The organism is Stenotrophomonas sp. DDT-1, assembly GCF_001580555.1.
GTDB classification, from domain to species: Bacteria; Pseudomonadota; Gammaproteobacteria; order Xanthomonadales; family Xanthomonadaceae; genus Stenotrophomonas; species Stenotrophomonas sepilia.
The window spans coordinates 1-55,811 of sequence record NZ_LEKR01000019.1; the positions used below are offsets into that span (position 1 = coordinate 1).

The 55,811-nt window shown below is 67.7% G+C and carries 53 protein-coding genes (1 of these 53 running past the window's edge); 17 read left to right on the top strand and 36 right to left on the bottom strand.

From position 1 onward, the window contains the following. Window positions 1-431 (bottom strand): DUF411 domain-containing protein (locus tag AB839_RS21165; RefSeq protein ID WP_082783331.1); only part of this gene is annotated, 431 nt, incomplete at its 3' end. Between the two features lie 483 nt (window positions 432-914). Here AB839_RS21165 and fdhD point away from each other — a divergent pair. Further along, window positions 915-1,763 carry a formate dehydrogenase accessory sulfurtransferase FdhD gene (gene fdhD / locus AB839_RS11070; protein ID WP_061479401.1) on the top strand — a complete coding sequence of 283 codons (849 nt, stop codon included), beginning with the start codon at window positions 915-917 and terminating at the stop codon, window positions 1,761-1,763. A gap of 38 nt (window positions 1,764-1,801) precedes the next feature. On the opposite strand, the gene AB839_RS11075 is transcribed toward fdhD, so the two are convergent. Then, on the bottom strand, window positions 1,802-2,338 hold the full coding sequence (locus tag AB839_RS11075) for a peroxidase-related enzyme (protein ID WP_061479402.1): 537 nt from the start codon (window positions 2,336-2,338) through the stop codon (window positions 1,802-1,804). A gap of 106 nt (window positions 2,339-2,444) precedes the next feature. Between AB839_RS11075 and AB839_RS11080 the strand changes: the two genes are divergently transcribed. Continuing rightward, complete coding sequence (locus tag AB839_RS11080; RefSeq protein ID WP_061479403.1) at window positions 2,445-3,323, top strand: AraC family transcriptional regulator; 879 nt, start codon at window positions 2,445-2,447, stop codon at window positions 3,321-3,323. Window positions 3,324-3,451: 128 nt separating this feature from the next. On the opposite strand, the gene AB839_RS11085 is transcribed toward AB839_RS11080, so the two are convergent. The 8 genes from AB839_RS11085 to AB839_RS11120 all read right to left on the bottom strand — a co-directional run bounded on the left by AB839_RS11085 (window position 3,452) and on the right by AB839_RS11120 (window position 10,070). Next, window positions 3,452-4,009, bottom strand: coding sequence for a TetR/AcrR family transcriptional regulator (locus AB839_RS11085; RefSeq protein ID WP_061479404.1), 558 nt, complete (start codon window positions 4,007-4,009; stop codon window positions 3,452-3,454). Between the two features lie 4 nt (window positions 4,010-4,013). Continuing rightward, on the bottom strand, window positions 4,014-5,546 hold the full coding sequence (locus tag AB839_RS11090; RefSeq protein WP_061479405.1) for an MFS transporter: 1,533 nt from the start codon (window positions 5,544-5,546) through the stop codon (window positions 4,014-4,016). Window positions 5,547-5,694: 148 nt separating this feature from the next. After that, window positions 5,695-6,435, bottom strand: coding sequence for a hypothetical protein (locus AB839_RS11095; protein ID WP_061479406.1), 741 nt, complete (start codon window positions 6,433-6,435; stop codon window positions 5,695-5,697). After that, entirely contained in the window at window positions 6,435-7,055 is a 621-nt protein-coding gene (locus AB839_RS11100; protein ID WP_061479407.1) for a DUF3299 domain-containing protein, read from the bottom strand. The genes AB839_RS11095 and AB839_RS11100 overlap by 1 nt, the downstream gene beginning before the upstream one ends. After that, entirely contained in the window at window positions 7,045-7,596 is a 552-nt protein-coding gene (locus AB839_RS11105) for a DUF3299 domain-containing protein (protein ID WP_061479408.1), read from the bottom strand. The genes AB839_RS11100 and AB839_RS11105 overlap by 11 nt, the downstream gene beginning before the upstream one ends. A 2-nt stretch (window positions 7,597-7,598) precedes the next feature. After that, a complete protein-coding gene (locus tag AB839_RS11110; protein ID WP_061479409.1) occupies window positions 7,599-8,852 on the bottom strand; it encodes an ABC transporter permease in 1,254 nt (417 codons plus the stop codon). After that, a complete protein-coding gene (locus AB839_RS11115; RefSeq protein WP_061479410.1) occupies window positions 8,845-9,540 on the bottom strand; it encodes an ATP-binding cassette domain-containing protein in 696 nt (231 codons plus the stop codon). Before AB839_RS11115 ends, AB839_RS11110 begins: the two co-directional genes overlap by 8 nt. Then, window positions 9,537-10,070: a DUF2796 domain-containing protein gene (locus AB839_RS11120; RefSeq protein WP_061479411.1), complete on the bottom strand. Its 534-nt coding sequence runs from the start codon at window positions 10,068-10,070 to the stop codon at window positions 9,537-9,539. The genes AB839_RS11115 and AB839_RS11120 overlap by 4 nt, the downstream gene beginning before the upstream one ends. 32 nt (window positions 10,071-10,102) lie before the next feature. Here AB839_RS11120 and AB839_RS11125 point away from each other — a divergent pair, with 32 nt between their 5' ends. Continuing rightward, the gene (locus AB839_RS11125; RefSeq protein WP_061479412.1) at window positions 10,103-10,579 is read left to right on the top strand and encodes a MerC domain-containing protein; all 477 of its coding nucleotides are present in this window, start codon (window positions 10,103-10,105) and stop codon (window positions 10,577-10,579) included. Window positions 10,580-10,652: 73 nt separating this feature from the next. Here the strand turns inward: AB839_RS11125 and AB839_RS11130 are convergent, their stop codons facing one another. Next, window positions 10,653-11,555 (bottom strand): LysR family transcriptional regulator, encoded by a 903-nt coding sequence (locus AB839_RS11130; protein WP_061479413.1) that lies wholly within the window; start codon window positions 11,553-11,555, stop codon window positions 10,653-10,655. Between the two features lie 118 nt (window positions 11,556-11,673). On the opposite strand from AB839_RS11130, the gene dkgB reads away from it, so the two are divergent. From dkgB to AB839_RS11150, 4 genes are read left to right on the top strand one after another with little or no spacing between them, the layout of a single operon-like run. Further along, window positions 11,674-12,477 (top strand): 2,5-didehydrogluconate reductase DkgB, encoded by an 804-nt coding sequence (gene dkgB / locus AB839_RS11135; RefSeq protein ID WP_061479414.1) that lies wholly within the window; start codon window positions 11,674-11,676, stop codon window positions 12,475-12,477. Between the two features lie 11 nt (window positions 12,478-12,488). Beyond that, on the top strand, window positions 12,489-13,436 hold the full coding sequence (locus AB839_RS11140; protein ID WP_061479415.1) for a TIGR03571 family LLM class oxidoreductase: 948 nt from the start codon (window positions 12,489-12,491) through the stop codon (window positions 13,434-13,436). Window positions 13,437-13,455: 19 nt separating this feature from the next. After that, window positions 13,456-14,394 (top strand): cyclase family protein, encoded by a 939-nt coding sequence (locus AB839_RS11145; RefSeq protein WP_082783332.1) that lies wholly within the window; start codon window positions 13,456-13,458, stop codon window positions 14,392-14,394. Further along, complete coding sequence (locus AB839_RS11150) at window positions 14,391-14,714, top strand: hypothetical protein (RefSeq protein WP_061479416.1); 324 nt, start codon at window positions 14,391-14,393, stop codon at window positions 14,712-14,714. The genes AB839_RS11145 and AB839_RS11150 overlap by 4 nt, the downstream gene beginning before the upstream one ends. A gap of 19 nt (window positions 14,715-14,733) precedes the next feature. Here the strand turns inward: AB839_RS11150 and AB839_RS11155 are convergent, their stop codons facing one another. Further along, entirely contained in the window at window positions 14,734-15,687 is a 954-nt protein-coding gene (locus tag AB839_RS11155; protein WP_061479417.1) for a LysR family transcriptional regulator, read from the bottom strand. A gap of 105 nt (window positions 15,688-15,792) precedes the next feature. Between AB839_RS11155 and AB839_RS11160 the strand changes: the two genes are divergently transcribed. Next, the gene (locus AB839_RS11160) at window positions 15,793-16,536 is read left to right on the top strand and encodes an SDR family oxidoreductase (RefSeq protein WP_061479418.1); all 744 of its coding nucleotides are present in this window, start codon (window positions 15,793-15,795) and stop codon (window positions 16,534-16,536) included. Between the two features lie 139 nt (window positions 16,537-16,675). Here AB839_RS11160 and AB839_RS11165 read toward each other — a convergent pair whose 3' ends face one another. From AB839_RS11165 to AB839_RS11175, 3 genes are read right to left on the bottom strand one after another with little or no spacing between them, the layout of a single operon-like run. Continuing rightward, window positions 16,676-19,753 carry a CusA/CzcA family heavy metal efflux RND transporter gene (locus tag AB839_RS11165; protein WP_061479419.1) on the bottom strand — a complete coding sequence of 1,026 codons (3,078 nt, stop codon included), beginning with the start codon at window positions 19,751-19,753 and terminating at the stop codon, window positions 16,676-16,678. After that, the gene (locus AB839_RS11170; protein ID WP_061479420.1) at window positions 19,750-20,922 is read right to left on the bottom strand and encodes an efflux RND transporter periplasmic adaptor subunit; all 1,173 of its coding nucleotides are present in this window, start codon (window positions 20,920-20,922) and stop codon (window positions 19,750-19,752) included. The genes AB839_RS11165 and AB839_RS11170 overlap by 4 nt, the downstream gene beginning before the upstream one ends. Beyond that, complete coding sequence (locus AB839_RS11175; protein ID WP_061479421.1) at window positions 20,922-22,166, bottom strand: TolC family protein; 1,245 nt, start codon at window positions 22,164-22,166, stop codon at window positions 20,922-20,924. The genes AB839_RS11170 and AB839_RS11175 overlap by 1 nt, the downstream gene beginning before the upstream one ends. A 62-nt stretch (window positions 22,167-22,228) precedes the next feature. Between AB839_RS11175 and AB839_RS11180 the strand changes: the two genes are divergently transcribed. After that, a complete protein-coding gene (locus AB839_RS11180; RefSeq protein WP_061479422.1) occupies window positions 22,229-22,903 on the top strand; it encodes a response regulator in 675 nt (224 codons plus the stop codon). After that, complete coding sequence (locus tag AB839_RS11185; protein WP_061479423.1) at window positions 22,896-24,269, top strand: sensor histidine kinase; 1,374 nt, start codon at window positions 22,896-22,898, stop codon at window positions 24,267-24,269. The genes AB839_RS11180 and AB839_RS11185 overlap by 8 nt, the downstream gene beginning before the upstream one ends. A 143-nt stretch (window positions 24,270-24,412) precedes the next feature. On the opposite strand, the gene AB839_RS11190 is transcribed toward AB839_RS11185, so the two are convergent. Then, window positions 24,413-26,764, bottom strand: a complete 2,352-nt coding sequence (locus tag AB839_RS11190) for a GH92 family glycosyl hydrolase (RefSeq protein WP_061479424.1) — start codon at window positions 26,762-26,764, stop codon at window positions 24,413-24,415. 462 nt (window positions 26,765-27,226) lie between these two features. On the opposite strand from AB839_RS11190, the gene AB839_RS11195 reads away from it, so the two are divergent. Beyond that, window positions 27,227-27,469: a hypothetical protein gene (locus AB839_RS11195; protein ID WP_032962604.1), complete on the top strand. Its 243-nt coding sequence runs from the start codon at window positions 27,227-27,229 to the stop codon at window positions 27,467-27,469. Between the two features lie 59 nt (window positions 27,470-27,528). Here AB839_RS11195 and AB839_RS11200 read toward each other — a convergent pair whose 3' ends face one another. Together AB839_RS11200 and AB839_RS11205 are read right to left on the bottom strand one after the other, a co-directional pair. Next, the gene (locus tag AB839_RS11200) at window positions 27,529-27,852 is read right to left on the bottom strand and encodes a thioredoxin family protein (protein WP_061479425.1); all 324 of its coding nucleotides are present in this window, start codon (window positions 27,850-27,852) and stop codon (window positions 27,529-27,531) included. Between the two features lie 5 nt (window positions 27,853-27,857). Beyond that, window positions 27,858-28,274 carry a host attachment family protein gene (locus AB839_RS11205; RefSeq protein WP_061479426.1) on the bottom strand — a complete coding sequence of 139 codons (417 nt, stop codon included), beginning with the start codon at window positions 28,272-28,274 and terminating at the stop codon, window positions 27,858-27,860. Window positions 28,275-28,830: 556 nt separating this feature from the next. On the opposite strand from AB839_RS11205, the gene proP reads away from it, so the two are divergent. Then, window positions 28,831-30,318, top strand: coding sequence for a glycine betaine/L-proline transporter ProP (gene proP, locus AB839_RS11210; RefSeq protein ID WP_061479427.1), 1,488 nt, complete (start codon window positions 28,831-28,833; stop codon window positions 30,316-30,318). 54 nt (window positions 30,319-30,372) lie between these two features. Here proP and AB839_RS11215 read toward each other — a convergent pair whose 3' ends face one another. The 10 genes from AB839_RS11215 to AB839_RS11260 all read right to left on the bottom strand — a co-directional run bounded on the left by AB839_RS11215 (window position 30,373) and on the right by AB839_RS11260 (window position 41,441). Beyond that, window positions 30,373-30,990 carry a hypothetical protein gene (locus tag AB839_RS11215; protein WP_061479428.1) on the bottom strand — a complete coding sequence of 206 codons (618 nt, stop codon included), beginning with the start codon at window positions 30,988-30,990 and terminating at the stop codon, window positions 30,373-30,375. Between the two features lie 63 nt (window positions 30,991-31,053). Further along, window positions 31,054-31,680 (bottom strand): AAA family ATPase, encoded by a 627-nt coding sequence (locus AB839_RS11220; protein WP_061479429.1) that lies wholly within the window; start codon window positions 31,678-31,680, stop codon window positions 31,054-31,056. A 3-nt stretch (window positions 31,681-31,683) separates the two neighbouring features. After that, the gene (locus tag AB839_RS11225; RefSeq protein ID WP_049411569.1) at window positions 31,684-32,025 is read right to left on the bottom strand and encodes a type II toxin-antitoxin system prevent-host-death family antitoxin; all 342 of its coding nucleotides are present in this window, start codon (window positions 32,023-32,025) and stop codon (window positions 31,684-31,686) included. 70 nt (window positions 32,026-32,095) lie between these two features. After that, window positions 32,096-33,682, bottom strand: coding sequence for a PAS domain-containing protein (locus AB839_RS11230; RefSeq protein WP_061479430.1), 1,587 nt, complete (start codon window positions 33,680-33,682; stop codon window positions 32,096-32,098). A 9-nt stretch (window positions 33,683-33,691) separates the two neighbouring features. Next, entirely contained in the window at window positions 33,692-34,096 is a 405-nt protein-coding gene (locus AB839_RS11235) for a response regulator (RefSeq protein WP_005416747.1), read from the bottom strand. A 136-nt stretch (window positions 34,097-34,232) separates the two neighbouring features. Beyond that, entirely contained in the window at window positions 34,233-35,687 is a 1,455-nt protein-coding gene (locus AB839_RS11240; protein WP_061479431.1) for a porin family protein, read from the bottom strand. Between the two features lie 90 nt (window positions 35,688-35,777). Then, window positions 35,778-36,542, bottom strand: a complete 765-nt coding sequence (locus tag AB839_RS11245) for a Slam-dependent surface lipoprotein (protein WP_061479432.1) — start codon at window positions 36,540-36,542, stop codon at window positions 35,778-35,780. A 52-nt stretch (window positions 36,543-36,594) separates the two neighbouring features. Beyond that, window positions 36,595-39,717 carry a TonB-dependent receptor gene (locus AB839_RS11250; protein WP_061479433.1) on the bottom strand — a complete coding sequence of 1,041 codons (3,123 nt, stop codon included), beginning with the start codon at window positions 39,715-39,717 and terminating at the stop codon, window positions 36,595-36,597. A 181-nt stretch (window positions 39,718-39,898) separates the two neighbouring features. Next, window positions 39,899-40,855, bottom strand: coding sequence for a FecR domain-containing protein (locus tag AB839_RS11255; protein WP_061479434.1), 957 nt, complete (start codon window positions 40,853-40,855; stop codon window positions 39,899-39,901). 82 nt (window positions 40,856-40,937) lie between these two features. After that, complete coding sequence (locus AB839_RS11260; protein WP_061479435.1) at window positions 40,938-41,441, bottom strand: RNA polymerase sigma factor; 504 nt, start codon at window positions 41,439-41,441, stop codon at window positions 40,938-40,940. 321 nt (window positions 41,442-41,762) lie between these two features. Between AB839_RS11260 and AB839_RS11270 the strand changes: the two genes are divergently transcribed. Further along, complete coding sequence (locus tag AB839_RS11270; protein ID WP_005416759.1) at window positions 41,763-42,161, top strand: OsmC family protein; 399 nt, start codon at window positions 41,763-41,765, stop codon at window positions 42,159-42,161. A gap of 110 nt (window positions 42,162-42,271) precedes the next feature. Here AB839_RS11270 and AB839_RS11275 read toward each other — a convergent pair whose 3' ends face one another. The 6 genes from AB839_RS11275 to AB839_RS11300 form a co-directional block, all read right to left on the bottom strand. Continuing rightward, window positions 42,272-42,601 carry a hypothetical protein gene (locus tag AB839_RS11275; protein WP_061479437.1) on the bottom strand — a complete coding sequence of 110 codons (330 nt, stop codon included), beginning with the start codon at window positions 42,599-42,601 and terminating at the stop codon, window positions 42,272-42,274. A 97-nt stretch (window positions 42,602-42,698) separates the two neighbouring features. After that, window positions 42,699-44,444 (bottom strand): putative porin, encoded by a 1,746-nt coding sequence (locus AB839_RS11280; protein ID WP_061479438.1) that lies wholly within the window; start codon window positions 44,442-44,444, stop codon window positions 42,699-42,701. Between the two features lie 43 nt (window positions 44,445-44,487). Further along, window positions 44,488-45,153 carry a cell envelope integrity protein TolA gene (locus tag AB839_RS11285; RefSeq protein WP_005416762.1) on the bottom strand — a complete coding sequence of 222 codons (666 nt, stop codon included), beginning with the start codon at window positions 45,151-45,153 and terminating at the stop codon, window positions 44,488-44,490. Between the two features lie 39 nt (window positions 45,154-45,192). After that, entirely contained in the window at window positions 45,193-45,606 is a 414-nt protein-coding gene (locus AB839_RS11290; protein ID WP_049413909.1) for a biopolymer transporter ExbD, read from the bottom strand. A gap of 10 nt (window positions 45,607-45,616) precedes the next feature. Next, window positions 45,617-47,401, bottom strand: coding sequence for a MotA/TolQ/ExbB proton channel family protein (locus tag AB839_RS11295; RefSeq protein ID WP_061479439.1), 1,785 nt, complete (start codon window positions 47,399-47,401; stop codon window positions 45,617-45,619). A gap of 38 nt (window positions 47,402-47,439) precedes the next feature. Further along, on the bottom strand, window positions 47,440-49,056 hold the full coding sequence (locus AB839_RS11300) for a ShlB/FhaC/HecB family hemolysin secretion/activation protein (RefSeq protein ID WP_061479440.1): 1,617 nt from the start codon (window positions 49,054-49,056) through the stop codon (window positions 47,440-47,442). 201 nt (window positions 49,057-49,257) lie between these two features. On the opposite strand from AB839_RS11300, the gene AB839_RS11305 reads away from it, so the two are divergent. After that, window positions 49,258-49,593 (top strand): hypothetical protein, encoded by a 336-nt coding sequence (locus AB839_RS11305; protein ID WP_061479441.1) that lies wholly within the window; start codon window positions 49,258-49,260, stop codon window positions 49,591-49,593. Between the two features lie 90 nt (window positions 49,594-49,683). Here the strand turns inward: AB839_RS11305 and AB839_RS11310 are convergent, their stop codons facing one another. Beyond that, window positions 49,684-50,133: a hypothetical protein gene (locus AB839_RS11310; RefSeq protein ID WP_061479442.1), complete on the bottom strand. Its 450-nt coding sequence runs from the start codon at window positions 50,131-50,133 to the stop codon at window positions 49,684-49,686. Between the two features lie 115 nt (window positions 50,134-50,248). On the opposite strand from AB839_RS11310, the gene gspH reads away from it, so the two are divergent. From gspH to AB839_RS11325, 3 genes are read left to right on the top strand one after another with little or no spacing between them, the layout of a single operon-like run. Beyond that, the gene (gspH, locus tag AB839_RS11315) at window positions 50,249-50,695 is read left to right on the top strand and encodes a type II secretion system minor pseudopilin GspH (RefSeq protein ID WP_061479443.1); all 447 of its coding nucleotides are present in this window, start codon (window positions 50,249-50,251) and stop codon (window positions 50,693-50,695) included. After that, on the top strand, window positions 50,692-51,054 hold the full coding sequence (gene gspI / locus AB839_RS11320) for a type II secretion system minor pseudopilin GspI (RefSeq protein ID WP_061479444.1): 363 nt from the start codon (window positions 50,692-50,694) through the stop codon (window positions 51,052-51,054). Before gspH ends, gspI begins: the two co-directional genes overlap by 4 nt. Continuing rightward, complete coding sequence (locus AB839_RS11325; protein WP_061479445.1) at window positions 51,051-51,665, top strand: prepilin-type N-terminal cleavage/methylation domain-containing protein; 615 nt, start codon at window positions 51,051-51,053, stop codon at window positions 51,663-51,665. The genes gspI and AB839_RS11325 overlap by 4 nt, the downstream gene beginning before the upstream one ends. Before the next feature lie 360 nt (window positions 51,666-52,025). Here the strand turns inward: AB839_RS11325 and AB839_RS11330 are convergent, their stop codons facing one another. Then, window positions 52,026-55,811 carry the 3' portion of a filamentous haemagglutinin family protein gene (locus AB839_RS11330; RefSeq protein WP_061479446.1) on the bottom strand. 8,598 nt of this gene lie beyond the right edge of the window, so 3,786 of the gene's 12,384 nt are visible here — the last part of the coding sequence; its start codon lies beyond the right edge, outside the window; its stop codon occupies window positions 52,026-52,028.

A 55,811-nucleotide genomic window follows, 5' to 3' on the forward strand; every position in this document is an offset into this window, starting at 1 on the left:
CCGGCCGGCATGCCGGGCAGCACAAGCCCGCGCGCGACCGGGCGTTCGGCCAGCAGGCGCTTGAGGTCCTCGGCCGGGATGTGGCCCTCGACCACATACCCGCCGATCTCGGCGGTATGGCAGGAGGCCTTGCCGACCGGCACGCCCAGGCGAACCTTGATCGGATTCATGTCATCGGTGTCGCGCACATTGACCTGGAAGCCCGCGGCCTTCAGGTGGTCGACCCAGATGCCGCAGCAACCACAGCTGGCGGTCTTGTGCACGATGGCCACCGGCAAGGCCGGATCGACCTTGGCCGGGCTGGCCTGGATGAGTGCCACCGATGCTGCGCTGGCGATCGGTGCGGCGGCGGATTCTTCGGCGACACGTGCACAGGCGGTCGTGGCAAACACGGTGCCGAGCAGCAGGCCGAGGGAGAGAGTACGGTGCATAGGGAGTGATTCCTTTGCAGAGTCGGGCAACGCAGCCCGCCGCCCGCGCATCGAAGTCGCAGGCAGAGTCGAGAAAAAGTCGAACAGTCATGGCAGGCGCTTGAGCGCCTGCAGGAAATCACGCAATGGGGGGACGCAACGGGTCAGGCATCGGCGGCGATGCCCGTTGCGGGGAACTGGCGGCTGCCGGCGCCTCGCGCCACGGCGAGGCTGGCGTTCCATTCAACGTGGCCAGCATGCCAAGGCAGGTCGGCGGGAGGAACGCTGCAACGAACGGCACGACGCCGGCGGGCGGTCGTTTCGGCTGCGCAGCAAGCCCCACAGTCAAGCACGGCCCACGCCGCTTCGCCAGAGGGCACTGGCTGTTTTCAGCACAACCTGCCAGGGCAACGGTTACAGCCGCGTCTGTACGCGACCACTGCGCTATCCTCGAAACCGCAGGCGGTGGCCCGCCCGCGTTTCCCCCTTGCCCGGACGCGCTGCATGCCTTATTCGATCCCGCCGCACATCCCGCCTGCCGGCACCGCCCAGCGCCCCTTGCAGCGCTGGCGCGGCGGCAGGCAACAGCAGCAGGTCGACATGGTGGCCGAAGAAGTGCCGGTGGCGCTGCGTTACAACGATGCCCCCTTTGCAGTGATGATGGCCACCCCGTGCGACCTGGAAGACTTCGCGCTCGGGTTCTCGCTCAGCGAGGGCCTGATCGACACGCCCTCGCAGCTGCTGTCGATCGAGATCCGCCCGCAGCTGGAAGGCATCGAATTACAGATGACCGTGGCCGAGGAGGCATCCGGTGCCGACCTGGACCCGGCCAATGGACGCCTGCTGCCCGGCCGTGGTGGCTGTGGCCTGTGCGGCACGCGCCAGCTGGAGGAAGTGCTGCGCCCACTACCGCAGGTCCGCGAACGACGCAGCTATGCCGCCGCCGCTCTGCAGCGCGCGGTGGCCACGCTGGCGCAGCACCAGCCGATGAATGCGGTGAGCGGCTCCATCCACGCCGCCGCCTGGGCCGATGCCAGTGGGCGCATCGGCTGGGTCCGCGAGGACGTCGGCCGCCACAACGCGCTGGACAAGCTGATCGGCGCGCTGCACCACAACGAACACACCATTGAAGGCGGCCTGCTGGTGATTTCCAGCCGGGCCAGCTACGAAATGGTCAGCAAGGCGGTGCGCGCCGGTGCCAGCGTGCTGGCTGCAGTCTCGGCACCGACCGCATTGGCGATCGACCTGGCCCGCAGCGCCGGCCTGTGCCTGGTCGGGTTCGCGCGGGAGAGCGGGTTCAATGTGTATACCCATCCGGAGCGGCTGCAGGCGGACGACGGCCACGCCCGCTGAAGATGGCCGGGAGCACAGCGCCCCCGGCCCGGTAGACCTCAGCGCAGCGCGACCTTCGGGAAGTCCACCGGCACGTCGAACGCGACGTTGACGTAGTTGGTGAACAGGTTGAGCGCCACATGCGCGATGATCTCCACGATCTGCTCATCGTCGAAGCCGGCCGCGCGCAGCGCCTGCACATCGCTGTCGGCAATCTGCGCACGCTGCTCGACCACCTTCAGCGCGAAATCCAGGGCAGCGGCAGTCGCAGGGTCACTGGACTGGCCGATCTGTGCGGCAGCCATCCGCTCGCTGCTGGCGCCGGCCTTGCGGCCCAGTGCCGTGTGCGCGGCCAGGCAGTACTCGCAGGCATTGCGGTTGGCAATGGCCACGGCGATCTGCTCGCCCAGCAGCGGCGACAGGCGACCGCCACCGAGTGCGCCGAACGAACCCCACATGCTCTTCAGGGCGGCCGGCGAGTTGGCCACGGCGCGGAACATGGCCGGGGTGGCGCCGAAAGCGGCGTGGACCTGGCCCAGCAGGACCTGGCGGTCGGCGGTGGTGTTGGCGGCATCGATCAGAGGGACACGGGACAGGGTGGATCTCCTTGGGAAAGCGCCCGGGATTGGACGACCCGCTCATCCTAGGGAGACTCTCCGGACGCATCAGTCGTAATTCGCCACACATGTTGTCCATACGTCCATGAGCATGCCCGCCGCCCCTGCGCCAGATCGCCTCTCCTCCCTGCTGGAACGCTTCCGGGTGCAGGCGGCGCTGTTCCACAGTGGCCCGCTGTGCGGGCAGCATGTCTTCGAGCCGCAGCCCGGTCGTGCGTTCCTGCACATCCTGCGCCAGGGTGAAATGGAAGTCCGCCATCCCGACGGCGATATCGCGCTGCCCCGGCTGAAGATCGACACACCCAGCCTGCTGCTGTACCCGCAGCCGCTGCACCATGTGTTCTTCAACGCGCCGCTGGATGGCCCGGATTTCACCTGCGCCACGCTGGATTTCGATGGCGGTGCGCGCAATCCGATCGTGCAGTCGCTGCCACCGGTGATGGTGGTGCCGCTGGCGGCCATCGGCGAACTGGATGACACCCTGCAGCTGCTGTTTGCCGAGGCCGATCGCCAGCGCTGCGGTTCACGGCTGCTGACCAACCGCCTGTTCGAGGTAGCGCTGATCCAGATCCTGCGCTGGGTGGTCGATCATCCGGATGCAGCGGGCGTCAGCCATGGGCTGATGCGCGGGCTGTCCGATGCGCGGCTGGCTCGTACGCTGGTGGCGATGCACCAGGCGCCGCAGGACGAATGGACGCTGCCGCGCATGGCCGCGACCGCCGGCATGTCGCGCAGTGCGTTCGCGGCCGTGTTCAAGGAGGTGATGCAGGCGACGCCGGCCGCTTATCTGCTGGACTGGCGGCTGAGCCTGGCCTGCGCGCAGCTGCGGGCCGGCGTGGCGGTCAAGCAGGTGGCGATCGAGGTGGGGTTTGCCGATACCGCGTCACTGTCGAAGGCGTTCCGCAAGCGGCTGGGGGCATCGCCCAGGGCGTGGCTGGCCGCGAGCGCCACGCAGGCTCGGTAAATGCGTCAGGGTAGGGTCGGCCGCTGGCCGACCATCGCGCAAAGCGCGGGGTTTTCATGGCTTGGCCGCAGAGCAGCCGACCCGCGGTCGGCTCTACCACGGGCGATGTCTGCGCGCCGGCCGGCCGCTCAACTGGACGTGCCGTCAGACTTTGCCAGCAGCCCGGCGATGCGCTCGGCCACCTGGGCACGTACGCCTTCATCCAGCTGCCCTTCGTACATCGCCTCGTAGATCCACAGGCCGTCGGCGGCCAGGCGTGCCACGAAATTGTCGAGCGTCGTCGGATCCACATTCCCGGCCTCCGGCGCGGACGGTGCCCAGCGCTGAACCGCCGGGCCCCACGGACGCTCGCCCGCCTCCGGGTCGGCCGATTCGAGCATGAACATCAGTTCGGCACGGGTGGCGCTCTGGGCCGACACGCGCACGAAGGTCTGGTAACGCTCCAGCGCCGAGGCTTCGTCCGCACGCTTGCCCAGCAGCGTTTCCATGGACGCCTCCCAGGCCTGCGCCAGGTACTCGTCGATCCCGCGCAGCAGCGCCTCGCGCGAGGGAAAGTGGTACAGCAGGCCGCCGCGGGTCAGCTTGGCCTCGGCCGCCACCGACTCGAAGGTCACCGCACGCACGCCGTCACGATTGATCACGTTGACGGCAGCGTCGAGGATGCGGTCGCGCTTGCTGGTTCTCATGGCGTCATTTTACGCGATCGGCGGCGCCCTCACGGCTGCCGGCCCGGCCACGCAGCAGGTGCGCCAGGATCGTCGCGCCCAGCGCCAGTACCGCCGTGATCACCAGCAGCACGCTCTGGTAGCCACGGTCATATGCCGCCGCAGCCAGTGCGAACCAATCACCCTGCCCGCTCGCGCGCGCGGCATGCAGCGCCTGGGTGAAACCCTCGCGGGCAAGCGCGGGCATATCGGCGGAGACCGGCAGGAACGCGCTGTACATCGCTGCGCTCAGGCTGCCCAGCATCGCCACCGCCAACAGGCCACCGAACTCGTAGGACACTTCTTCCACCGACGAGGCCATGCCCGCCCGGTGCGCCGGCACATTGTTGAGGATGGCCGTGGACGCCACCGAGATGGCCGCGCCCATACCGAAGCCGGTGATGGCCATACCGGCGATCACCCAACCGAGGCCGTGCGGGAAGCCGAACGCCACCACGCCGACGCCCAGCGCTCCTGCGGCCAGGCCGCCGCAGATCAGCGGGCGCAGGCCCACCCGGTGCAGGATGCTGCCGCCCAGCAGCGCACTGGGCAGGCTGCCCAGCGCCGCCACTGACACCAGCAGGCCCGCCTGCAGCGGCGTAAAGCCCGCCACCAGCTGGAAGCGCTGGGTGGTGACCAGCTGCAGGCCGGCCATCGCAAACAGGGTGAACACTGCCGACAGCGTGCCGGCCAGGAACGCCGGGTTGCGGAAGATCGCGAAGTCCAGCAGCGGGTACGGCAGCTGATGCTGGCGGCGTGCGAACGCTGCGCCGCTGATGACGGCCAACAGCAGCGCGCCTGCGCCCAGCGCATACGACGGCGGCGTCGCGATCAGCGACTTGATCGCCAGCACCAGGCCGGACAGTGCCGCCAGAGCCAGCAGCGACGAAACCAGGTCCCACGGCCGCGAGGTGTCGCGCTGGCCTTCCGGTGCCAGCAGCAGCGTGGCCACGAACGCGACCACGACCACCGGCACGTTGATCAGGAACACCGAGCCCCACCAGAAATGCTGCAGCAGCCAGCCACCGATGATCGGGCCGAGCGCCGCACCGACGATGGCCACCGAACCCCAAATGGCGATGGCGATGTTGCGTTCGCGCTCTTCGTGGAAGCTCAGGCCGATCAGCGCCAGCGTGGCCGGCATCATCGCGGCCGCGCCGACGGCCAGCAACGCGCGTGCGGCAATCAGCTGCGCTGCGCTGGCTGCGAACGCCGCTGCCAGCGACGCCACGCCGAACACCACCAGGCCGATCAGGAACATGCGGCGGTGGCCGATGCGGTCGCCCAGCGTGCCCGCCCCCAGCAGCAGGCCGGCCATCACCAGTGGATAGGCATTGATGATCCACAGCGCCTGGCCGGCGCTGGCCGAGAGTTCCCCAGTCAGTGTGGGCAGTGCGGTGTAGAGCACCGAGTTATCCAGCGTGACCAGCAGCAGGCCGGCGGCGACGGTGAACAACAGTGCCCAGCGACGGGCACGCGACAGGGCCGGAGCACCGGCCAAGGGCTGGGACAGAGCCATGGGAGAACCTGATGCGGTGAAGTACCACCATAACTATACAGGATATCCGGTATAGTTATGGAAACAGTCTCACTGGTTCAGATTGGGGTCCGGCCAATGTTCATGTTGCCGCGCCGCTCCTGCCGAGTGTGGCCGGTGTCAGGGATCATCACCGGCAGTCTTCCGGCAGCGCGGCGATGGCTGATACCACGGCCGCCTGCATGCCCTGCCCTACGGCCATGTCCAGCTCCCCACCTGTATTCCCATGCTGGCGCCGCAGTTCGTCCTCGCACAGCCCGCGCACCCGCGCCCGGGCATTGGCGCGCAGGCTGCTGCACCGCCAATCGGTGCCACCCAGCGGCAACACCGAATACACCACGCTGTTGCAGGCATTGCCGGCCCGCTGCTGCAACGACACCCCATCAAAATCCCGTGGTTCGCTGCTGCGCTGCGGGTCGAAGTAGCTGTCCGGGAACGTGCGTGCGTACTGTTCGATGTCCACGGCCATGCTGCGCCCACCGGCCAGCGGCATCTGCAGCGGCTGGCCGCACGGCGTCGCATCAGCGCGATGCTGGATGTACTGGTAGATCGGCCGGTCCAGCGATGGGTCCTGCTGGGTCACCGCACTCACCGCCGCCAGCACCGGCAGCGATGCACGATTGGCCATGCGCGCCAACAGACCTGCCTGCGCCGCCTGGCAGCGGTCGCGCACTGTTGCCGCGAGCAGGAACAGCACGTCGTTGCGGAAGGCGTGGTCATCAGCCAGGCGCTGTTCGATGCGCTGGCGGGCATCGGAAGAAGGCGCCGGAAATGCGACCGACGGCGGCGCGGTGGGGGCGTGCTGCCACCACACCAGCAGCACGAGTGCGCCCAGCAGCATCCCCGCAGCAATGATCCAGCGCCGGCGCATCAGTTGTGGATCGCCGTCAGCGTGGCCGCGGCAGCATCGTAGGAGGCGCTGGCGATGTCCGCGTCGAAGCGCTTAACCTGCAGGCGGCCGACAAGCCGGTAGGGATCCCACAGATCGCCCAGCGTGATCGGCGTCGCCAGGGTCACGTGGATGATCTGGTTCGGCGGCGGTGGCGGCACGTGGATGCAGGCACCGTAGAACGGTACGAACAGCAGTTCATCCACCAGGCCGGCATCGTTGGTGCCGAGCGGTACGACGTAGCCATCCAGGTCCACCGCGCGGCCATCGGCAGCATCGACCACCTGCGAAGAACCGAACTGTCTTGCGCGGTCCGGGCTGGAATGATCGATCTGCTGTCCCGGTGGCGTGCCGGAGCCGGTGTCGTCGATCAGCCCGCCCACCCCGTCCATGCCATTGCGTGACAGGCCGATCTGCGGGGGTGGGCGTTGATAGGTCACTTCGTCGGGCCGCAGCGCGTCCCAGCGGTCAATGGGGGCTTCGGCCGTGGCGGAGGGCGCCGGTTTGTCCTGCGGCGTGACCACCACGGCATCGCCGCCCGGCGACGTACAGCCCGCCAGCCACAGGCATCCCAGCATGAGCAAAAGGGGGCTACGGTTCATACGGCCTCAGCTCCGCATCGCGCATGGTGTAGGCCGAGCCGGCCAGATCGTCATCCAGCCGTTCGGCACGCAGGGTGCCGGCCAGGAAGAATGGCGAGTACATGTCCGGCATCTCGATCGGGCGCGGCAGCACCACGTGCACGATCTGGTTCGGCGGCGGCGGCGGCACGTGGATGCAGGCGCCGTAGTACGGCACGAACAGGAATTCGGTCAGCCGCCCGTCCTGCGCATTGGCCAGCGGTACCACGTAGCCTGGCAGGCGCACCGGTCGCTGCAGGACCGTGTCCACCGTGCGGAAGGTGCCGAACTGCGGCATGCGCCGGTTGCCGTTGTGCTCGACCTCCGGGCCCTCGCCCCGCTCCAGCGCGGCCAGTTCGTCCTCGGGCATCATCTGCAACCAGTCCAGCTCCTGCTCTGCCGCAACCGAAGCGTCAGCGCGGTCGACAACCGGCGCAGGTGGCAAGGCCTGCAAACCGGTATCCACCGGCCGCTCACAGGCGGCCAGCGCCAGCACCATCGGCACTACCCGCATCCATCGCATGCTCAGCCTCCCGGTGAAAGGCCATCGGCCAAGGTGCGCCGGTAAGCCAGCAATGCCGGCACCAGCCCGGCCACTGTGCTGATCAGCAGCACCCCCGCCACCCATCCCAGCTCGCGGCCGTCCGGCCACACATGGCTGATCGACAAACCGAAGGTGGCCAGTACCCAGCCGCGCCCGGCAATGCTGGCGACCACCAGCAGCGACAGGGCCAGCACGCACGCCACCGCACTGGTCGCCACCGCTTCCACCACGAGCAGGCCAGCGATGTAACCCGGCCGTGCCCCGGTGGCACGCAGGATGGCCATCTCACGCCGCCGCTCCTGCAGGGTCGAAACCAGCAGCGCCACCAGCGAAACCATGCCCAGCAGCACCACCATCGCACTGATCAGCTGCAACGCACGCTCGGCGGTGCCCAGCGACTGCCATAGCTGCTGCAGCGTCACGCCGGGCAGGATTGCCAGCATCGCCTCGTCCGGGTACTCGTTGATCCTGCGCTGCACCGAGAACGTGGCAATGCGCGAGTTCAAGCCGAGCATGAAGGCGGTGATGCTGGTCGGGGTCAGGTCCAGATGACGCGCCTGCTCGGCGCTGACGCTCTGGCGGCGCAGCTGCACGCCCGAGCGCCAGTCGACATGGATCGCCTCGATGGCCGGCAGCGAGACCAGCAGCGACGAGTCGACCGGCGTGCCCGTGCGCTGCAGGATGCCGGCGACACGGAATGGCTTGTCGGCATGCGTGGCCAGGCTGACCGCGCCGGTGCCGTGCGCCAGCACGATCTCATCGCCGAGGACGACCTTCTGTGCCTGTGCCACCTCGGCACCGATCACCACGTCATACAGGTCATCGAACGGCCGTCCGCTCGCGAACGCAAGCACGTGCCCGGCGCCGTAGCGGTAGTGCTCGAAATAGGCATCGCTGGTACCGACCACGCGGTAGCCACGCCAGGAATCGCCCAGCGAAAGCGGCACCGCCCACTTCACCTGCGGCATTGCGGACAGCGCCTGGTAGGACTGCCAGGACACGTTATTGGTCGGGTCGCCGATATGGAACACTGAGTACAGCAGCAGGTTCACCGGCCCCGAACGCGCACCGACGATCAGGTCGGTACCGGACACGGTGCTGGCGAAGCCTTCGTGTGCTTGCGTGCGCACGCGCTCGACGCCCAGCAACAGCACCACGCTGAGGGTGATGACCAGCACGGTCAGGCCCACGCTCAACGCACGGCTGCGCAGGCTGGCCCAGGCAAGCTCAAGCATGGCCGGCACCTGCCTGGTTGATCTGAGACAGGGCAATCGTGCGGTCGAACAACCGCTCCAGGCTGTCGTCATGGCTGACCACCAGCACCGTGGTGCCGGCCGCCTGGCACTGCGCAGACATCAGCTGCAGGAACGCGGTGGCCGCGTCGCGATCGAGCGCCGAGGTTGGCTCATCTGCCAGCAGCAACGCCGGGCGGCCGATCAGGGCGCGTGCCGCCGCCACGCGCTGCTGCTGGCCAACGCTGAGTGTGCCTGCGCGCCGCTGCATCAGCGCCGGGTCCAGCTGCAGGGCCTGCAGCAGGCGGGTGATCTCGGCATCCACCGGGCCGCTGATGCGCGCGCTGCGCACGCGCGAGAAGCGCAGGCCCAGTGCGATGTTGTCGCGCACACTGAGAAACGGCAGCAGGTTGAACTGCTGGAAGATCACGCCCAGGTGGTCGGCACGGAAGCGGTCGCGTGCGGCGCCACGCATCGCCTGCAGTGCGTGGCCGGCGACCTCCACGCTGCCCTTGCCGGGCAGCAACACGCCCGCCAGCAGGCCCAGCAGCGTGCTCTTCCCGCCACCGCTGATCCCGCGCAGCAGCACGCTGCTGCCCTGCTCAATCCACAGCCGCGGCACATCCAGCACCAGGCGCCGGCCATAGCCGAACTGCACGCCATCCAGCGCGATCACCGGTCGCAGGCTCACGGTGCCAGCACCACGCGCAGATTGTCCGCAGTCAACACGCTGCGGTTCTGGCCACGTCCGGTGGCGCTGTTGACGATCACTTCGTGCAGGCCCGGGAACAGTACGGGCAGGCGCACGACCATGGCCCGCAGCTCGGCCGGCCTGGCGCAGTGGTACTGCAGCGTTGCGCTGAACCCCGCGTGCCGGTGCTGGCCTGGCGGCGGCGCGGCAGCCGACGCATCGAAGCCCTCGGCCTTGGCATCGTTGCCGGAAAGGCGGCAGCCCGCCGCGGTAGGCAGGGTGACCCAGCTGCCGCTCTGCAGCAGCGCAGTCGCACGCGCCAGCGCGGCCTGCTCGGCCGCGTTGGCCGGCGGCCGCTCGAAATCAAGGATGCCGATGCCGGGGGCCTGCAGGGCGAACTCCAGCGTCTGCTGGTCAAGCGCAACATCGACGGTGGCCTGGCCGTGCACATGCGCACCCAACTGGCGGACGTCATGGGCCTGCGCGGTGCTGGCCGCCAGCAGCAGGAAAAGAGCAGCAGAAGACTTCATGGGGGATGCTCCAATTGTTACTATGTAACATTATGGACCACATCCCCACGACGCCCGCAAGGGCCCTGGCCCAGCCGCCACGTTCGGCACGCTGGCACCCCCGCTTCGATCTTGCCGGGGCCTGGCTGTCCCTGGCCTGCGCCGCCCACTGCATCGCCCTGCCCCTGCTGCTGGCCTTCGTGCCGGCCGCGATGATGGCGCTGCGCTCGTTCCAGCATCCCGGCCATGGCGCAATGACATTGCTGCTGATGATGTCGCGCTGGGAATGGCTGTTCGCGCTGCTGGCCTCGTCGCTGGCCTTGGCGAGTACCTCGGCCGGGGTGTATCGGCATCGGTACTGGTGCCCCCTGCGGTTGGCGTGCGTCGGCGCCATCCTGCTGTTGTCGGCCTCGCTGTACCTGCCGTTGAAGGAATCGCTGCTCTGGCACGGCGTGGCGACAGCCAGCGGTGGCGTGCTGCTGGCATGCGCGCATATCGGAAACCGGCGCGCGCTGCACAACCGCCGGTAGTGCCGGTCGCTGGCCGGCAGCGGCGGTGATCCGGCAGATGGGGAAGCCGGCCAGCGGCCGGCTCTACCGATCTTTATTCATCGAACGGGCGCTGGCCGAGCGTCTGCGTCACGTGGTCGACGAAACAGGTGATGCGCGCGGCCAGCGCGGTGTTGCGGTAGTACACCGCATTGATCGGCTGCCGCACGTCCTGCGTCTGTTTGCCGAACAGCTGCACCAGTCGGCCCTCGCGCCGGTCCTGGCGGGTCAGGAAGTCGGACAGGCAGGCGATGCCCAACCCGGCCACCGCCATCTGCCGCAGTGTCTCGCCACTGGATGAAGCGATGGCCGGCGCGATCACGAAAGGCCCGCCATCGGCATCCTGCAGCGGCCATTCGTTCAAGGAGCTGGGCTGGGTGAAGCCCAGCAGGTCGTGCTGGCGCAGCTGCTCCACGCGCGTGGGCGTGCCGTGCCTTCGCAGGTATTCGGGGCTGGCCACCACGCGGATGCGACTGTGGCCGATCGGCCGCGCATGCAGGGTCGAATCGCGCAGCACGCCGATGCGGAACGCCACATCGGTGCGCTTTTCGATCAGGTCGGTGATGCCCTCGTTGGAATTCAACTCCAGCTCTACCTGCGGGTAGCGCTCGCGGAAGCCCTCCAGCAGCGGCACGATCACGTGCAGCATGAACGGCGTGGCGGCGTCCACGCGCAGGCGCCCGACCGGCCGCAGCCGCCGCGCCGCCATCTGTTCCTCGGCCTCGTCCACCGTGGCCAGGATCGTGCGCGCGTACTCCAGGAACGCCGCGCCCTCCTCGGTCAGTTCCAGCCGGCGCGTGGTCCGCCGCAGCAGCGTGGTCTGCAGCTTGTCCTCCAACCGCGCCAAGGTGCGGCTGGTGGCCGAGATGGTCAGCTCCAGCGCCTCGGCCGCCGCCGTGATCGAGCCACCATCGACCACCGCCACGAAGGCCTTCAGCTCATCCAGGGTGGTTTTCATTATTTACCTCGTTGCAAAAGAATTTCCCGTATACACGGCTTAATCAACAAATGTAAAGCGCCCACACTTCGCCCTGTCCCGAGCCCGCCGGCTCTCAACGAAGTCCCTGGAGTCCATCATGAGCGTTCCTTCCTTTGGCGTCGGCACCTTCCGCCTGACCGGCCAGACCGTCATCGACTCGGTGCGCAACGCCCTCGACGTCGGCTACCGTGCGATCGATACGGCGCAGATCTACGGCAACGAAGCCGAGGTCGGCCAGGCCATCGCCGAATCCGGCATCCCGCGCGACCAGCTGTTCCTGACCACCAAGATCTGGGTCGACAACTACGCCGACGACAAGCTGATCCCGAGCCTGCGCGACAGCCTGGCCAAGTTGCGCACCGACTACGTCGACCTGCTGCTGATCCACTGGCCGGCGCCGGGCAATGGCGTTGAACTGCGCGAGTACATGACCGCGCTGGCCGAAACCAAGACGCTGGGCCTGACCCGCCAGATCGGTGTGTCCAACTTCAACATCGAACTGACCCGGCAGGCCATCGAGGTGGTCGGCGTTGGCGAGATCGCCACCAACCAGATCGAACTGAGCCCCTACCTGCAGAATCCGGCACTGACTGCTTTCCTGCAGGACCAGGGCATCACCGTCACCTCCTACATGACCCTGGCCTATGGCAAGGTGCTGAAGGACCCGGTACTGGCCGCCGTCGCCGACAAGCACCAGGCCACCGTAGCCCAGGTCGCGCTGGCGTGGGCGCTGCAACTGGGCTACGCGGTCATCCCGTCGTCGACCAAGCGCGAGAACCTGGCCAGCAACCTGCTCGCCCAGGACCTGCGCCTGGATGCCGACGACATGGCCGCGATCGCCGCGCTTGACCGCAACGGCCGCGAAGTCGATCCGCCGGGCCTGGCCCCGGCTTGGGACTGAGGAGCTTCGCCATGGGCAGTGCGTTGGCGCGGCTGCAGGCCGGGGGTTTCAGCATCGGCATCGAAGCACCGCTGGACAATGACTGGACGCCGCTGGGCGAACAGGCGCGACGCGCCGCGCGACGCCTGCCCGGCGAACCGGACCTGCAGCGCCATGCGGAGCTGGCACGGCTGGCCGACCGTCTCGGCTTCCGTGCGCTGTGGGTACGCGACGTGCCGGTGTACGACCCGGCCTTCGGCGATGCGGCGCAGGTGTTCGAGGTGTTCAGTTACCTCGGCTACCTGGCCGGCATCACCGCGCACATCCTGCTGGGTACCGGTGCGGTGGTGCTGCCGATCCGAGAGCCGTTGCTGACCCTGAAGTCGGCGCGCAGCGTGCAGCGGCTCAGCGGCGACCGCCTGCTGCTGGGCGTGGCCAGCGGCGACCGCCCGGTGGAGTACCCGCTGTTCGGCCGCGACTTCGACAGCCGTGGCAGCCGCTTCCGCGAGCAGATCGCACTGTTGCGCGAAGGCGCCGCCGCGCACCTGCCGCAGGGCCTGGATGTGCTGCCCGCGGATGGCCCGGCCCTGCCGCTTTTCGTGGCCGGCCTGGCCCAGCAGCAACCGGCGTGGATCGGCCAGCACATGGACGGCTGCCTGGCCTACCCGGGCAGGCCACAGGACCATGCGCAACGTGTAGCGGCCTGGCGCGCCGTGGCCGGCAACAAGCCCTATGCCAGCTTCATCCACCTGGACCTGGTGGCCGATGCCAATGCCCCCCTGCAGCGCTGGCGCTTCGGCCTGCGCGGCGGCCGCAACGCCCTGCTGGCCGAACTGCGCGCCATGCAGGCGGCCGGTGTCCACCACATCGGCCTGCAGTTCCGCCGCAACGAACGGCCCCTGGCCGAAACCTTCCACGAAATCGCCGAGTACGTGCTGCCGCACTTCCCGGCCCATGCCGGCGCCGCCGCGGCGGCCTGACCGTTACCGGAGCTTTGCCATGAAGATGAAGACCCTGGCCGCGCTTGCACTGGCTACCCTACCGCTGTCTTTCCAGGCCACCGCCGAGGACTGGTATCCCTCTGCCTATGGCGCGAACGATGAGATCGGCGCGGCCAACCTGCTGACCGCGGATGTGGTCAAGCGCGCGGTCTCGCTGGTCAGGACCGGCAAGACCTATCCGCTGGCGGTGCCGGTGGACAAGAACCTGCCCGCGTTCCGCCATCGCAGCTTCCGCCTGTACAACGTGCAGGTCGGCCAGCAGGCCGGCAGGTCGCTGGGCCCCAACAGGTTCACCTTCAACGATGAACTGGTGAACGCCTGGACCGGCGTTGGCACCCAGCTCAACGGCATCGGCCATATCGGCATCGACAACGTCTACTACAACGGCAACAGGGCCGCCGACTTCGTCACCGTGGACGGCGTGCGCAAGCTCGGCGTCGAGAAGGTGCCGCCGATGGTCACCCGCGGCGTGGTGCTGGACATGACCGCGTACTACGGCAAGGCGATCGTGCCCGGCGGCACCGAGTTCACCGTGGCCGACATCCAGGCCGTGCTGAAGAAGCAGGGCCTGAGCCTGCGCAAGGGCGACGTGGTGCTGTTCAACACCGGCTGGCTGGAACTGATCGGCAAGGACAACACGCAATTCCTGGACGTGGAACCGGGTATCGGCATGGAGGCGGCGAAGTGGCTGGCCGACCAGGGCATCGTCGCCTTCGGTGGCGACACCTGGGCCTCGGAGGTCTACCCGAACCCGAACGGTGCCGAGGAATTTCCGGTCAACCAGTACATGCTGGCCAAGCGCGGCATCTACAACCTGGAGCTGATCGACAGCCGTGCCCTGGTCCGAGACAAGGCCTGGGAATTCCTATTCGTACTCGGCCAACCGCTGTACGTGGGCTCGACCCAGGTCAACATCAACCCGGTGGCGATTCGATGAACGCTGCAACCGACCTGCCCGTGTTCGCTGGCCGGCGCTTCCGCGTCCGCTATGACGGCCTGGCCGCTGACAACATCTACAGCGCCGATGGCCGCCACGTGCAGTACGCCATCGTCTCCGGCGCCTATGCCGGTGCGCAGGGCGAAGCCGCCTGCGAGTGGCAGCAGATCAGCGAAGGGGTCTATGCCATTTCGTGGCAGGAAGCCGATGGCGCATCGGTGGTGCATGTCGATGACTTCGTCGGCGGGCGTTCGCTGGCCTGGTTCACCGCCACCGATGGCAGTTTCCATCGCATGCAGGGGTCGTTGGCAGCGCTGTGATGCCGGCCAGCGGCCGGCACTACCCAAGCAATACCCCACTCTGTTTGACCGGGCCCGGTAGTGCCGGCCGCTGGCCGGCAACCTCGGCCTGGTCGAACACCCCAGCCACCCAGTCGATGAACACCCGCAACCGCGGCGACGGCGTGCGGTTGCGCGGGTAGACCAGGCTCAACGGGCTTGGCGTCGGCGGCGCATCAGGCAGCAGCTCGACCAGCTGCCCGCGCGCGATGTACGGGTCCATCCGGTAGCGCGGCGCCTGGATGATGCCCAGGCCTGCCAGCGCGGCACCGAGGAACGCATCCGCGCCGGACACACGCACCCGCGCCGGCAGCGGCAGGTAACGCACCTGCCCGCGCTGCTGGAACTCCAGGGGAATCAGCTGGCCGGTGGCGCTGGAGCGATAGCCAACCATTTCATGCCCGTCCAGCAGTGACTCGATGCTGCCTGGGACGCCCTTGGCCTGCAGGTAGCCCGGCGCGGCCACCGTCACCTCGCGCAGCATCGTCAACCGGCGCGCCGCCAGATCGCTGTCGGCCAGCGTCCCCACCCGCAACGCCGCATCCACGCCTTCGCTCAGCAGATCGACATAGCGGTCGCCTTCGCTGACGTCCAGTTCGATCTCCGGGTAGCGCTGCAGGAAGTCCGGCAGCTGCGGAAACAGCAGGTGCCGGCCCAGCGTGCCGTGCACTTCAATGCGCAACGGGCCGCGCGGCGGCGCGTCACGGAACGCGGCCTCGGCATCGTCCATGTCGGCGATCAGGCGCAGGCATCGCCCGTAGAAGGCTTCGCCTTCCAGCGTCGGCACCACCTGCCGCGTGGTCCGGTGCAGCAGGCGCACGCCCAGCCGCTGTTCCAGCGCCTTGATCGCGTCGGTCACCGTGGCGCGCGGCAGCCCGAGGTCCTCGGAGGCCCGGGTGAAGCTGCGGCGCTCGACGATACGGACGAAGGCGCGCATGGCCGTGAAGCGGTCCATTGTTCGGCTATCCGGATGATGTAGGCGGATTATGCAGGATTATCCGAACGTGCGATGGCGCGAAGATGGCCCTGCGTCGCTCCGGCGTGCCCAGTGGAAGCCACCATGACCCTCTCCCCCGCCCGCTCTGTCGCCCTGGTCACCGGCGGCTCCCGTGGCATCGGCGCCGCCATCTCCCGCCGGCTCGCCGCCGACGGCCACGCGGTCGCGATCAACTATGCGGGCCGCCGCGGCGACGCCGAAGCCTTGGCGGCCGAACTCGGCGCAGCCGGCGCGCAGGCCATTGCGCTTCAGGCCGATGTCGCCGATCCGCAGGCGGTGCGGCAGCTGTTCGACGCCATCGAAGTCCGCTTCGGCGGCATCGACGTGGTGGTCAACAGCGCGGGCGTACTGCAGTTGGCACCATTGGCCGACACCGACGATGCCCTGTTCGAGCGGGTGATCGGCATCAACCTCAAGGGCGCCTTCAATGTGCTGCGCGAAAGTGCACGACGGGTGCGCGACGCCGGGCGCATCGTCACGCTGTCCACCAGCGTGGTCGGGACCCGGCTGGAGAACTACAGCGTGTATGCGGCCAGCAAGTCGGCGGTGGAGACGATGGGCGCGATCCTCAGCAAGGAGCTGCGCGGGCGCAACATCACCGTGAACGCCGTGGCGCCGGGCCCGACCGCTACCGAGCTGTTCCTGGATGGAAAATCGCCGGAGCTGATCGAGCGGCTGGCGAAGATGCCCCCCCTGGAGCGGCTGGGTACGCCAGAGGACATCGCCGGTGCGGTGGCCTTCCTGGCCGGTGCCGATGGCGGATGGATCAATGGCCAGGTACTGCGCGCCAACGGTGGGATGGTGTAGGTCGCGCGGACGGCATCCACGCATGGCGCGGATCGCACCTGCGTGTGACGCGCGAATTCGGTAGAGCCGAGCCCACGCTCGGCTGCTCTTCGCGCAAAGGCCGGAAGCAGCCGAGCGTGGGCTCGGCTCTACAGCAGGGTCAGGCGCTACGGTCCTCGCGGCGCCGGTGTACCCAGTAGTACAGCGTGGGCAGTACCAGCAGGGTCAGCAGCATCGCCGACAGCAGGCCACCGATCACCACCACAGCCAGCGGCTTCTGGGTCTCGGCACCGATCGCATGCGAGGTCGCCATCGGCAGCAAACCGAACATCGCCAGCAGCGCGGTCATCAGCACCGTGCGCAGGCGCTGCAGCGAGCCCTGCACCACGGATTGCAGCAGGTCCATGCCCTGCTCGCGCAGCTGGGCGAAGCGACTGAGCATCACCACCCCGTTCAGTACCGCCTGCCCGAACAACGCGATGAACCCGATCGCCGCCGACACCGACAGAGGGATGCCGGTCAACCACAGGGCCAGGATGCCGCCGATCATCGCCAGCGGCACGTTGGCCAGGATCAGCGCCGCGCTGCTGATGTCCTTGAAGGCATCGAACAGCAGCACGAAGATGATCAGCACCGACAGCGGAATCACCCAGCCCAACCGCTTCATCGCACGCTGCTGGTTCTCGAACTCGCCGGACCACTCCAGCCGGTAGCCTTCCGGCAGCTGCACGCTGGCCTCCACGCGCTTGCGCATGTCGGCCACCACGCTGCCCATGTCACGCCCGGCGATGAAGATGCTCACCGCCTTGACCCGCTGTGCGTTCTCGCGCGAGATGTTGATCGCGCCGCTGGCCATGCGGAAGTCGGCCACGTCGGACAATGTCACCGTGTGCCCATCGCCGATGCCGACCGGGACCGTGCGCAGCCGCTGCAGGTCACGATCAGCATCGTCCAGGCGCAGGGTGATCGGGAACCTGCGGTCACCCTCCCACAGCTCGCCGACCTGGCGCCCGCCCAGTGCAGTCTCGATCACCGCGTCGATGTCGCGCACGTTCAAGCCATAGCGCGCGGCGCGGTCGCGGTCGATGTCGATCTGCAGCTGCGGCAGCGAACCGTCGCGATCGATGAACGCGCTTTCCACGCCGTCCACCGCACGCACCTGGGCCAGGATCGCCTGCGCCTGCTGGTTCAGCACGTCCAGATCCGAGCCACTCACCTTGATCACCACCTGGCCCTTGATCTGCGAGATGCTCTCGAGGATGTTGTCGCGCACCGGCTGCGAGATCGAGAACTCCGGCCCTGGAATGCGCTGCTCCAGCGTGCGCTGCAGATCGCTCACCAGCTGCCGCTTGTCCACGCCCTTCGGCCACTCTTCCTCCGGCTTCAACGCCACCAGCGCCTCGATCTGGTTGGCACCCTTGGCATCGGAGCCATCCTCCGGGCGCCCGAGCTTGGCCACCACCGTCGATACCTGCGGGAAGGTGCCGACCAGCTCGCGGATGCGCCGCGACTGCTGCTGCGCCTCGGCCAGGCTGGTGCTCGGGTCGAGCGTTGCGGTCAGCCAGATCGATCCTTCGTCCAGCTCGGGCAGGAACTCCGAACCCAACCTTGTGCCCAGCGCCAGCGTGCCGACCAGCAGCGCAACCGCAGTCAGCACCACCGCACGCGGGCGGGCCAGTGCGCGTTCCAGGATCGGCTTGTACCAGCCGGTCAGGCGGTCCATCAGTGGATTGCCATCGCGCATGCGGTCGCGCCGCAGCCACCAGTAGCAGAACAGCGGCACTACGGTCAGTGCGAGGATCAACGCACCGATCAATGCCGAGGTCACCGAGTACGCCATCGGCGCGAACATGCGGCCTTCCTGTCGCTGCAGGGTGAAGATCGGGATGTGCGCGGCGATGATGATCAGCATCGAGAAGAACGTCGGCCGCCCCACTTCCGTTGCGGCCGACAGAATGGTCGAGAACCGCGTCTTCCGATCAGCCGTAGGTGGCAGCTTCGACAATCGCGAGACAATGTGCTCGGTAACAATCACCGCGCCATCGATGATGATGCCGAAGTCCATCGCGCCCAACGACAGCAGGTTGGCCGGCACGCCCCACAGATGCAGGCCGAGGAAGGTCGACAACAGCGCCAGCGGCATCATCGCCGCCACGATCAGCGCGGCGCGGGCGTTGTACAGGAACAGCCACAGCACCAGGAACACCAGCACCGCGCCTTCCAGCAGGTTGCGGAAGACGGTCTTCAGCGTGGTCGACACCAGCCACGAGCGGTCGTAGAACGGCTCGATGCTGACCCCGGCCGGCAGCTGGTTCGCCTCGATCTCGGCAATGCGCGCATGCAGGGCGTCGAGCACGTCGGACGGATTCTCGCCCTTGCGCATCAGCACCATGCCGAACACCGCATCGTCATTGTCGTCCTGGCCGACCAGGCCCTGCCGGGGCAGGCCGGTGTCGGCAATGCCGGCCAGGTCGCGCACCAGTATTGGCGTGCCCCCGCGCTGCGTAACCACCACGTTGCCGATGTCGGCCGGCGAACGCATCAGGCCTACGCCACGGATCAGGAACTGCTGCTGGCCGCGTTCCACGTAGCCGCCGCCGGCATTCGAGCTGCCCTTCTCCATCGCCTCGGCGAACTCACCCAGGCTGATGCCGCGGTCACGCAGCTTGTCCAGGTCCGGCTTGACCTGGAAGGTGCGCGCGAAGCCGCCGAAACTGATCACATCGGCCACGCCCGGCACGGTGCGCAGGCTGCGCTCCATCGTCCATTCCTGCACGGTGCGCAACTGGGTCGGCGTCATGTGCGGGCCTTTCAGCACGTACCGGTAGATCTCACCCACCGCCGAACTCATCGCCTCCAGTTCCGGGGTCACCCCTTCCGGCAGCTCCACCCCCTGCAGGCGCTCCAGCACCTGCTGGCGCGCGAAGTAGTCATCGGCCTTGTCGTCGAAGGTCAGGATGATCATCGACAGGCCGAACTGGGTGTGCGAGAACACCCGCACCGAATGCGGAATGCCGGACAGCGCCACTTCCAGCGGCATCGTCACCTCGCGCTCGACCTCTTCGGCGGCGCGGCCCGGGTGCAGCGATACGACCGTCACCTGGGTATCGGACACATCCGGGAAGGCCTCCACCGGCAACACGCGGAACGCAGCAATGCCAGCGCCGATGAACAGCAGCAGCGCCAGCATCACCATCAGCGGCTGGCGCAGGCAATAGGCAATCAGGCGATCGATCATGGGGCGGCGTGCCCCGTGCCGGTGCTGGCGGCTGCCGGCGCGCTATCCACCAGCTGCTGCAGCAGCAGGCCACCCTCGACCACCACCCTGCTGCCCGCCGCCAGGCCTTCACGCACCCACAGGCGGCCGTCACCCAGTTCCTCGGCGTGCACGGCATGGCGCACGAAGCGGCCCTTTGCTTCCTCCACGAACACCACCTGCTTGCCGTCGATCAGCAGCACCGCCGCATCCGGAAGCGAGACACCGCCCTCGGCCGGCAACGCCACCTGCGCACGCACGTACTGGCCGGCCTTGAATGCCCGTGCCCGGTTGTCCAGCTCGGCGCGCGCCTGCACCACGCGGCGCTCGCTGTCGACGAAGTCATCCACGTGCTGCAGGGTCGCCTGCAGCGGCCGTCCATCGGCGACGGTCAGGCTCACCTGCATGCCCGCCCTCAAGCGCCCTGCCTGGCTCTCGGGAACATCCAGCAGCAACCACAAGCGGTCCGGATCGCCAATCACTGCCAACGGCTGTTCGCTGTCGGGGCTGACCGCCATGCCCGGGCTCATCCGCCGTTCCACCAGCACGCCGTCGATGGGGGCGCGCAGCGGCAGGCGCTGGTCGACGTGCAGGCCATTGCCATACGCCTTGGCGAAGGCGGTCGCACGCGCGTGATCGGCCTGGCTGCCGGCAAAGTTGGCCTCGGCCTCGTCCAGTTCACGGCCCGATGCCACACCCGCCGCATGCAGCTCGCGGATGCGATCCAGTTCCCTGCGGGCCTGTTGCAGTTCGGCGCGGCCGCGCACGCCGTCGGCCTGGGCCTGGCCGAACTCGGGCGAAGTGATCCAGGCGATCACCTGGCCCGCCTTCACTTTCTGCCCCGGCTGCGCATCGATACGCGCCACCTGCCCCGCCAATGGCGTGCGCAGTACACTGGAGCGGGTCTCGTCCCAGGCCACCCGACCCGGCAGCTGCAGGCTGGCGCTGGCGCCGGCGGTCACCGCCTCGCTGCGCAGCACGTCCAGCTGGCGACTGCCGGCCGGAAACTGGATCTGGCCGCCGCTGATCTGCGGCGCGTCCTCGATGTACGAGGCCGGCTCGCGGCCGCAGCCACCCAGCAGCGCCAGCGCCAGCAAGGCCGGCAGCACGGCGTGTCGCGCCCGCAGACGATGGGCGACAGTGGACTTCATCAGGACTCTCCTTCAGCAACGGATGTGGCCGCTTCCCAGCGCGCCAACGCAATGGCATGGTCGGCACGCGCCTCGATCAGCGCAGCCTCGAAGTCGCGCCAGCTACGGCGCGCATCCAGCAGATCGGTCAGGCTGGCGGCACCGCGGCGGTAGGCCAGTTCGATGCCCCGCACCGCCTTGCGTGCAGCGTCGGACTGCAGCCCTTCATAGTCGCTGCGACGCTGCGCGGCGGACTGCGCGCTGGCCTGCAACTGGTCCAGTTCGGCGCGCGCTTCGCGCTGCAGCACCTGCAGTTCCAGCGCGGCACTGTCACGGTCGGCCTCGGCACGCTGGATCGCGCCGCGTGCACGCGACGGGCCGCCCAGCGGGATGGTCAATGACACACCCCAGGTGACGCCGCTGATGTCGGTCGGCTCGCGTTCGGCTTCCACGCCCAGCTGGACGTCGCGATGGCGCTCGCTGCGCGCCAGTGCTACACCGGCATCGGCCGCGGCCAGGCGCGAACGCGCCGCACGCAGATCGGCACGCTGCTGCGGATCGAATGCGCGCGTTGCGGCAACGGCTGCGGGGTCGGGCCAGGGATCATCGGCGCTCAGGTCGCCGCTGTCGTCACGGCCGAGCAGCAGGCCCAGCGCATGCCGCGCATCGCGCAGATCCAGCACTGCCTCGCGCGCCGCGTCGGCCACCGCCAGGTCGTCCACCGCCAGCCGCGCGCGGTCGACCGGCGCCATCGCCCCGGTGGCAACCTGCTTGTCGGCTGCCGCCATCTGTTCGGCCGAACTCTGGCGGTTGGCCTCGGCAATCTGCACCCGCTCCTGCGCGCGCTTCAGGCCGAAGTAGGCCTCATGCAGCGCTACCTGCTGCCGGCGCCGGGTATCGAGCATCTCCAGCCCGGCCACTTCCAGCAGTGCATCGGCCTGGCGGATGCGCAATGCGCGCTTGCCACCGCGCTCCCAGGTCCAGCCCAGGCCCAGCGTGCTGTCCACCCGCTTGTCCTGCCAGCGTCCCGGGCCGATGCCGTGCTTCGGGCTGATCTTGCTGCTGCCGATCGACAGCTCGGTGGGCGGGCGCAGCGCGGCGGCCTGCGCGTCGCCCTGCACCCCGCGCAGCTCCAGCGCCGCCGCACGCAGGTCCGGGTTATGCGCTTCCATGGCGCGCTGCGCCTCCTGCAGGGACAGTGCCGATGCCGCAGGTGCGCACAGGAGGGCAGCCAACACAGCCGCAAGACAAGGGGAGAAATTCATGCGCGTCACGGTAAGGTGACGCACTTGCGCCAATCTTGCCCCAACCTTGCACGAAGCTTGCAATGCGAATCCTGCTGATCGAAGACGACGCCGCCCTGGCCGATGGACTGATCCGTGCCCTGCAGGGCACGGGTCATCTGTGCGACCACCTCTCGCGCGGACTGCATGCACCCGCTGCACTGGCCAGCGCGCCATATGACGTGATGGTGCTCGACCTTTCATTGCCCGACGTCGATGGCCTCGACCTGCTCTCGCGCCTGCGCAACGACGGTGTGACCCTGCCGGTGCTGATCCTCACTGCGCGCGACGGTATAGAAGACCGTATCCTCGGCCTCGACCGGGGTGGCGACGACTATCTCGCCAAGCCGTTCGCGCTGGGAGAGCTGGAAGCACGCCTGCGTGCGCTGTCACGCCGCCGCAGCGACGCGCCTGCGCAGAAGCGGTTGGGTCGCCTGTGCTTCGACAGCATCCGCAATGAAGTGCAGGTGGACGGCCAGCGCATCGAACTGACCGCGCGTGAGCTGTCGCTGGTCGAGGCCCTGATGCAGCATCCCGGCCGCACCGTCACCAAGCAGCGCCTGTTCGACGCGCTGTACAGCTGGGACCACGAGGCCAGCCTGTCGGTGATCGAAGTGCATGTCAGCCGCCTGCGCCGCAAGCTGGAACAGGCGCGTGCCGGCGTCGGCATCCGCATGCTGCGTGGGCTTGGATACCGCTTGGAGGCCGTGGGTGACTGAGCGCGTGCACAGCCTGCGTGGCCTGCTGCTGCGCCGCCTGTGGCTGCCGCTGCTGGTGCTGCTGCTGTGTAGCGCGGTAGGTTCCTTCGCGCTGGCCCGTTTCTACGCCGGACAGGTCTATGACCGCTGGCTGCTGGACTCGGCGATGTCGCTGTCCGAGCTGGTGACGGTGCAGGATGGCCGCGCTTCGATCGAGATCACCCCGGCCGTATCGCGCATGTTCACCTGGGACACCGCCGACCAAGTGCATGGCGAGGTGGTCGACGCTGCAGGCGGGCGCCTGTATGGCGACCTGCCCGAAGCACTGCCGCGCCCGGGGAGCGCTGCCGCCGATGAGGGCGCGGTCTACTACGATGCGCGCCTACGCGGGCAGCCGGTGCGCATGGTCGAAGTCGTGGTCAGCGCCGGGCCCGGCCACGATATCCGGCTGCGCGTGGCCGAGACGCTGCGCAAGCGCCACCGACTGGAGCGCAAGCTGCTGCTGACCAGCATCCCGTTCCAGGCCGCGATCCTGGCACTGGCGGCGTGGCTGGCGTGGTCGGGGACCGGCGCTGCCGCACGCCATGCGAACCAGGTGGCGCGGCGCTTGGCCAGCCCCCGCCCGGACCCACTGGCGCCCTTGGAACCCGCACAGGAAGCGCCACGCGAACTGTGGCCGGCGGTGGAAGCCTATAACGCGCTGCTGCACCGGTTGGATGCGATGCAGGCGGCGCAACGGCGCTTCGTCAGCAACGCCGCGCACCAGCTGCGCACGCCGCTTGCTGCGATGCAGGTGGAGCTGGAGAGTTCCCTGCGCCAGCATGATCCACAGGCGCAGCAACTGGCGCTGTCCGGCACGCTGGCCGGGCTGGCGCGGCTGCAGCACCTGGTCAATCAGCTGCTGATGCTCAGCCGCTCGGAAGATCCACAGGGCAGCGCACTGCCGCTGCAGCCGCTGGATCTGGCCGCGCTGGCGCGTGGCGTGGTCGAGCGTTACGCCGATCGTGCGTTGGCTGCAGGCGTGGACCTGGGTTACGACGGACCCGACGACAGCGTGCAGGTACAGGGCGATCCACAGCTGCTGCGCGAGGCGCTGGGTAACCTGCTGGACAACGCGCTGCGCTACGGCGCCACGCCCGGAGTCATCACCCTCGGCCTTCGGCAGGGAACCGACGGCGTGCGGGTATGGGTGGACGATGACGGCACCGGCATCGCCGAAGCCGAGCGCGCGCGCGTCACAGAACGCTTCTACCGGGCCAGCAGCGAGGGGGACGGCTGCGGGCTGGGGCTGGCGATCGTGGCCGAGATCGCGCAGCGGCATGGCGCGATGTTGAAGATCGAAACGGCGCCGCTCGGTGGCGCGCGCGTGGGGCTGCGGTTTCGCTGAGCGTTGTTGAATTGCCCTTGTAGAGCCGAGCCCATGCTCGGCTGCTCCTGGCACGATGCCTGAGCCGAGCATGGGCTCGGCTCTACAGGTTCCCGGTCACCCGTGAAGCGTGCCAACCAAGGTCGGCACCTACCGAGTGCGCGTCATCGGCTCATCGAATACGGCGCCTGCGCGCCCTGCCCCGGCCAGTCCTTGTTCGGCTCGGCCTGCATGCTGAAGCGCAGTTCGCCACCGGCCAGGATCTCGTCGTGGCGCAGGAAGGTGCGCTGCAGCGGCTTGCCGTTCAACGTCACGCTGCCCACGTACGTGTGCGCTTCATCCAGCCCCTCGGCCACGATGGTGAACGTCTTGCCGTTGGGCAGGCGCATCGCGGTCTTCGGCAGGAACGGACGGCCAAGAATGTACTCGCCCGAACCCGGTGCAACCGGGTAGAAGCCCAGCGCGGTGAACACATACCACGCCGACATCTGGCCGACGTCATCATTGCCGGCCAGGCCATCGGGACGGTCGGCGTACTGGGTATCCATGATCTGCTTCAGGCGCGCCTGCGTGCGCCACGGCTGGCCGGCATACGAATACAGGTAGGCCACGTGGTGGCTGGGCTCGTTGCCGTGCGCATACCAGCCGATCAGGCCGGTGATGTCTTCCATGTGCTCGAAGATCGATGGATCCACCTTGGCGTTGAACACCTCGTCCAGGCGCGCGAGCAGCTTGTCGCTGCCACCGTGCGCGGCCGCCAACCCGGCGACGTCCTGCGGCACGTACCACGAGTACTGCCAGGCATTGCCTTCGGTGTAGTCGGTGCCGTAGCCGCTGGCGCTGGGGTCGAAGGGCGTGCGGAAACTGCCATCGCGCTTGCGTGCGCGCATGAAGCCGGTGTCCTTGTCGAAGGCATTGCGCCAGTTGCCTGCGCGCTTGTCGAAGGTCGCCGCGATATCGGCCTTGCCCATGGCCTGCGCCATGCGTGCGATGGTCCAGTCGTCGAAGGCGTATTCCAGCGTCTTGCTGGCTGCTTCGCCCTCCTCGTCGATCGGCACGTAGCCCAGCTCGCGGTACTGCGCGATGCCGTCATAGGGACCGTAATTGGCGGTCTCGACCATTGCCTTCAGCGCCTTGTCGGCGTCGAAGCCACGAATGCCCTTCACGTAGGCATCGGCGATCACCGGCACGGCGTGGTAGCCGATCATGCACCAGTCTTCCAGGCCATGGAACGACCATACCGGCAGCATGCCGTACGGGCTGTGCTCATGGTGGGCAAGCATGGAATTGACGAAGTCGCTGTTGCGCTTCTCCGGCTGCACCAGCGTCAGCAGCGGGTGCAGCGCACGGTAGGTGTCCCACAGCGAGAACGTCGAATAGTGCGTGAAGCCGTCGGCCTTGTGCACTGCGTTGTCCGAACCGCGGTACTGGCCATCGGCATCCATGAACAGCGTCGGCCCCAACATCGTGTGGTACAGCGCGGTATAGGCACTGCGACGGGCATGCTCCGGCGCGTCGATGTCCAGCACGGACAGTGCCTGCGTCCACTCCTGCTTCGCCTGTGCACGCACGCGATCGAAATCGAAGTCGGCCACTTCCGCGTCGAGGTTGGCGATGGCGCCGGCTTCGCTGACCGGCGAGATCGCCACCTTGACCACCAGTGGTGCGTCCAGCTTGCCGAATGCGAACGTACCGACCAGCTGTCGGCCTTCGATCTGGGCGCGCTGCGCGGGATCCTTCTCACCCGGCGGCGGGAAGCCCTTGTAGACGATGTCCTGCTCGGTGTTGTGCAGCTCGTGCCCGGCCAGCGGGCGCGAGAAACGCATCGCGAAATACAGCTGGCGGCCCGGCGCCCAGCCGCGCGTCTCGCGGAAGCCGGTCACCGTACCGTCGGCGCGCACCCGTACCCGCGACCACAGCACCTTGCCCGGGTAGTCATACATGCTGGTACGCATGTCCAGCAGCACCTTGGCGTCGGTGCCCTTGGGGAAGGCATAGCGGTGCACGCCCACGCGGGTACTGGTGGTCAGTTCGGCGCGTACCTTGTAGTCATCCAGGGTGACCGCGTAGTAGCCCGGCTCGGCCTTTTCATCGTCATGACGGAAGCGCGATGCATAGCCGCTGCGCGGCTTCTCCGGATCGCCGCGCTCCAGGCCCGGATTGCCGGTGAACGGCATCAGCAGGATGTCGCCCAGATCGGAATGGCCAGTGCCGGAGAAGTGCGTATGCGAGAAGCCGACGATGCTGCTGTCGTCGTAGCGGTAGCCTGCGGCCCAGCCGTAGGCCTTTTCGCGCGGCTGGATGCGCGTGTCCGGGCTGAGCTGGACCATGCCGAACGGCACTGTGGCCCCCGGGTAGGTGTGGCCTTCGCCACCGGTGCCGATGAACGGGTCGACCGAGGCATAGGCGCGTTCGGCGGCGGATTTCGACGGGGCCGCCAAGGCGGTACCGGTGACAAGCATGGCGGTGGCAGCGAAGGCGATCAGGAGGCGACGGTCCAGCGTGGGCATCGGCATTTGGATCGATTCAGGTGGTAGTCGGATCCTAGCACCGGGCCTGTCTTGTCGCATGCTGCAGTGCGGCCGCCGGAACCGGCACGATGATTTGCACGTAATTGCATGGCCGGACGACGAGTCGCCTCATAGCCTTGCGGTCTCCCGCCTCCCGATCGGTGCCGATACGCCAATGGATGTCCACACATGCACCTCTGAAAGACCGCGCCTTCGAAACGGGAGAAAGCGAGACGAACCATCAATTGGTATGCAGCGCCTCGATCTGCCCAGGATGGCACCGCAGCGCAAACGCCGCTGCCGGGATTGGAACCCCGTTTTGAGCTTTGGGATCTGCTTGCCGTAACTACGGCGGGCGGTGCGCGGCGGCCGAATGGCCCTCCGGCTTTTCCCAAAGCTCAGCCGAAGTTCCAACCTCGCATCGCCCGCCACCCTTGCGGTGGCCTTCGCTTCCCAAGGAGTTCCCGCATGACCCAACGTCCGCTCAGCCCGGCCATGGAATCGCTGTTCCAGCGCATCGAACACGCCCTCAACAGTGCCGAAGGCATGGCCATCCTCATCGGCGAGCAGTACGGCCCCGAGCCGAAGCCACCCGCACCGATGGGCTACAACGCCAAAGAGATCGCCAATGCGATGGTCATGCTGAGCCAGCATGGGCGTTGCCTGCTGCAGAAGTTGCGCGCGGAAGCGGAAAAGGTGACCTATCACTAGACCGCAATGCAGCCAAGCCTGCTCGGCGCGGTTCGAGCCGCAGGCAGCGACTGCTGCCGTCAACCCGGCAATGCGCCCTGCAACGTAGCGAGGTCGGCGCTTTCGACCGGCCTCACCACCCGCGCCACTTCCTGGCCGTCATGCAGCAGCACCACGGTGGGCCACAGTTTTACCTTGAAGGCACGCCCCAGTGGCTTTCCCTTGCCATCTTCGATCTTCCAATGCACCAGATCATGGGCGTCCACAAACGCCTGGAGTGTGGGCTGCGCGGTCTGGCAATGGCCACACCAGGGTGCACCGAACTCTAGCAGCAGCCAGCCCGCCTGAGCTTCCACGTCCGCGTCGGCGGGCTCCGCCGCCGGGTAGTCACGCATGAACTGCATGGTCGTTACCCCGCCAAGGCCTTCTGGATGTCCTCCACCGGTGAATTGGTCAGGTCCTTGGCAATATCGCCCAGCAGGCGCGCCTGGACCTCCATGTGCAGCAGCGGGCGGATACGGCCCAGCGTGGTCGGGTCTGCCACCAGTACCAGGTGTGCATAGCGATTATTCAAGGCATCTTCGTTGAGCTGCTCAGCCACCTGCTTGGCGAACGTCGCCTCGTTGAGCTGGGAAATGGACATGTCCTTCGGCACCGCACCGGCCGGCCCCTGACCTGAGATACCCTGCTCGCTGATGTCCTGCAGGCGCAGCTCACCTTCCTGCTTCAACGCAAGCTGATGTTCGCTGCCCACGTTGGTGAACACGCGGGCCGAACCACCATCGGCAACGACGATCAGGGTGCCTTCGGGAATGCGACGGGTCATGCGATGCTCCTTCTCGATTGCGTTCGGCACTACCGTAGACAGCACTGCGTGAGGGCTGCGGCCAAGGTTCGTTCAACGCGTGTCATCGCATGCATTGCGGATGAACAGGCGCAATGGAACACAGCGTGCAGATCAGCCCGCTTCTCCGCATGCTCACACCGATGCCGTTATCATGAACCGATGATCGACACGACCCACTACGTGACGGGCGCACCTGTTCGTGGGAAGCACTGCCGACCGGCGCTTCGCTTGCCACGATGGCTCCCGCCCTGCCCTTCCATCGCCTCGCGCTGGATCCCGGCGGATGACGCCCGCAGGCGCTCTGCCTGCATTCCCACGCTGACGTGACCGCTGGCCGCTGATTGCGCGGCTGCAGTGGTGTGTTTCCGCATGTCCACCGTTACTGCGGTGCGATTTCGTGCGCGTGGCGTCGTGCGTGCGCACATTCCCCCAGCCCCGATGCCCCTGCGCCACCTGCGCCTGCATCGCCGTTTCCGTTTCTCGGGACACACCACACCGTCTATTCCGCACCGTATTTACTCAACAAGGAGTCCCCATGCAGGACACCCCCGATGCACACGCCCACTTTGGCTGGTTCAAGCGCCGCCGCCACCTGAAGGTCGATGAGATCACGGTGGTCGACAAGCCCATGCTCAAGCGCGCCGTTGGCGCCGCTGCACTGGGCAACGCGATGGAATGGTTCGATTTCGGTGTCTACGGCTATCTGGCGGTCACCATCGGCCAGGTGTTCTTCCCCTCCAGCAATCCCACCGCGCAGGTGATCGCCGCGTTCGCCACTTTCACCGTGGCGTTCCTGGTACGGCCGCTGGGCGGCCTGGTGTTCGGCCCGCTGGGTGATCGCTACGGCCGCCAGAAAGTGCTGGCGTTCACCATGGTCCTGATGGCGCTGGGCACCTTTTCGATCGGCCTGATCCCCGCCTACGAGCGCATCGGTATCTGGGCACCGGTGCTGTTGCTGCTCGCACGCGTGGTGCAGGGCTTTTCCACCGGCGGTGAATATGGCGGCGCGGCGACCTTCATCGCCGAGTATTCCACCGATCGCAACCGCGGCCTGATGGGCAGCTGGCTGGAGTTCGGCACGCTGGGCGGCTACATCGCCGGCGCCGGTACCGTGACCGCGCTGCACATGCTGTTGAGCAGCGAGCAGATGCTGGACTGGGGCTGGCGCATTCCGTTCCTGGTGGCCGGCCCGCTGGGCCTGCTCGGCCTGTACATGCGCATGAAGCTGGAGGAAACCCCGGCGTTCCGCGCCTTCGCCGAGGAAGCCGAGAAGCGCGAACACGACCGGCCGGGGCTGCGCGCGCTGTTCCAGGTGCATGGCCGCCAGCTGCTGGTGTGCATGGGCCTGGTGCTGGTGTTCAACGTCACCGATTACATGCTGTTGACCTACATGCCCAGCTACCTCAGCGTCACCATGGGCTACGCCGAGAGCAAGGGCCTGCTGCTGATCATCATCGTGATGCTGGTGATGATGCCGCTGAACATCGTCGGCGGCGTGTTCAGTGACAGGCTGGGCCGCCGCCCGATGATCATCGGTGCCTGCATCGCGCTGCTGGTGCTGGCCATTCCGTGCCTGCTGCTGGTCGGCAGCGGCCATGACGGGCTGATCTTCCTCGGCCTGATGCTGCTGGGCCTGGCGCTGGTGTGCTTCACCAGTTCGATGCCGTCCACGCTGCCGGCGCTGTTCTACACCCCGGTGCGCTACAGCGCGCTGTCGATCGCCTTCAATGTGTCGGTGTCGCTGTTCGGTGGCACCACGCCGCTGGTGACCGCGTGGCTGGTGGAACGCACCGGCGACCCGCTGGTGCCGGCCTATTACCTGATGGGCGCGGCGGTGATCGGGCTGGTGACCATGCTGTTCGTGAAGGAAACCGCTGGCCTGCCGCTGCGCGGCTCACCGCCGGCGGTCGGCTGCGAACGGGAGGCGGCTGCGCTGTTGAAGAGCGATGTGCCGGTGACGGTGGACCCGACCTTGCCGCCGCTGCCGGATGTTGCCCAGCCCGAGCAGGTGAAGCCTGCCTGAGATCGGGTGCAAAACGCGATCCACGCATGGCGTGGATCTGCGGCGCCACTGGCGCTACGTCTTGATGCGCGCCAGCTTTCCCGGCGTCCAACGCAGCGTCCAGGTGTAGTTCCCGTCCGGCGGACAGACGTGGCGATTTGGGCTCTTCCATTCGCAGACCGTCGCCCCGCCACTGACGGTGAAATCGACAATGATGCGATCACCCTGGATGCGGATGGCATGGATGGCGCCTGGAATCTGTTCGACCGCGTCGTCGCCATAGCCATACCTGCGGATGGCGGCATAGTCCTCTGCCTCCACCGGCGACACGCTCTTCGGGTTCTCCTGGCCCCGCGGATCGTTCTCGGCCAACGCGGTCATCACCGCAACAACGTTGCGCTGGGCGAAGCTGCCGCCGGTGTAGGTGGACGTGTAGAAATACACGACCTCGGCACGGCCGTCGCCATCGAGATCGGCAACAGCGGTCCACACCGGACGGAACTCGGATTCAATGTCGTCGCCGGGAATCAGCCGCAGATTGGCTTCGGCGGCCCGATACGCTTGTACCAGGCTGGGCGGCGCCACCACCCGCTTGGACGCGGCCGGCGCAGCCGCCGCCGTCAAGCTGGACAGCGCCAGCGCAGCAAGCGCCAGGCAGATCGAAGTGGAGCGGAACATCGCAGGTCCGTGCATGTCATCCTCCTTGGGTGTGCGGCCAGTCTAACCACAGCCAAGGCATCCACGCATGGCGTGGATCTAGCGCGGGCTGTTCAATTCCATCGCACGCATCACGATGGGCTTGGCCCAGCCGGGCGTGTGCAGCAGGTCGGCTACCGCAATGGGGTATTGCAGTTCGCCTGCAGCCATGGCCAGTACCGGCAGCGGCACCACGCAGCCCTGTGCGTCGGCCGGTGCGCTGTTGTCGTAGACGTGCAGCTCGGCCAGGTGTGGCAGCAGCTCCAGCAGGTTCGCGCGCGCGGAATCGAAACGCGCGCGGATCCTCTCCACCGGAATATCGTGGCCGCCAGCGGCCACCCGCGCCGCAACACGGGCGATGTGCAGCTCGACATCGGCCAGCCCACAGAACCAGATCGCCACCTGATGCCGTTCGCAGGCCTCGAGCAGCAGGCGCGGAATGGTGTTGCCGCCGAGCGTCGTCTCGAAGGCGAAGTCGGTGCCATCGGCCATGGCCTGGCGCAGGCGGCGGGTGCCTTCCTGCCAGGCCTCGGCGTTGGCCTCCGGCAGCGGCCAGCCGGCGTCGACCAGGCGACGGGTGAACGAGTCCGGGTTGAACCAGCTCAGCCCTTCGGCGTCCAGCCAGGTGCCCAGCAGCGAACTCTTGCCGGCGCCATTGACGCCGGCCAGCGCCAGGATGCGTCCCATCGATCAGAGCGGGCGGCCGAGGGTGACCTTGCGGCCGCGCCGGATCGGCTGGCCCAGCACCTTGCCCAGCCCCTCCCCGCGCTGCAGCCCGGCCAGCTTCTGGTCGAATTCGCTGCGCAGGCGCAGCAGCTCTTCGTTGCGCTCACCGGCATCGCCACCCGCGGCCTTGGCCAGCAGCTCCTGGTAGGTACGGATGTCCACGATCACCGCTTCCGGGTGATTGTGGTTGGTGATGACCAGCGCCTGCTTTTCGCGCACGGTGCGCATCAGGCTCGGCCAGCCCCGGGTCTTCACCGACGAGGCCGGGGCTTTTTCAAGGCCAGGCAGATCCAGCGGCAGGGTCATGGCACGGCTCCAGACAGGGTGGATGACAGCCACTATACCCAATTTGGCCAAATTGGGGATAAATCCCTTTTCACTCCGGCGCCCCAGCGTCCGGGGCGTCGGTCTGCAGCAGGCTGTCACGCTCGCGCAGCGGGAAGCGGATCCAGGCATCCAGGCCTTGCGGGGTAAAGCGCAGCTCGCCGCTGCCGGCCAGTTCATAGGGCACCCGCTGCTCGATCAGGACCCGGCCCAGGCCACGCTGGCGTGGCATCTCCCACCCCTCCACCTCGGCATGGCGCTCGCACCAGTGCAGGCCCAGCCACGGCTGCCCATCCTGCACCTGCAGGTGCCAGCAGACATCGATCCGGCCGTCCTCGTGGGCCAGCGCGCCATACCGCAACGCATTGGTGGCCAGCTCATGGATGGCCAGCGACAGTACTTCGGCCGCCTTCGGTGGCAACAGCACATCCTCACCCTGCAGGTGATAGGCGGCGGCGGCCGGTGTCTGCGCCGCGATCTCCTGCTCGAGCATGCCGCGCAGGCAGACCCCTACATTGGCGCCACGGGTCAACAGGCTCTGCGTGCGCGCCAGTGACATCAGCCGCGCGCACAGGCGCTCGGCATACTCGTCCACGCTGCCGACCGATGCGCGGGTCCGCCAGGCAAGGGCATGGATGGTCGACATGATGTTGCGCACGCGATGCTGCAGTTCGGCCAGCAGCACCGATTGGCGCTCGGTGGCACGCTTGAGGTCGTCGATGTCCACGGCGATCGCGAACACGCCACTCACCCCGCCATCGGCATCACGCAGCGGTGCGGCGGCGACACGCGTCCAGCGCGCGCGCCCATCGTCATGGATGAACTGGAACTCCAGGCCTGGGACCATCGTCTCCCCCCGCAGGGCGCGGGCGATGGCGAAATCGTGGGGTTCGATGCGCGAGCCATCGGGATGCGTACCCTGCCACCGGTAGTGGTTGGGGCGATCCGTGGAGGGCACCTTGCCGGTGGGAAGATAGGTCCGCATCTGGTCGTTGGACAGTTGCAGGTTGCCGTCGGCATCGACAATGCAGACACCCACCGGCAGCACCTTGAAGGCCAGCGCCAACCGGCGGTCGCTCTCACGGCGCTTCTGTTCCTCGCGTTCGCGGGCCGCCTGCGCAACGTGCGCGGCCGTCGTTTCGAACATGGTCACCAGCACGCCGTTGATGCACCCGTCCTCTCCGCGTATGGGGCTGTAGGTGATGGTGAACCAGACATCCTCCAAGCGCCCCCGCCGCGCCAGCGGATAGAGCTTGTCCTCATAGGTGATGGTCTCGCCCTGCCACACACGCTGGTAGATCGGGCCGTTGATGTGCCAGACCTCGGGCCAGCATTCGCGCGTCGGCTGGCCCAGTCCGCCAGGATGCTTGTCAGCCAGGATCTCGGCATAGCCATCGTTGTAGAGCTGCACCAGCTGCTCGCCCCACAGCACGATCATCGGAAAGCCGTGCGCAAGCATCAGGTCGACGGTGGCGCGCAGGTGCGGCGGCCATTGCTCGATCGCACCCAGTGGCGTGCCTGACCAGTCGTGCCGGGCAATACGGGCGGCCATGCCGTCATGGCGCGCATCGGCCTGCAGCGACGGCGGCATGCCCGCCGGGCGCTCAACGGCCCGGAGGCCTTCGGTGTGGCGCGACATGCCGCGCAATCAGGCGATGCCCGCAGGGGCCTGCGGCGTCGCCACCAGTCCCGCCAGCTGCTGGACCAGGGCCTCGATGTGATAGGGCTTGGTGCAGCGGGGCGCATCCGCGAAGCGGCTGGGCAGGTTGTCATCGTAGCCAGAGGTCAGCATGAACGGCGTACCCGCTTCGGCCAACCGGTCGGCCAGCGGGTACACCTGTTCACCGCCCAGGTTGATGTCCAGCAGGGCCACGTCGATGGGGTTGTCATCCAGCAGCCGGCCGAGTGCCTGCAGGTCCCCGGCCGGCCCCACCACCTGCGCGCCCTTCAACTCCAGGTAGTCCACCAGGAACATCGCGATGGCGAATTCATCTTCCGCCACCAGTACTCTCAACCCTTTCAGGCCTTCTGGTTTGTTGCCCGCTTCCAGCACGACCGGCGCTCCTCGATACACGCGGCCCACCTCCGCCGCAACGGTCGTAGGATGCGCGAACCGGGCTACAAGGGCGCGTGATGATCGATGAAGATCGCAGCCGCGGCGCATTCACTCCGGCCTTGCAGCGGTGCGTTCAGAACGCACGCTCCCATTTCAGGCTGAGCAGGCCGCGGTCATGGCTGTACAGCCAACCGACGTTGCTGTCGATACGGGCGTAGCGCAGGCTCAGGCTGGGCACCAGCCCGCCCACCGCCAGCCGCTCGCTGCGCACGATGGCGATCAGGTTCTGTTCGTCGTCCTGCCTGCGCGCCTCCAGCAACGGACTCCAGGCATCGTAGTGACGGTGACGCAACGACACGAACACCGTGGCCGTGGTGCCACTCCACTGGCGCGCCGCGCCCAGCCGCAGGCCGCGCTGGCGGTAGCCGTTGGCCGGGTCGGCAGCGCTGCTGTCGCTCAGGTCCATGCCCGCGAACAGGGTCCAGCGCGGATTAAGCGCGCGGAACCAGGTGGCATACAGCGCTGCCAGATCGCCATCGTAGTTGTCGGCCAGGCCCGGCTGCCGATAGCGCTGGCGCTTCCAGTCGGCCTCCAGCTTGAGCAGGCTGCGCCCGTCCAGGGCGTACTGCCACTCGCCGTGTACGCCGCTGCCGCCCTGCAGAGCGTGGTTGCCCAGCGCCTGGAAGTCATAGCTCGGCGCCAGCTGCAGGGTGTGCCGTGCACTGCGCCAGCTGTAACCGGCCTGCACGCTGGCGTTGAGCTCGTTGTATGCACTGTACCCGCGCCATGCCTGACCGAAAGCGAGACCGCGCACGTAAAGTCCATGATGGCCGGCCAACGCCCAGCGCCGTTCCAGGTTGGCGTCGTAGTCCAGGCCGGTGGCGCGCTGCGCTTCGGGCAGCGTGCGTTCGATGAGGCAGGTGTCGCCGACGACGAACAGGCAGGTGCGGCTGGCCGAACTGCGGTTGATGTTGTCGCTCCATGCAGGCCCGGCGGCGACCGCCGCCTTCCAGCGCCTGCGTGCCTGCAACGCGTCCAGATAGCTGTCCACACGAGCGCGGACACCTGCGGTGGCCGGATCGTTGCTGTCGATACCGGCCTTGATTGCACCGAACAATGCCACCGCCTCGCGGTCGCGCTGGTCTTCGGCATAGACGCGTGCCAGTTCAAGGCGGGCGGGCAGGAAGTCCGGCTGCGCTGCCAGCAGCGCTTCGTACTCCTGTGCAGCGCGCGGATGGTCACCGGCCACGCGGGCCAACGCACCCTGCGCGTAGTGGCGCAGCAGCGGATCGTGCCCCGGAAGCTCGATGTATTCGGCCAGGAACGCCGCGGCGGCCGGCCACTGCTGGTGCTGCAACGACAGGTAGAGGGCCTGGCCGAGATCATCAACGGTGCGCTCCACCCGCACGGTCTTGCCATCGATGGTGAGCGTCGGCCGCTGTGATTCGGCTTGCTGCAGGCGCTGCTGGTCCTGCTGCTGGTGGCGCAGTTCGCTGCCCTGTTCGAGCACGCGGAGCAGATCGTCCTGCTGGGCGCACACGTCGGCGGCAACCAGCAGCAGGAACACAAGGAAAATGGGGTGGCGCATGGGCGATCCGTGGCGGTGCATGCAGCGGGCCGAAGCAGGGACTGGCGGATCGCGGCTTGTCCCTGCCCTGCCCCGTCAGGGGCGTGGCAATCAGTTCTTGCTGCCGCCGAAGGCGGTGTCGTACTGGCTGTTGCCGGCGAACGTAGCGATACCGGCCAGGGTGGCGGCGTTGGCGCCGAAGAACTGGCCCTGGCTGTTGCCGGTGACCGAACCGTTGGCCACAGCGGTGCCGGCGAAGGACGCATCAGCGCTGTTGATGTTGGCGTTGATCGCCAGCGTCTGGCCACCACCGGTCAGGCCGCCGGTCAGCTTGCCGGTACCGAAGTTCGCGGCGAAAGTGCCGCTGAGCAGGTTGCTGCCGTTGAATTTGTTCAGGCCGGCCACCGCGTACGTGGCGGTGCCGCTGGGCAACGTGGTGCCCGCACGGTCGCCAGCGAAGTACACCTGGCGGTTGTTGAAGCCACCCGCGGCGCCATCCTTGGACCATTCACCGAACCACACATCGCCACTGCCCACCTTGACGAAGTTGAAGTGGCCCATGCCGGCATGGTTGCCGGGGGTACCGGTGATCGGCATGGCCAGCGTACGTACGGTCACGTTGCCCACGGTGGTGGGGGCCGAGTATGCGGCCAGGCCCTGGAAATCGACCGGCTTGGCGTTGGAGACGGTGCCGACACCGATGCCGGCCCTGCCGGCACTGTGCGGGCCGCCGTTGACTTCGGAAGCACCGACCTTGACGTACAGCTGCGAATCGGTGGCCGGGCTGGCCGCACCGACGATGTCGGCAGCCTGGGCGGCACCGGCCAGGGCAAAGGTGGCGGCCACGGCCAGTACGGAACGGGAGATCATCTTCATGGAACTACTCCTTGGGTTGAGGGAACTACGGGTACAACAACGGAACAGGTCATCAGAAGCGCGCGGTGACACCAAGCTTCAGCGTGCGCCCTGGCGCCGGCAGCGTGGAGCGCGTGGCCGGGTCGACGTAGTAGCGGTTGCCGAGGTTGGTGCCGACCAGCTCGATGCTGGCATGGTCGTTGATGCGCCAGCGCGCGTAGGCATCGACGGTGGTGATGTTTCCCCAGGTGAACGGCACGTTCTGCCAGATCAGGCCACCACTGCCGGCGTACAGGCGGTCACGGTAGGCCTGCAGGCCCGGGTTCTGGTGGCGCTGGTAATGCACGATGCGGCTACCCAGCTCCAGGCGCTCATCGAACAGCCGGGTGCCCAGCGACGCGTTCACCGACAAGCGGGGAATGGCCTGGGTCAGCAGGTAGCCACTGACGAAGCCGTCCTGCACGCAGTTGGGCACCTTGCCGGCGAGTGCATCGAGCTGCACCGCCATGCTTTCGTCACAGACCTTGTTTTCCAGCGTGCGGGTGATGCCCAGGTCGGTGAAGAAGCGGCGGTTGTCGAACCGCGCCTGCAGCTCCACGCCGCGGATGCGCTGCTTGTCCAGGTTGTCGAACAGGAAATTGCCGTCGCGCTCGATGACGTTGCGGGTCTTGTGCACGTAGTAGGCCAACTTCACGTCGGCATCAGCGGTGTTGCCGAACAGCGCCGACAGGTTGTGCACGTAGCCCACTTCGTAGTTGTAGGCGTGCTCGGGCTTGAGCGGGTACAGCGGGTTCAGGCTGCTGGAGAACGCGATGGTGCTCTCGAACATGCTGGGGAAACGCACCGCCTCGCTGTAGCGGACGTAGGCGCGCGCATTGGGCGAGAAATGCGCGGTAGCCGAGAAGGTCGGCAGCCAGGCATGGTCGCGCCTGCGCTCATTGCGCCCGGACACCGTCTGCGGCGGCCCGCTCTGGATGCTGCACAGGATCTGCGCCCCCTGCACCGGCAACAGCCCGGGAATGGCCGCCACCTGGCCATTCAGGCAGGGGTTGCTGGCACGGCTGTAGTTGCCGTCCGCATCCGGCAGCCACGGAATGGTGTGGTCCACCGCAACCGGCGTTTCATACCTGCCCAGCAGGCCCTTCAGCAGATCATCAACGATGAAGCCCATGCCGATGCTGTCCCAGAACGCGCGCTGCGACTCGATGGCGTCGATCTCGCCCTGCAGGCTGGCCGGGCGTTCGGGCAGTTCGTTGACGCGGTAGCGGGCCTCCTTGGGGAACACCGAGGTGGTCATCAGCTCCGGGTGGTCCTGCAGGAAATCATCGAAGGCCCAATAGCGCGCGTAGCGCACGCCGGCACTCAGGGAGAGGAAATCCACCGGCCGCCAGTCCAGCACCAGGTAGCCCTCGCCTTCCTGGCGGCGCCCCGCGCGCGGATACATGCGCCAGCCATCGCTGACGCCGAAGTACGGGTCCGCCGAGCGCAGTTTCTCGAACTGCCAGTTGCCGCCCACGGTCAGGTCCAGGGTGGAATGCAACGCGAAGCGGTTGCTCAGGGTCAGGCCGGTGCGGTCGTTGCGGGCATTGGCCAGCGCGGTATTGCGCAGGATCGGGCTGCTGCCGGGGTTCCAGTCGGGGTTGCTGGCAAAATTGGGGAAGCCGCCAGCGGTGTACGTATCGCTGGTGGTTTCGGTGCGCCACAGGTTGGCACGCAGGTCCAGCCAGCGGCTGCCGGCGGGCTGCCAGTGGTATTCCAGGTTCCAGGCATCGGCATCGACGCGGCTGAGCGGCCACTGGATGCGACCGTAGTCGGGCGCGGACAGGATACGCGAGGGCATGATCTCGCCGTAGTGCGAGAGCGTGCGCCGCCAGCTCGCGCGCAGCTGCTGGTCGTCGTTGATCTGCCAGGTCGCTTTCAGCAGCCACGATTCCTGCTCGCTGGAGGTATTGGGCACCTCGTCGCCGGGCTTGAAGTAGCGCGCCAGCGTGGTGATGTAGTCCAGGCCCTTGTACTCGAACTGCTCGCGCGGATCCTGGTCGTAGTACGCCGCGCCCCGGGTGCCGGAAAAGTAGTTGCCGCGCTTGCGCCAGGCATAGGCCGCCATCAGGTCCACGTGTTCGCCACACAGGCCCAGCGCCAGCCGCCAGGCCTGGTCTTCCCCGGCGAACACATGGGTTTCAGAACCGCGCGACTTCACCGGCACCAGCAGCGTGCTGTCGGCATACGGTGCCGAGGGCGAGCCCTGCGGGAACCCGGGCACCGTGCGGTAGTCCTCGCCGGTATGCAGCCGCGGCAGGCGTGGCGCCACCGCATTGCTGCTGCCTTCGATCTTCAGCTCCCCGCCGAAGCGCTCGCCGGCAGCAACAATGTCGTCAACATCGATGGTCTTGATCACCAGCGCGCCACCGATCCCGCTGTGCACATCGCGCACCAGCCCTGGCCCCTTGATGACCTGGATGCCACCGATCAGGTTGGGATCGATGTAGTTGCGGTTGCTGACGCCGTTGTAGCCGCGCCAGACCGTGAGCGCCTGCTCGCCACCGTCGATGCTGACCGGCACCCGCCCCGGCCCCTGGATGCCGCGGATGTTGATGTCCAGCGCGCCGCTGTTGCGCGCATCACCGCTGAACACACCGACCAGATCCTTGACCACGTCGGCCGGGTTGGAGCCGCGATAGCGCTCCACACGGTCGCGCCCCGAGTACGCCGTGGTCAGATCCAGCGCGAACACATCATCGTAGCCGCGCCGATCACGCGCCTCGCCCCCGTCCGACTGCAGGCGACCGGCCACGTCCAGTGTTTCGGTCACCCGTACCCCTTCCCCGCCCCCTTCCCCCGCCTCCGCTGCGGCGCGCAGGCTCCAGGTGCCATCCATGCCGCGCTGGGCACGCACCCCACTGCCGCGCAGCAGCTGCTGCAGGGCCTGCATCTGGCTGTACTCGCCGCTCACCGCGCTGGATCGACGGCCCTCCACCAGGTCACTGCGGAAGACCACCTGCACATCGGCCTGGCGGCCAAAGCTGCGCACGGCATCGGCCAACGGTTGTTCCGGAATGGCGTAAGTGCGCAGCGGTGCGGCCAGTGTGGCTTGCGCCTGCACCACCGGCACCCAGGCCAGCGGCAGCAATGCGGTGGAGATGGCCAGGGCCAGGACGGTAGCGCGACGATGACAGGCGGATGCCGTGGACGGCATGGACAGGAACTCCTCAAGCGGGGCGGGACCACGGGCACGTCCGGTGCCCGGTGGTGTGTCTGGCTTGAGAAGAAACGCGGTTTCGCTCTGGCTATACCTCTATAGACAGCGGGGTACGACGACTGCCCACGGTTTTTTCATGTTTTTTCATGCAGCCGGTTCATGGTGCTCGGCGGGCGCTTCACCACACCAGCAACGCACCACCGGGCAAGCGCTGCACCCGCAGTCCCGCCTGCACGGCCACGGCGTCGATGGCCGTGTCCGGCTGCTGCAGATGGAACAGGCCACTGACCCGCACGCGTGCGCCCTGCCCGCCCACCACCCAGACCGGGGCACGCCGGTAGCGGCCGAGATCGGCGATGGCCTGCGCGGCAGGCAGACCGTCGATGACCACCTCACCGCGACGCCACGGCGCCATCGCCTCCGGCGCGGCCTGTTGCAGCGGCTGCAGCCAGCGCCCGTCACGGAACGCACGCACCTGCCCGGCGCGCAGGCGCTGCACGCTGCCATCGCCCGGGCGCACATCGACCACGCCCTCGCTGACTTCGGTGGTGATGGTGGCGCCCTGCATCGACACGCTGAACGCCGTACCGATATCGCGGATCTGGCCACCGCCGGCCTCGACCTGGAACGGTCGCTGCTCATGCGCCACCTGGAACCAGGCCTGCCCGCGCAGCAGCTGCACGCGCCGCTGCTGGCCATCGAACGTGAATGCCAGTGCGGTGCCGGCATCGAGTACCGCCGTGCTGCCGTCGTCCAGCCGCACCACGCGCGGCGCATCACTGCTGCGCACATCGCTGCGCGCCAGCAGCAACGCGTGCGGTGCGGCCGCGACCATCAGCACTGCGGCCGCAGCACTGGCGAGCAGCCAGGGCAGACGGCGGCGCGGTGCGATCGGGCGCAGCCCCTGCCGATCTGCGGTCAGCTCGGGCAGCGCGGCCAGCACCTCGGGCCCGGCAGCGTCCAACCGCTGCCAGAAGGCCTGCTGCTGGCGCCAGGCCCGCGCGTGGCGGGGATCGGCCCGCAGCCAGCGCTGCAGGGCTCGTTGCTGGCGTTCCGGCAGCGGGCCTGCACTGCGCAGTATCACCCAGCGCAACGCCTGCCTGGCCTGACGCGGCGAGGGTTCGGAGGTGGTCATGATTGTGGCCTGCCGCACCACGAACGGGTGCGCTTTCCTGTTGTGACAACGGCGGGCGCGATCTGCCCACGGCAATCGCCGCTCATCGACGCATTCCCTGCTGCTGTTGTTGGATCAGCAGCGCTGCGCGCAGCACATGCTTGCCGACCAGGCTCTTGGAGATTCCCAGGCGCGCGGCGATTTCGCGCTCGCTCAGGCCCAGGTAGCGGTTGAGCACGAAGCACTCGCGCACCTGGGCCGGCAGGGCGAGGATGGTCTGGGTGATCTCGCGCAGCTGCGCCTGGTCCAGCGCCTGCGCCTCGCCATCACGGCTTGCCTCGGCCATGTCGACGGCGTACTCGGCCATGGCACGGCGTTCGCGGGCGTCGGCCTGGCTGCGGTTTAGCGCGTGATGGTAGGCCATCCGGTACAGATAGCCGCGCGGCTCCAGGATGGGCGGATCGCCGGGCACGCTGCTGGCCTTCAGGTACAGGTTCTGCAGGGTGTCCTCAGTACTGGCCGGGTCGAGATAGCGTGCGATGAAGCGGGACAACGCACGGCGCTCGCGGATCAGCAGCTCGACCAGCGCCAGGGCATTGGGAGACATAGGTGCCAAGGCCGGACCGGGGAATGATGGGCGTGATGGCGGCGGTCCGGACGTGGATTGTGGGCTGCGCGGCCGCAGGCGGCAAGCCGCGGGCTCGTTCATCCACGCATGGCAGGTGCTCTGCGAACTGCAGCGCGACTGGGCCCGCTCGGCAACGGTGCCGGATTTCATGAACCTCTTCATCGCAACCGGTGGTACCGCGGGCATCCAGTTCTCGTACGATCGTACCGAGTGATGGGGTGGCGGCGCCGGTCCTGGCTGGGGCCGCCCTTTTTGACGCAGTCGAGCGTGGCTCGACGCCACAGACAGATGGAGAACGTGATGGCCTACGCACGCATTGTTTCGACCGCCGACAACTATCTGCACCACATCAGCAACGGCAGCTTTGATGTGGATGCGGACGAGCCTGCCTCGCTGGGTGGGCAGGGCAAGGGCTTTGCGCCGTTCGACCTGTACCTGGCCTCGCTGGCGGCGTGTACCGCCATCACCCTGCGCATGTATGCGCAGCGCAAGGGCTGGGATCTGGGCGAGTTCCATGCCGAGCTGCGCTCGGAACGTGACGAGGATGGGCGTTTCCACGTGCACCGCGTGCTGCATGCCAGCGCCGAGCTGAGTGATGCGCAGTGGCAGCGGTTGCTGGAGGTGGTGGAGAAGACCCCGGTGACCCTGGTGATGCGCGAGGGTGCACGCATCACCAGTGAGCGCGGGGGTGCTGCGTAACCCCATCCACGCATGGCGTGGATCTACAGACGACGCTCGCCGGGCATGGCCCGGCGCTACCGGAGCGGCGCGGGGCCATCGGGTAGCGCCGGGCCATGCCCGGCGGCCACTCAGCGCCGTGAATGCAGTACGGTGCGCTGGCGCATCGCGTTGAATTCCTGCTCCACCTCCTGGATATCCTCGGCCTGGAACCCGGCCGCGTCCAGCAGCTGGTCGGCGGCGGCGGCGGCCAGCGGATCATCGTCACGCTGGCGCCAGCAGCGCGCTGGCAGGAAGTAACCCACTTCGCTGCGCCCGCGCATGATCACCACCGGCCGGCCTGCATACAGCAGGAACTCCGCCAGGTGCTGGCGCAGCCCCTCCACCGAGACATAGGCCGGGCCGATGCCCAGCGATCGGCTGGACGGTTCGGAACTTTCGAACAGCTTGCGACGGCTCATCCACTCCTCCTTATGTGCAGCGCGTGGTCTCCTTTCCCTAGACGGGCGCATCGCTGCGCCCCCGCCACGCACTACGTGATCCACATCACGCCGTCACTCAGAACCCGGTATTGAACTCCAGCTGGAACACGTCGATCGACAGTGGAGCGCCGGACACTTCCTTGGCCGCCATCCACTTGCCGCTGATCCAGCTGCGCGCGTCCAGCGCGTAGGCGCCGCCCACGTAGTAGCCGCGGGCGTTGGTGCCTCCGAGGTGGAAGTTCGGGTCGTTGTAGGCGTCCGGCAGCGCATCGGCCTCGATGCGCTTGTAGCCCAGCAGCGCCTGCCACTGCCCCTTCTCCTTCAGGTCGGTGGCACCGAAGGTGGCCTGCACCATCCAGGCGGTGTCGCCGCTGCGGAACGTATCGATGCCGGCGGTGCCACCGGCACCGTAGTTGTTGACGATGCCGCTGTTGGCGCGGATGAACATCTTCTGCTTGTCGTAGGCCAGATTGCGGATGTAGTCGCCATCCAGGCGCAGGCCGATGCCCTGGGCCAGCTGCGTATCCCAGCGCAGGTTCAGCGTGGCCAGGCGGAATGCCGAGGCCAGGCCGACGTACTGCGGGGTGGGCGTGTTGGCTGGATCCAGCGGGTTGCGTGCGATGTCGCGGATCAGCATCAGGGTGTTGCCCTTCTGCATGAAGGCCGGGCGCGACCAGTCGGTGTCGCAGCCGACCGCGCCTGCGTACAGCGCGCACGGCGAGGACAGGCGGCCACTGATGTTCTTGAAATCGTAGTAGCCCAACGCGGCGCGCAGCGCGTTGTCGTCGTTGAAGCGCCAGTTCACGCCCACCTGTGCGCCGGACAGCCACTTGTTCTCGTTCGGGGTCTTGACCCGGCTCTGACTGGGCGCACTGTCGGAGGTGTACTCCAGCGGTACCACTGCCAGGTTGGCGAACAGGCCGAGGTCACCGCCGTCGAAATCGTACTGCAGGTTGGCGGCCAGGCCGTCGAAGTTCAGGTCGTTGGAGAACAGCGTATCGCTGGTCCAGAACGGATTGCCGAAGCGGCCGCCGCGCACCGTCACCCAATCGGCCGGACTGTAGGCCAGCCAGGCCTGGTCCAGCCACACGTCCTTCTTGCTCAGGCCACCGCCCAGCTGCTCGGTGGTCGACACCGGGCCATTGCTGCTGCCGCTGGCCAGGCGCACGCCGGCCGTGGTGTGCTGGCCGATGGTCGCCTCGATGCCGAGGCGAGCGCGGATGCGCCACAGGTTGCGGCGGTCCTGGCGGGTGTTCAGCAGCGGCGGCAGCTGCAGGTTGGTGTTGGTGTTGGTGTCGAAGCCGTTGCCGGAATTGATCGACGACCAGTTGCTGACGATGTCGCTGTTGCGTTCGGAGAAGAAGCGCGACTCGCTGCGCACGCGCATGTCACCGGTAACCTTGATGCGCTTGGTCCACTCAGCCACTTCGTTCGGCGCCGCCCAGCCCTCGGACCTGGCCTGCGCCATCACCTCCTGGCGCACTTCGTCACGAATGCCGTCGCGCATGCTCTGCGGTACGTACGGCACGCGCACGTCACCGGCCTCCAGGGCCACGCCACCACTGGCGGCCGGTGTCCCGGCGGCCGCGGTGTGCTGCAACGCCGCTGCTTCGGCCTGCGCCTGCACCAGCAATGCCTGGCCGTCTTCGGGTTTCAGTGCACCGCTGGCGATCAGCCCCTTGATCAGCTTGACCATGGTGGTTTCGGCGGCCATCGCGCCGGCCGGGGCGGCCAGGCTGAGCAGCACGGCGCAGCACAGCAGCGCCCGTCGGGCCGGCCGCGGGCGGCGGGAATCGGTTCGTGCGCGGACGTGGTCGTTCATCACGGTTCTCATCGAATGAAGGGAAATCACGGAGGTCGGGGAATCAGGCCCCGGGCCGGCGGCCCTGGATCAGGACGCGGGCGGGGAAATCAAGCGACGGCGGCGGTGCCTGGTCGACCTTGCCGATGCGACGCAGTGCATCGAGCACGGCCGCGTCGGCCTCCTCGTTGCCACTGCCACGCACCAGCTCGACCTTTTCCAGGCGACCATCGCTGGCCAGCCACACATTCACCTGCAACTGGAACGCCAGACGCTTGACCTTGTCGTCGCGCGAGATCGCCTGCTGCATCAGGTAGCCGAGGTAGCGCCCATAGGTGGCGTTGCCGGCACCGCCACGACCGACACCGGACGAACCGCCACCACTGCCGGACTGGATGCCGAAGTTGTCGCCACCGGCCTGCGCGTCGGCATTCATCGTCACCGGATCGCTGTTGTCCGGGGTCGGCGTCGGCTCTTCGGCCGGAGTCGGCTGATCCAGCGGCTCCGGTTCGGGCATCGCCTCTTCCGGCGGCGTTTCCGGTTCCGGCGGTTTCTCCGGCGGCGGCGGGGGTGGCGGAGGCGGTGGCGGCAACGCCAGCATCGGCGGCTGCACCACCGGCCGGCGGGTGCTTGCGGTGTCCTTGAACAACAGCCACCACAGCGCGACGCCAAGCACCAGCAACGCGACCAGCACCAGCGCGACGGTCACCAGCAACGGGCGACCACGCATGCCGGGCTCCGGCCGAGGGGGTTGATGGGCGGTCATGCCTCAGCCCTGCGCCTTGCCGGTGACCAGGCCCACCTGGGCCAGCTCCAGGCGCCGCAGCAGGTCCAGCACCTCGACCACACGGGCGTACTGCACCTGCGCATCACCCCGCACGATCACCGGAAAATCCGGCGTGGTCGCGCGCTCGGTGCGCAGCCGGTCTTCCAGCTCGGCCATCGTCACCGGGTAGGCATCCAGGAACACCTGGCCGCTGGGGTCGATGGTGATCGCCTTGGTCTTTGGTTTCTCCAGCGCTACGGCGTTGCTGGCCTTCGGCAGGTTGACCTCGATGCCGGGGATGGAGGCGTTGCTGGTCAGGATGAAGATCACCAGCACCACCAGCAGCACGTCGACGAAGGGCGTCACGTTGATGCCCTTCTCGCGCTTCTTGATGCCGAACTTCGCCTTCTGGCCCATGGCGCGCCCCTCAGCCCTGCACCGCGGCCGGGCCGCGCCCGTCCTGCTCTTCGGCCAGGCGTGCGGCGAACTCGTCGATGAACACCGCCATGTCGGCGCCGATCGCTTCGGCACGCGCGCCCAGGTAGTTGTAGCCGAACAGTGCCGGGATCGCGACGCCGAGGCCGGCCGCCGTACACAGCAACGCTGCGGCCATGCCGGGTGCCACCGAGTTGATGTCGACCGCGCCGGCCATCGCCGCCACCACGAACACCAGCATGATGCCGATCACGGTGCCGAACAGGCCCACATACGGGGCTCCCTCGATGGTGGTCGACAACCAGTTCATGCGTCGTGCCATTGCCTCCTGCTCACGCACCATCACCGCATCCATCGACGCGCGGATCGCCGCGATGGTGGCGCCACTGAGGTAGCCACTGTTGCCGTCGCGCTGATGGCGCTGCTGCATTTCATCGATGGCCACCTGGTAGATGCGCCACAACGAACCGTCGTGCATCGCGGTGGGGGCCTTGCCCTGGCGGTCCATGTCGGACAGGGTGCGCAGCGGCACACCGGACAGCTTGCCGAAGCTCTCGGTGAACACTGCATTGGCCTTGCTGGTACGGCCGAAGTGCCGCCCCTTGGCGATCATGATCGCCCACGACAGCAGCATCATCAGGCCGAGGATCGCGACCACCACCCAGGCGTCGAACGGCATCGCCTTGAGGATGAAGGCGAAGTGGCTCTGGCCGGTGGACTGCTCGTCCGCGCCGTAGCTGATCAGCCGCGAATCGGCACCCTGTGCGGTGGCATCGGCCAGCAGCAGCGCGGCCGGCCGTGCCACGCGCGAGATGCGCAGTTCATCCAGCGCACCTTCGAAGTTGGCCAGTGGCTGCACCGCGCCCGGCGCATCGGCACCCACCACCGGAGCCGTGCCCAGCGCCGGCAGCGCACCGCTCAGCTGGGCAACGACGCGCCCGTTGAGGTACAGCTGCAACGCGCCCTTCTCTGCCGTCAGTGCAACGTGTGCCCACTGTCCTTCCGGAACCGGCTGCGCAGGCGTGCTGCGCTGGCCATTGAGCTGCACGAACGGCACGCGGTTCTCGATGCCCAGCACCAGTTCGGACGCGCCATCTCGGCGGGCGTAGATGGCCTGCGCAGCGGTGTTGCTGCCGGGCTTGATCCAGGCCGAGACGGTCAGCGGTGCACCCGCTTCCTGTGCCAGCGAGGCGCTGGCCGGCAGCGGCAGCGGCGCGGTGCCCAGCTGAACGCCGCGACCGATCACCGAGCCTTCCGCCGGCGGTGCCACGGCACCGGCGTTGTTGCCGTAGGCGGTGGTATCACGCGCCGGGGCGTTGGCCTCGGCAAAGTGGTAGACCAGCGTATAGTCCGGATCGAACACCTGCTGGCCGTTGCCGCTGGCCGGGGCCTTTTCATTGCCGTAGTACATCCAGATCGTCTGCGGCGCGGCGGCACTGACCGCCGGCACGTCCACCCAGACCAGGGCCAGGCCCATCTGGGGATCGAACTGTTCGATCTGGTGGGCCAGCACGGTACGGCCATCACCCGAGACGAAGCGCAGGTCGTTGCCCGCCTCCTGGGTGCCGTCGAAGCCGAAGTTGCCGGTATGCAGGCGCAGCAGCAGCGGCGTGCGGCCCGGATCACCGGCCAGGCCCGCGCCCTGCGGTCCGGCGTCGATGGTGATCGGCTTGCGGTACTTCCATTCGGCCTGCCACCAATTGGCATCGGCCGCAGCCGCCGGCAGCGCAACCAGCGCGGCCAGCAGCAACAACACTCGGGAAAGCAAACGGTCCATGCGAAGGGTCTCCGGAGAACGCATGTTCAAGGGAAGGGTCAGTAACTGGTGCTGATGTTGAAATGCAGGCGCGGGTCGTCCTTGCGCGTGACCGGGCCATCGGCGTAGGGCCAGGCGTAGTCCAGGCGCAGTTGCAGGTGTTCACCCAGGCGCAGCTGCGCGCCCAGGCCGACCGAGGCCAAGTTGTACTTGTCGCGCTGTTCGGGCAGCGGCTGGCGCAGGCGCAGGTAGGCCGCGTCGGCAAAGCTGTAGACGCGCAGGTCGGTGCCGCGCCACAGTGACCACGCAGGCGTGCGCCATTCCAGGCTGGCCAGGCCGCCGTAATCGCCGATCGCCTCGGCCGACAGGTAGCCGCGCACGGTGTACATGCCACCTGCGGCGAACTGCTCGGCCGACACCAGTGGCGCATCGGTTACCTGCAGCGAGCCGCGCGCATACCATTGCCAGTCGCTGCCGAAGGTATGCGTGTTGGCCACGTCGGCCTTGAACGCCACGAAACTCGGGTCGGCCCAGTAGCGCTTCTGCCCGAACGCAGTGGCGTCGCTGCCGTAACCGAACAGGCGGCGGGTACCGGCCACCAGCTGGGTGTTGATGCTCAGCTGATCGTGCTCGCCCTGGCGCACGCCGACGAAGGCCAGGGTGATCGGCGCGTACTTCAGCGGCGTCTTCAGGCTGTCCTTGCCCATCTGCGTGTCCTCCTCGGTGTCCTTGAAATCCACGCCGAGGCTGAGCTGGCGCCACCACTGGCTGCTGCCCGGCAGGCGGTAGTTGAGCTTGAGGCCGATCGAATGGCCGTTGCCGATCACATTGGTGCCGGTGCCGGTGCCGACCTGCCCACCTGCATTCAACACGCGGCTGTCGGATCTGTAGCCGGAGGCTTCCAGGCTCCACGGCGTGCCTTCGAACGGCATTGTGTACGAGGCCGAGAACACCTTGGCCTGCTTCGTGTCTTCCGGCGCCAGATACACGCCAAGGTTGGCGCTGTGCCCACGTTTCCAGAGATTGTCGTAGGCCAGCGAAGCACTCAGGCGCAGCTTCTCGGTGTCGGCGCTATGGTCGTTGTTGAGTGACGCACTGGCACGCCACGGCGACTTCTCCTCGACCTGAAGGTCCACATCCATCGTGCCCGGCACCTGGCCTTCGCGCACCAGTGGCATCACCTGCCGACGCCCGCCTTCGTTCAGTGCGGTCAGTTCCATCTGGGCCTGGTCGAAGTCGGGAACCTTGCCTTCCGCCAATGCCGGCACGCGTTCACGAATGCGTTCGGGCGATTCGTGGCGGGTACCGACCACGCGCAGCTGGCCGATCGGCGTCTGCTGCACCTTCAGCAGCACCACGCCACCGCTGACCTGCTGCTCGGGCAACTCGACGTAGACCGACTGGTAGCCGGCCTGCTGGTAGAGCGCATGGACGGCATCGCGCGCCTTCTCCACATCGGCCAGGGTCTTGCCCGGGCCGAGGAACGGTTCCACCGCGCGTTCAATCTCCCGCGGATCGAGCACCGTGTTGCCGCGCACGATGAATTCGTTGATGTTCACGCTGGGCGCGGGTGCTGCCTCCTGCGCAAGCAGCGGCAGCGGCAGCGCTGCCAGCGCCAGCATCAACGGATGCAGGCGCAACGGAAGGCGAACGGCTCGGCACGGAACAGGAGTCATCGAAGGCATCGCGTCGTATCGAAGGGAGGGGCCAGGGAGCGGCGCGTGGATCTACCAACAGGACGTGTACATCGCGTCAAAACCGCCAACAGTTTTGTGACAGCGCTGTCATCTTTTGATAGCGCCGCAACGCACGCAGGCGGACCCAGCCTTGGCTACCCGTCTTCATTGCAGAACATCGATTGCTGCGGGAGATTCGAGATGTGTGAATTGTTGATGCCGCGCCTGCGCGCTGCTCTCACCCTCGCCCTGCTGCTGGCGCTACCATCGGGTCGCGCCGACGAGGCGAAGAAGCAGCAAGAAGCCGCTCCCTGCATCGAAGTGCAGGTCAACGGCGAGCGGATTCCGGCCTGGGACTGCCTGCAACGCAAGCTGGCGCCTGCGACAAGGCCGGCGAAGTCGGCGGCGCTCCCCGAAGCCGAACGCCTGATGCGGCAGCCCGGCAACCAGCTGATGCAGTACAACCTGGAAGGCACGCGGCAGCGTATGGGCGATGCGTTCGGTCGCTCGGTGGTGCCGCAGCGACCTGCGCGCTGAGCCTGCGCCTCTGTAGCGCCGAGCCCATGCTCGGCTGTCTTTGTATCCGTCGACGAGGCCAAGCAGAAGCAGCCGAGCGCAGGCTCGGCTCTACAGGGCGGCCGGCACGATGCCATCGCTCGGCACCGGTGGCAGCGTGGGAACCGCCAGGCTGCGCGACTGCCCTGCCTGGTTCAGCTCCACCGTGTTGGCACTGATGCTGGCCAGCACCGTGCAGGGCCCCAACCGCTGGCCCGGCGCGTAGGCCTCGGCAGGACGCCCATCCACCGACAGCAGCGCAAGCGGTGCGTGGTCGCCGGCCATCACGCCCAGCACCACCACCTCGGTCTGCACTGCGCCGGGAGACAACAGGCGCACCAGCGGCAGGCTTGCCACCGCATCGAACATCGGCCGCACCGCCGCCTCGGTCTTCGCTTCGCTGGCGGCCGCCACGGGCGCTACCGCAGACAGAGTGACGCCCCAGTAGGCCACCACGGCCAGCAGCAACGTTGCCGCCAGCAGGGTCAGTATGCGATTGCGATCCAAGCGCCTGCCATCCATGTTCCGCACCGTCGCCACGTTCGTCCCTGCCCACGCTAGCAGCTGCGGCTGACGCTTTTGTTTCATCATGCAGGCCTAGGCTGGTAGGCATCGGCCAGCACAGGAGGCAACGTCGATGCAGCGCATGCCGCGTGGTTTCACCCTGCTGGAACTGATGGTGGTGCTGGTGATCATCGGTATCTGCACGGCGGGCATCGGGCTGGGCCTGGGCAGCCTGCTCGACCCGGGCCGGCAGCTGCGACAGGAAGCCGAACGGTTGGCGCAGCGACTGCAGGTGGCGCGCGACGAGGCGCGTATCGATGGCCGCCCCCTGCGCTGGCAGGCCGACGCCGCCGGCTACCGCTTCAGCCGCCGCGAAGGCAGCCGCTGGGTGGACGTTCAGCGCGACGACCTGCTGCGTCAGCAGCAATGGCAACCGGCGGGCATCGCGGTGCAGCCGAGCACGCCGATTGAACTGAGCCCCGAATGGATTGGCGTGGCGTGGGAGGTGACGCTGTCGTTGCAGGGCCGCCAGCTGCGTCTTCGTGATGATGGCAGCGGACAGTTGCAGGTCGTGCAGTGAAGCGGAACAGGCACGGGTTCACCCTGATCGAAGTGCTGATCGCATTGGCGATCGTTTCAATCGCACTGGCGGCGGTGATGCGTTCGGTGGCGGTGGCCACCGACGATCAGTCGCGCCTGCGCGATCGTCGGCTGGCACTGATGTGTGCGCAGGACCGCTGGCAGGAGCTGCGCCTGGCCGGGCAGCCGCCGCAGGATGCACGGCAGCGCTGCGTGCAGGGGCGCAGCACGTTCCTGGTGCTGCAACATCTCGGCACGGGAAGTGACGGACAGCCGCAACTGGATCTCAGCGTGGTGGCCGAAGAGGCACCGCGGCAGTCGCTGGCGCGGATGCGGCTACCATGGACCATCATGCAATGAAGCGGGTCGCGCGTGGCTTCACCCTGATCGAGGTGATGATCGCGATCACCATCATGGGTGTGCTGGCGCTGATCTGCTGGCGTGCGCTGGACAGCGTGGCCAGCAGCGACCAGCGCCTGCGCCGGGCCGATGCCGAAACCACTACGGCGTTGCGCATCCTGCAGCAGTTCCAGCGCGATATCGAGATGCGTGCCGACGACGCGCTGATGAATGGTGCAGTGCGTCCGGCCGATCAACCGCAGCGGCTGCTGCCTCCGTCCCTGGTAAGCGAACGGCAGCCAGATGGCAGCTTCGCGCTGGAGATCACCCGCAGTGTCGGCAGTGATGGACTACGCTGGCAGCGGGTGCGCTGGTGGCGGCAGGGCACTACGCTGTGGCGGGCCAGTGGCGCGGCGACGGATCGATACCCCCTGCCCGCGCCTGAGCCGTCGAAAGGCATTGCGGTGGCCAGGGATGTGCAGCGGTTCGAGGTACGCGCCTGGCAGCCGGGCGCTGGGTGGGCGCTGTTGCCGAGCGAAGGCGAGGTGCAGCCGGCCACCGGGCTGGAACTGCGGTTGGGCCTGCGCGATGGGCGTGGGCCGCTGAGCTACCGGCGGGTGCTGGAGCTTTAGGATTCCTCCCAGGCAAAGCATCCACGCATGGCGTGGATCTACTGCCGAGCGGCTTCTACTGCCCGGCCTGCCCTGGTGGGTGCCGACCGTTGGTCGGCACTGATGCTGGCCCAGCCATCCACGCATGGCGTGGATCTACTGCCGAGCCTGCCGCCGGGTGCCATCCTGCGCCCGGCGGCGCCGCTTCGGTGGTCCTCACCGCTGATGGCCGCTCCCTGCCCTCCGTGCCGTCCTGGCTGGGGCCGCCACCGTTCCCTGGCGGCTGGCCCGATGCTGTCCGCTCCGGCGGTGCAGCTGCATCCACGCATGGCGTGGAATTGCTGCCGACCAAGGTCGGCACCTACCGGGATCGCTCGATGCCTACCGGCGCTGCGTGCCGTCGTCGCGGCTGGCCTGCGGGAACTGGAACGCGCTGTCGGCGTCGTAGCCGCTGTTGGCGGTAGTGCCACGGGCCGGCGGCGCTACGCTGCTCGTGCCGCTGCCGAAGCCCAGGATCTGCACGCTGATCACCGACGGCTGGTTGCGCCGTGCGTCGTCCTGGCTCTTGCGCATCACGTCCTGTGCCGCCTGGCTGGCGCTGTTGGCTGCGGCACTGGCCGCGGCCAGCGCATTGACGTTGACCGATGCCAGCACCGGCAGGCCCTTGCTCTCGCCCTGCACCTGGATGTTGGCCGCGTTGAGCACCTGCAGTGCGGCCAGGTTGATGTTCCCGGAGACGCGGATACCGGCCTCGCCCGCATCGATGGTGCCCAGCGGAGCGATCAGGTCGACGTCGCCCGGCGGTACTTCGGCGATGGGGTTCAACGTCGCGATGCCAGCACCGCTGGCCGGGGCCTGCGGCGACAGGATCACATTGCCCCAGCCGTCATAGACGCGGCGCGGTGGCGTGTACAGCAAGGTCGTGCGCGAACCACGACCGGCATTGATGTCACCCTGCTCCGACCACGCCAGGATGTCGCCGCCGAACGTGGTCATCACCCGCGACAGGCCCAGCAGCACGCTGTCCTGGCTGAACAGCCGGATATCGCCCTGCCCTTGGGTCACCAGTCCGGCACTGGCCGGGGGCACCACGCCCTGCACACCGATCACGATCTGCCCACCCGGCGCCATCAGCTCGATGTTGCCACCCGCTTCGGTGCGCACGCCGGAGCCACCGTACATCACGATATCGCCGGTACGGTCGATCGTCGCGCCGGTCGCAGCCTTGTCTGGCATCAGCGTGGCGATGGCCTCGCGCCCACGCAGGTAGGAGCCGAAGCGGGGCCCTTCTGCATCGGTATATTCCCGTCCACCTTCGCGCAGCTCGGCGTAATAGACCTGGCGCAGGAAGATGTGCTGCTGTTCCTGCGGCAGCGCATCGAAGGCAGCCAGCGCCCCGTCGCCGTCAGCAGCCACGCCGAAGCGCTGCTGCAGCCACTGCTTCAGCTCCTGGTCGTACACCTTGACTGCCTTGCCCGGCTGCGACGCCAGCGATTGCGCCGGATCGGCGAGGTTGGCGGGATCCAGATAGCGTGCACGCAGGGCCGCGAAATCGATCTGCTGGTTGCCGGCCGTCAGCGCGATGCTGGCGCCGGCACGGGTGTCGCCCTGCACGATGCCACCGAGGCTGACGATGCTGCCCGCATCCTCCTGGCGCAGCTGGCGGCCGGCACTGATCTCGGTGTTGCCGGGGCCGGCGATGGTCGCGTTCAGATGCACGATGTCGCGGCCCGCCGCCGCCACCGTGATGTCGGTGGGCGCGCTGTTCAACGCGGTCATCGACACCCCGAGGATGTCCCGGCCTGCCCGCAGTTGCACGGCGCCGGCGGCCTCGAACCAGTTCAGCTGCGTGCGCTGCCCCACGTTGGGATTCAGCGTGCGCTGCCCGCCGCTGGCCAGACCAATGATGTCGCCCTGCACCGCGTAGAAGCGGCTCGGCGCCAGTGCCGCAGACACGGTCGACAGCGGAGTATTGGGACCGAATGCGAACAGCGGAAGCGACGCTTCTGGCGAGGCGGTATTGCCATCGACCGAAAGGTTGTGCCGCGAGCGGGTCACATTGCCGCCGGAATCCCCCTGCTGGGCCAGGAATGCGGGGTCGAAGGGTCCCGGCAGCCGCGCGTCCGCACCCGAGCGCGCGATCTGGGTCGCGCCACGCTGGGCGAAGATGCTGCCACCGGCCAGGACGTCCAGCCGTCCTGTTGCCGAGGGTGCCAGCAGGATCACATCCTGCGTCCCCGGCGTGGCGCTGATCCGGTCCAGCTTGATGTCGCCCTGCGCAGCAATGGCGCTGAAGCGCGAAGGATAGAGCCAGTAATTCAGCAGATCATCACCACCACGCACAACAAGCTGGACCTGCTCGCGCCACAGATTGCTGCCGGTCACGTTATCCGGCCCGGCGAGGCCTGGCGCGAGGTCACCACCGGCACTGAACAGATCCACGGCCGTGTTGGCCGTCCACAGGGAGAACCACGTGCTGCCTGCAGCGTGCGCGCCATCATCCTGCAGCACCGCGCTGTAGTTGGCCAGCGGCACCCGGCCTGCATCGGCGACCCCGCCGAGCACCACATCGCCCCGTGCCTGCAGCTGCGCGACCGCATCGCCCAGCACCAGCACCGGTCCGCCCATCGCGCGGGCGGCGTCGGGCGCAAACAGGTCTGCGGCGCGCTGCTGACGCAGCGTCGCGTAGTTTTCCAGGGTGACGCCCATTGCACCGATGCGCCCGGCATCGAGCTGCAGGCTGCCACGCAGATTGCTGAAGGTACCGTTGAGGTCGAGATTCTGTCCCGCCCTGGAGGGATTGAGGCTGGAGATCGTCGCCTGCAGATTCGGATTCAGTGCGCCACCGATGCGCAACCGCAGGTCGCCGCCGCCGGTCAGGTGCAGCTGGCCATCGCTGACCCGGCCGGTCGATCCCACCGCCGCGATGATCGCGCCCGAGCGCGGTGCGCTCAGCGAGCCCAGCGCGTCGCCCATCGGATCGCGGACGCCGGCATTGCGCCCAGCCTCAAGCGTCAGGTCGCCGCCGCCCAAGGTGCCGAAGCCGGTGAAGCCGACCATCCGCGGAGAGGCGCCAGCGGCAGCGGACACGTTGGTGTAGGTGCCAAAGTTCACCCACCAGCTGGTCGGCACCGGCTCCACGCCGCTGGTGCTGCCGGTTCCCTGCCGCCACAGCCAATTGCCGACCGCGGCACTGGAGTAAAGCGCCCAGTCGCGCTCGCTGGTGCCCGACTCCGCGCGCGCGGTCCAGGCGTCGCCGACGATATCGCGCCCGGCTTCGACCCGCAGGTTGCCACCATGATCGGGATACCAGGCCTGGTAGCCTGCGATCGCTGCGTCATAGCTGCCCGGCACTAGGTTCGGCCCCAGCAGTGCGGTGTTCCAGGGAGCCGCTGCACGGGGCGAATTGAAGGCAGCGTCGCGGCCCCCACCCAGCGCGGTGGGAGTGCCTGCAGTGTAGACACCGAAGCCTGACTTCATCACGACGTCACCGGCAGCGAGCAGCTCCATGTCACCCTTGCCGGTGCGCAGTACGCTCCACGCCGGCGTGCCCGCGCGCTTGCCGTAGGTGGTCACTTCGGTCTGCGTGCCGCCGCCGGCGCAGTAGCTGGGCGCGGTACTGCAGAACTCATCTTCGGTCATGCCGAACATCGCGGCGAAGTCCTTCGCAGGGGTGCCCACGTAGGACTCGTCGCCCCAGTAATCCAGCGAGCCCTGCGCGGCCACCTGGCGGGGTGCCGGGCCGCAGTAGTCGGCCGACATCGCGCAGAACTCATCTTCGGTGAAGCCGAACATGTCGGCCAGCTCCGCGATCGGACGGCCCGCATAGGACGTGTCGCCGATCCAGTCCAGCGATGCCCGCTCGGTCAACGCACGATCACCCACCCAGATGATCTCGGTCTTGACCGTGCCGATCGAGCCCTGGTGGGTATCAGCCAGCACCACGCTGCCTTCGCTACCCCAGCGCCGGCTGCGTGGATCGGCCGCCCCGGCATCGGCACCGGCAACCACGGTCAGGTCCCAGGAGCTGGTGCCCTCGGCCAGCATCGGCGCCAGCGCCCAGTTGCGCCCCTGGTTGCCGTTGGCATCGGTCGGCCGCAGATTCACCGGCGCGTCGCCGGGCAGCTCCACCTTGGTCAACGAGGGAATGTACGCGCCCACCTTGAG

What these genes read in the sequence shown, in the direction of transcription:
- AB839_RS11255 (WP_061479434.1), bottom strand. Translation starts at nt 40,855, where the DNA reads ATGACCACCTCCGAACCCTCGCCGCGTCAGGCCAGGCAGGCGTTGCGC.
- AB839_RS11245 (WP_061479432.1), bottom strand. Translation starts at nt 36,542, where the DNA reads ATGAAGATGATCTCCCGTTCCGTACTGGCCGTGGCCGCCACCTTTGCC.
- AB839_RS11160 (WP_061479418.1), top strand. Translation starts at nt 15,793, where the DNA reads ATGACCCTCTCCCCCGCCCGCTCTGTCGCCCTGGTCACCGGCGGCTCC.
- AB839_RS11150 (WP_061479416.1), top strand. Translation starts at nt 14,391, where the DNA reads ATGAACGCTGCAACCGACCTGCCCGTGTTCGCTGGCCGGCGCTTCCGC.
- AB839_RS11155 (WP_061479417.1), bottom strand. Translation starts at nt 15,687, where the DNA reads ATGGACCGCTTCACGGCCATGCGCGCCTTCGTCCGTATCGTCGAGCGC.
- AB839_RS11270 (WP_005416759.1), top strand. Translation starts at nt 41,763, where the DNA reads ATGGCCTACGCACGCATTGTTTCGACCGCCGACAACTATCTGCACCAC.
- AB839_RS11230 (WP_061479430.1), bottom strand. Translation starts at nt 33,682, where the DNA reads ATGTCGCGCCACACCGAAGGCCTCCGGGCCGTTGAGCGCCCGGCGGGC.
- fdhD (WP_061479401.1), top strand. Translation starts at nt 915, where the DNA reads ATGCCTTATTCGATCCCGCCGCACATCCCGCCTGCCGGCACCGCCCAG.
- AB839_RS11105 (WP_061479408.1), bottom strand. Translation starts at nt 7,596, where the DNA reads ATGCGATGGATGCGGGTAGTGCCGATGGTGCTGGCGCTGGCCGCCTGT.
- AB839_RS11310 (WP_061479442.1), bottom strand. Translation starts at nt 50,133, where the DNA reads ATGGATGGCAGGCGCTTGGATCGCAATCGCATACTGACCCTGCTGGCG.
- AB839_RS11280 (WP_061479438.1), bottom strand. Translation starts at nt 44,444, where the DNA reads ATGAACGACCACGTCCGCGCACGAACCGATTCCCGCCGCCCGCGGCCG.
- AB839_RS11120 (WP_061479411.1), bottom strand. Translation starts at nt 10,070, where the DNA reads ATGAAGTCTTCTGCTGCTCTTTTCCTGCTGCTGGCGGCCAGCACCGCG.
- AB839_RS11325 (WP_061479445.1), top strand. Translation starts at nt 51,051, where the DNA reads ATGAAGCGGGTCGCGCGTGGCTTCACCCTGATCGAGGTGATGATCGCG.
- AB839_RS11275 (WP_061479437.1), bottom strand. Translation starts at nt 42,601, where the DNA reads ATGAGCCGTCGCAAGCTGTTCGAAAGTTCCGAACCGTCCAGCCGATCG.
- AB839_RS11125 (WP_061479412.1), top strand. Translation starts at nt 10,103, where the DNA reads ATGGACCACATCCCCACGACGCCCGCAAGGGCCCTGGCCCAGCCGCCA.
- dkgB (WP_061479414.1), top strand. Translation starts at nt 11,674, where the DNA reads ATGAGCGTTCCTTCCTTTGGCGTCGGCACCTTCCGCCTGACCGGCCAG.
- AB839_RS11290 (WP_049413909.1), bottom strand. Translation starts at nt 45,606, where the DNA reads ATGGGCCAGAAGGCGAAGTTCGGCATCAAGAAGCGCGAGAAGGGCATC.
- AB839_RS11205 (WP_061479426.1), bottom strand. Translation starts at nt 28,274, where the DNA reads ATGACCCGTCGCATTCCCGAAGGCACCCTGATCGTCGTTGCCGATGGT.
- AB839_RS11090 (WP_061479405.1), bottom strand. Translation starts at nt 5,546, where the DNA reads ATGGCTCTGTCCCAGCCCTTGGCCGGTGCTCCGGCCCTGTCGCGTGCC.
- AB839_RS11140 (WP_061479415.1), top strand. Translation starts at nt 12,489, where the DNA reads ATGGGCAGTGCGTTGGCGCGGCTGCAGGCCGGGGGTTTCAGCATCGGC.
- AB839_RS11180 (WP_061479422.1), top strand. Translation starts at nt 22,229, where the DNA reads ATGCGAATCCTGCTGATCGAAGACGACGCCGCCCTGGCCGATGGACTG.
- AB839_RS11190 (WP_061479424.1), bottom strand. Translation starts at nt 26,764, where the DNA reads ATGCCGATGCCCACGCTGGACCGTCGCCTCCTGATCGCCTTCGCTGCC.
- AB839_RS11260 (WP_061479435.1), bottom strand. Translation starts at nt 41,441, where the DNA reads ATGTCTCCCAATGCCCTGGCGCTGGTCGAGCTGCTGATCCGCGAGCGC.
- AB839_RS11145 (WP_082783332.1), top strand. Translation starts at nt 13,456, where the DNA reads ATGAAGATGAAGACCCTGGCCGCGCTTGCACTGGCTACCCTACCGCTG.
- AB839_RS11095 (WP_061479406.1), bottom strand. Translation starts at nt 6,435, where the DNA reads ATGCGCCGGCGCTGGATCATTGCTGCGGGGATGCTGCTGGGCGCACTC.
- AB839_RS11220 (WP_061479429.1), bottom strand. Translation starts at nt 31,680, where the DNA reads ATGGGACGCATCCTGGCGCTGGCCGGCGTCAATGGCGCCGGCAAGAGT.
- AB839_RS11100 (WP_061479407.1), bottom strand. Translation starts at nt 7,055, where the DNA reads ATGAACCGTAGCCCCCTTTTGCTCATGCTGGGATGCCTGTGGCTGGCG.
- AB839_RS11250 (WP_061479433.1), bottom strand. Translation starts at nt 39,717, where the DNA reads ATGCCGTCCACGGCATCCGCCTGTCATCGTCGCGCTACCGTCCTGGCC.
- AB839_RS11085 (WP_061479404.1), bottom strand. Translation starts at nt 4,009, where the DNA reads ATGAGAACCAGCAAGCGCGACCGCATCCTCGACGCTGCCGTCAACGTG.
- AB839_RS11225 (WP_049411569.1), bottom strand. Translation starts at nt 32,025, where the DNA reads ATGACCCTGCCGCTGGATCTGCCTGGCCTTGAAAAAGCCCCGGCCTCG.
- AB839_RS11295 (WP_061479439.1), bottom strand. Translation starts at nt 47,401, where the DNA reads ATGGACCGTTTGCTTTCCCGAGTGTTGTTGCTGCTGGCCGCGCTGGTT.
- AB839_RS11130 (WP_061479413.1), bottom strand. Translation starts at nt 11,555, where the DNA reads ATGAAAACCACCCTGGATGAGCTGAAGGCCTTCGTGGCGGTGGTCGAT.
- proP (WP_061479427.1), top strand. Translation starts at nt 28,831, where the DNA reads ATGCAGGACACCCCCGATGCACACGCCCACTTTGGCTGGTTCAAGCGC.
- AB839_RS11305 (WP_061479441.1), top strand. Translation starts at nt 49,258, where the DNA reads ATGTGTGAATTGTTGATGCCGCGCCTGCGCGCTGCTCTCACCCTCGCC.
- AB839_RS11080 (WP_061479403.1), top strand. Translation starts at nt 2,445, where the DNA reads ATGAGCATGCCCGCCGCCCCTGCGCCAGATCGCCTCTCCTCCCTGCTG.
- AB839_RS11170 (WP_061479420.1), bottom strand. Translation starts at nt 20,922, where the DNA reads ATGAAGTCCACTGTCGCCCATCGTCTGCGGGCGCGACACGCCGTGCTG.
- AB839_RS11200 (WP_061479425.1), bottom strand. Translation starts at nt 27,852, where the DNA reads ATGCAGTTCATGCGTGACTACCCGGCGGCGGAGCCCGCCGACGCGGAC.
- AB839_RS11240 (WP_061479431.1), bottom strand. Translation starts at nt 35,687, where the DNA reads ATGCGCCACCCCATTTTCCTTGTGTTCCTGCTGCTGGTTGCCGCCGAC.
- gspH (WP_061479443.1), top strand. Translation starts at nt 50,249, where the DNA reads ATGCAGCGCATGCCGCGTGGTTTCACCCTGCTGGAACTGATGGTGGTG.
- AB839_RS11165 (WP_061479419.1), bottom strand. Translation starts at nt 19,753, where the DNA reads ATGATCGATCGCCTGATTGCCTATTGCCTGCGCCAGCCGCTGATGGTG.
- AB839_RS11195 (WP_032962604.1), top strand. Translation starts at nt 27,227, where the DNA reads ATGACCCAACGTCCGCTCAGCCCGGCCATGGAATCGCTGTTCCAGCGC.
- AB839_RS11285 (WP_005416762.1), bottom strand. Translation starts at nt 45,153, where the DNA reads ATGCGTGGTCGCCCGTTGCTGGTGACCGTCGCGCTGGTGCTGGTCGCG.
- AB839_RS11110 (WP_061479409.1), bottom strand. Translation starts at nt 8,852, where the DNA reads ATGCTTGAGCTTGCCTGGGCCAGCCTGCGCAGCCGTGCGTTGAGCGTG.
- AB839_RS11175 (WP_061479421.1), bottom strand. Translation starts at nt 22,166, where the DNA reads ATGAATTTCTCCCCTTGTCTTGCGGCTGTGTTGGCTGCCCTCCTGTGC.
- AB839_RS11300 (WP_061479440.1), bottom strand. Translation starts at nt 49,056, where the DNA reads ATGACTCCTGTTCCGTGCCGAGCCGTTCGCCTTCCGTTGCGCCTGCAT.
- AB839_RS11215 (WP_061479428.1), bottom strand. Translation starts at nt 30,990, where the DNA reads ATGCACGGACCTGCGATGTTCCGCTCCACTTCGATCTGCCTGGCGCTT.